Genomic DNA, 57,671 nt, shown 5'->3' on the forward strand with positions numbered 1-57,671 from the left:
GCATTCTTTTTAGTGGCTGGAGCGATATCTGATAAGATAGAAATGAATAATCTAAATAGTGATAGTTTACAAGGTGACAGAAAAGTATTAGAAATTTTAAAAGATTTTGGTGCTGAAGTTGAGTTTGGAGATACTATAACTGTGGCTAAAAGGGATATGAGAAATATAGATGTTGATTTAAGAGATGTGCCTGATTTACTTCCTATACTCTCTGTGTTGGCAGCTTCTGTGAATGACGGTGTATCTAAGTTTTATAATGGAGAGAGACTTAGATTTAAAGAGAGCGACAGGCTTAGTACAACTGCGGAGCTGATAACTAACTTGGGTGGAAGAGTTGAAGAAAAAGAAACGGAATTGTGGGTGTATGGCACAAATGGACTTAGGGGTGGAGTTGTAAATTCACACAATGACCACAGAATAGCAATGGCTAGTGCAATAGCATCTCTGATAAGCGAAGGAGATATATTTTTAAATGGTGCTGAGGCTGTGAACAAGTCATACCCAAAATTCTTTGAAGATTTTAAGAAGTTAGGAGGGAAATATGAGCTCTAGTTTTGGAAAAAATATCGTCGTTACAATATTTGGAGAGTCTCACGGCAATTCAATAGGAGTAGTTATAGACGGATTGCCTATAGGGGAAAAAATAGATTTAGAAAAATTAAATGAGTTTATGTCAAGACGTGCTCCTGGGAAAAATAAATATGGTACAAAGCGCAAAGAGAGAGATTTGCCTAAGTTTATAGCTGGAGTTCAAGATGGCAAGATAGTTGCAAATACAATTTGTGCAGTTATAGAAAATAGCGATCAACGTTCTTCGGACTATGAGCAGTTTAAGGACACACCAAGGCCATCACATGCAGACTATGTGGCATATATGAAGTACGGGAAAGACTTTGACATGAGAGGTTCCGGATCGTTCTCAGGCAGACTTACTGCACCGCTTTGCATAGCCGGTGGGATTGCTAAGCAGATTTTAGAAAAGAAGGGCATAGAGGTTCAATCTCACATAAATAGGGTTGGAGGGATAAGTGATATATCCCTAGACTATGCAAATCCTGATATGGAATCTCTTAAAGAATGTGTAAAAAAAGAAATACCTGTGGTATCAGAGAGTGCAGAAGAAGAAATCAAAAATCTTATAAATAGAATGAGAGATGAAGAAAATTCAGTTGGGGCAGAAATAGAGTGTTTTGCTACGGGACTGCCTGTTGGACTTGGAGAGCCTAACTACGACAGTTTTGATGCAGTGCTTGCAAAGCTTATATTTTCAATACCGGCAGTGAGAGGATTTTCTTTTGGATCGGGATTTGATGCTGTATCAATGACCGGTAAAGAACACAATGATGAATATGTTTTAGACGGCGGAGTTAAGACCAATACCAACAATGCAGGTGGTGTAGTCGGCGGTATAACCAATGGTATGCCAATAGTTTTTAGAACTGCAATTAAACCAACAGCATCAATAGGGCTTAGTCAACGTTCATTCTCTATTTCAGAGAGTGTTGAGAAAGATTTAGAGATAAAGGGGCGACACGATCCATGCATAGGCATTAGAATACTGCCTGTTATTGAGTCTATGTGCGCACTGGCAATCTTAGATTTTATGGAGTATTAAATGGGATACGGCTTACTTGGAGAAAAATTAGGGCATAGTTTTTCTAAAGACATACACAAGTTAATAGGCGGATATGAATATGAACTCTATGAGAAAAATATAGAAGAAATCCCAAGTTTTTTAGAGAGTGGAATAGATGGATTTAATGTGACTATTCCGTATAAGATAGAAATCATGAAATACTTGGACGAAGTTGGAGATAATGCCAAAAAAATCGGATGTGTAAACACAGTTGTAAATAGGAATGGAAAGTGGATAGGTGAAAACACAGATTATTTTGGGTTTGAGTACACTTTGGAAAGTCTCGGAGAAGATATTTCTTCTGCAATCATACTTGGAGATGGGGCAACTTCTAAGACAGTTGCAACTGTATTGAGTGACAAACAAATTAAATTTCATAAATTATCCAGAAAAACACATCCTTATTATTTGCAAATAGATGAGTTTTTAGATGTGGATTTGGTGGTGAATACAACTCCTGTTGGAATGTACCCGAACAATGGAGAGAGTTTAATTTCTCTAAAGAAGTTTAAAAACCTAAAAGCTGTTGTGGATGTAGTCTACAATCCCATAATTACACCGATTTTATTTGAAGCCAGAGAGCTAAATATTCCAAACTCAAATGGTCTATTGATGTTGGTGGCCCAGGCTGTAAAAGCCGCTGAGATATTTACTGGAATGAGTGAAGTCGAGAAGATTGATAGCATTAGAACTGAAATAATGAAGAACAGAAATTTAATTCTAATTGGAATGCCTGATTCTGGAAAGAGCAGTGTGGGGCCAAAGATAGCTGAAAGGCTAGGAAGAGAGTTTGTAGATTTAGATTCTGAAATTGAAGAATTTGCACAGAAGAGCATACCTGAGATTTTTAGCGAAGACGGGGAAGATGTCTTTAGAAGTATAGAGACCAAAATTTGTAAGAAGTTTGGGAAATTAAATGGACTTGTTATTTCAACCGGCGGAGGAGTTGTAACCAAGAGAGAAAATTACAGACCTCTTAAGCAAAATGGAAAGATATATCTTTTGAAAAGAGAACTAAAAGATTTAAATTTGTCCAATAGACCGCTATCTAAAGAATATGGCACAGCGGAAGAATTATGGAATAAAAGACGAGAACAATATTTAGAATTTGCAGACAAAATAGTGGTGAACACAGATATTGAAAAGTCTGTAGAAGAAATAGTAGGGGATTTTTATGGAAATATTGGTAATTAACGGCCCGAATATAAATATGCTGGGAATTAGAGAAAAAGAACTCTACGGAGCGCAAACTTATGAGAGTTTGTTGGGCTTGATACGTGAGTTTTGTGCAGAGAAAGATGTGAAAGTTTCTTTTTTTCAATCTAATCACGAAGGTGCAATAGTAGATGAAATTCAAAGTGCCTATGGAAAGTACCAAGGGATAGTAATTAATCCTGCCGCATACACTCACACATCAGTTGCAATTTTAGATGCGCTAAAGGCTGTAAACATTCCAACTGTTGAAGTACACATAACAGACACTTCTAAACGAGAAGACTTTAGAAAAGTATCATACGTCAGACTATTTGCCGAACACACAATTCAAGGGCATGGATTTGATGGATATTTAGAGGCGATAGATTACTTGATAGAAAACTATGGATAATAGATATAAGGAATGGGGAAGTACTGAATAAAGTACAAGTTATATTTTTAATTTTTTTAGCGGCGTTTATTTATATGTTGAATTGCAGGAGTTTAGGTTTAAAATAAAAATCAAATATAAAAGCAAAAAGGCCGGTTAAACCGACCTTTTTTAGTTAGAGTATAGTTAGGAAAATTTATCTTTCAGCCATTAAAATTTCGATTTCATCTTCGTTTATACCAACCATAGCTTCACCAAGATTTTTAGAAACTTCAGCGATAACAGCAGGGTTGTCGAAATTAGCAACAGCTTTAACGATAGCTTGTGCACGTTTTTCAGGATTTCCGCTCTTGAAGATTCCGCTTCCAACGAATACACCTTCAGCTCCAAGTTGTCTCATAAGAGCAGCATCTGCAGGAGTGGCAACTCCACCAGCAGAGAAATTCAATACTGGCAATTTTCTATTAGCATGAACATATTCAAGTAAGTCTACAGGCACTTGTAACAATTTAGCTCTGTGGAATAATTCGTCAGGACGAAGAGCGGCTACTTCAGCCATTTCTCTTTGGATAGTTCTCATGTGAGTTACAGCTTGAACTACGTCTCCAGTACCAGCTTCACCTTTTGTACGGATCATAGCAGCACCTTCTGAAATTCTTCTAAGAGCTTCGCCTAAGTTTCTGCAACCGCAAACGAAAGGTGTATTAAAAGCTCTTTTATTTATGTGGTGTTCATGATCTGCAGGAGAGAGAACTTCAGATTCGTCTATATAGTCAATTCCCAAAGATTCAAGAATTTGTGCCTCAACAAAATGTCCGATTCTTGCCTTAGCCATAACTGGAATTGAAACTGCGTTCATTATATCTAAAATAATTTGTGGGTCGCTCATACGGCTTACTCCACCGGCAGCTCTGATGTCAGCAGGAACTCTTTCAAGAGCCATTACTGCAACAGCTCCGGCTGCTTCAGCTATTTTTGCTTGTTCAGGATTAGTTACATCCATGATAACTCCGCCAGCTAATTGTTTATGTATGTCTTCTCTAGAATATTTAGTCATTTTATACCTCCGTGTTTATATAAATCAATTATAGTGGTAAAATGGAACCATAAAAAGGTTCAAAATAAATAAAATAAAAGGGTCCAGATATGATTACACTACACTTTGAAGATAAGACAAAACTTTACGAACAGATATACACTTACTTTAGTGAACAGATAAAGTTAGGCAATTTAAAATGGAAAGATAAACTACCGTCGAGAAGGTCTCTGTCGCAGCACTTAGGAGTTAGTTTAAATACGGTAAAAATGGCCTATGAACAACTCGCTGAGGAAGGATATATAGTTTCTGATGAGAGGAGAGGTTTTTTTGTAGACAAGTTACACACAGAGGGATTTAATATTTCGCATGAAAATATAGATTTTGAAAAGCCGAAGGTTAAAGAATACAAATACAATTTTTCTCATAACTCAATAGATATGAACAAGCTACCTGTGTCGGTGTTAAAAAGGTGTGCCAATGATGCAATGCAGGCACTGACTAACACTGAGAGGCAAAAGGGTGGATTGTGGTCTTTGAGAATTGAGATTGCTAAATATTTAAGAGAGCGAAGAGGGGTAATCACGTCTCCTGAAAATATAATTGTCACAGGAGGATATGGGGAGCACATATTTATACTTATGGCAATTATAGATAGTCCTGTTTTTGCAATGGAAGATCCGGGTTATAAAAAGACTTTAGACACGATAAATGAGATAACTGCAAAAGTATATAGAATTCCATTGGATAAATATGGTTTTTCAGTTGCAAATCTTGAAAATACAAATGCAAATATAGCTATTGTCACACCAAATCACCAATTTCCTACGGGCACTATTATGGTGCTTAGACGCCGTCAGAGGCTTTTAGAGTGGGCGGAAAAGGGAGAGAGGTATATAGTTGAGGATGATTATGACAGTGACTTTAAATACGTTGGAAGCCCTATACCGGCTTTGAAGAGTTTGGATAAGAATGACAAAGTGATTTTGTCAGGTTCGTTTTCAAAATCAGTTGGACAATTTTTAGGGGTGTCGTATCTTGTACTGCCGGACAAATTAAAAGAGAAATATAAAAAAACTTATATACCAACTTCAGGAGCATCTATTATTCAACAAAATATACTCGAAAGATTTATGTCGACAGGTGGATTTGAAAAGCATTTAAACAGAATGAATGCACACTATCGAAAGAAGAGAAGTGTTTTGATAAAGGCATTTAAAAAAGATGGATTAGAAATCTTGGGTGCGGATGCCGGGATGCATTTTATTTTGAGAGTTGATACAAAACTTTGGAATCTAAATAATTTAGCAGAGAGATTGGAAGAAAATTCGATAAGATTGAATACAGTTTCTGATTACAGTTTAAATGAATCGTATAAAAAAGATTTGATAATAGGATTTGGTGGAATTGAAGAGGGCGAATTAGAAAAAACAGCATATAAATTATTAGAAGTTCTTAAATATTAAATTTAAGGACTTTTTTATTTTGTAAATACACCACTTTGTTATGGAACATAAGTAAAGAAAACATTTAAAAAATGAGTTTAAAAATAAAATAAATAGGGAATAAAAAGTATTTAAAAAATCTTACATAAATATCAATGAAATTTTCTTTAAATTTACATAAAACAGATATACAAAAGGGTCCATTATTTGATATATTATATAGTAATGACAAAAATAATATTTTAATATTATTTGCATATTACGGAGGAAGAAAATTGAAAAAAGTAGTCGCATCTATGTTAGTGGCGATAACATTGTTGGGAACTATTCCGATAAAGAGCATGGCTAAAGAAGTTTCTTCACAAGCGGGAAGTTTGATAGAAGATAACACTGGAAGTTTAGTCAGTAACGAAGAAAATGTTGTAAAAGACAATAAGAAAGACAATGAAGTAGTTCTAAAATCAGCGGAAGAACCACATAGAGATAAAAAACAATCTGAGCCAAAACCAGAAACTAAAGAAGAAGTAAAAAATACTCCACCGGCAAGTCCTGAAGTGCCAAATGTTACACAAAGGATAGAAAATGCACCTAAAGGTGATGTACTTAGAGAAATAATCAGAAATTATAATCCTAAAATTATAATGAATGAACAATCTGGTATAGAAAATAATAAAGTAGTAAGCTTTGAAGAAAATTTAATTCAATCTAGCAAAAATTTTCAAGTGGAGACAATTCAAACTGCAAATGGTATTTTAACAACTAAATTAGAATATCAAATAGTTTTAGATGAAAATGGAAATCCAAGTCATATATTATGGATATATAAAACTAAATTGGATAGAGAAGACAAAAATAAGGTAAATCTAAAAGTAGATTATATAACTGTTAGTGATATGGGGTTAGGATATCCTCTAATAATTGAAGAAGAGACAAACCCTCATGTATTAGAAGATCAAAATTTAAACCCATACACAAACATAACTTATAGCGATATAAACAGCCAAATAGAAAAGCTAAGAGAAAACCAAAATGCAAAGATACAATCTACAACTCAAACAGTAGAGGGTGGAGAGTTGGTTTCTCAAACGATAATAAAAACACCTATAGTTAGAGCTCAAAAGGACTACACCTTAGTTATAAATACAGGACAAAATACAGGAAATATAATTAGTACTTATACTGTTGGAGTAAACGGTAGTCAACATAGTACAGGTGGACAATTACAAGGTATTTTGGAAGGCGATAAAATAATTTGGGAAAAGATTTATGCTAACACTACAAATACAGAACAGATAGTGCAGATAAATCTAACTCCAGATGAGGCGCAAAAGTTAACTAAAAAAATTACAGCCAATATCTATAGACCTACAGAAGAAGGATATATAGAAAAAGTTGAAGGATTGAGTAACTCAAAGGAAACTTTAAGCGAAAAAGAAAAAATAGATATTTTAGAAAAGCTGTCTGAAAATCAAATAAGTAGAGAGCTTAAAACTCAAATGACAACTTATGGTATATTTAAATTGGCAGTTGAACAATTAGAAAAACAAGCGGAAGCTTTAGAAGAACAACTGTATTCTACAGAAGACATTCCTCAAATATTACAAACTGAAAGTGTTGATGTAGTTGAGAACACAAATGTAGTTGAAAACGAAAGTTCAGCTGAAAATGCTGAAGAAACAAAGGAATCTCTTGAATTAGCTAAGTTAATACAAGATAGACTAAATTATTTAAATGAAATTAGATTGAAAATTCAAACTGATACTATAAAAACTGTTAAGCTTGAACCGGGTGAAATAATTGTGGCAGAAATTGAAACTCAAATAGTGGATTCTAAACCGGAATATAAAGTGCCTGGCGGAGTGGTGTTGGTTGAAGAACAATCAAAAGCACCAGAAAATAAATAAATTTATTATGTGAACCTCTTTACCAAAGATAAGGTAGAGAGGTTTTTTATATCTTGAATTGTCAAGTCAAGTGCAACTCCACTGAATGGTAAACCTCATAAGGCGTTTTCCAGTTTAAACATTTACGTGGTCGACGATTGATCTCTTCTATTTTCGCTTCAATGTAGCTATCCGATTGGTCAATATCTTTTGTTTTTGGAAAGTATTCTCTTAATAGACCATTTGTATTTTCATTGGTACCTCTTTGACATGGGTGGTGGGGCAACGGGAAATAGAATTCAACAAGAGAGAGTTGTTGTGAAACTTCAGGATGCTTTGAAAATTCTTTCCCTCTGTCAGGCGTGATGCTTTGAAGGGGCTTATTCTTCAATAGTTCAATCATGGCTTGCTTAACACATTGGGCAGTCTTCTTTGGTATTTTTCGACAAAGTAGGTAGCGACTCTTCCGATCAGTTAGTGTGAGTAGACATACCTTGCCAGTTTTACCTGCCACCGTATCCGCTTCCCAATCGCCTAAGCGCTGTCTTTTTTCTGTTGCATCCGGTCGTTCGGATATGGAATTGGTGATTGGGATTTTACCGCGTCTTTCTTCATAGGATTTGGTATGCCTTGTTTTACTGCGATGTCTTAATTTTCTAATACATCCTCTATTACTTCTCGAGAGATTCGGCTCGTCAAAAAGGCCAGAATAAATGGCTCGATAAATTATGGTGAAGCTTATGCTATAAACATTCTCTTCGTATTTTAAACGGGCCGCGATCTGTTCCAGAGACCACTGATACTCTAAGAATAACGACTTTACCTTTTGGAAAATGAGGTATCGTCTAACTTCTTTTGAGGACGACATGTTTTTCTTCTAGTGGTATAAAGCGCTTGTGCGTCACAAGGTAGATAACTTCCTTGTAAAGAGTTTCTCTTTAACTCACGGCAAATTGATGATTTGTTGCGTCCTAATTTAATGGCTATCTCAGATTGATTTAAGACAATATCCATATAACGCTTTAGCAACTCACACTATTTTAGTGTAAAATGAGAATAATGATTCATCGTTCCTCCTGGTTGATTGGTTTTCATCGACATAATTTTACCAGAAAACGGTGAATTATTTTTTGTTGTACTTAAATTGTAAATTCAAGATGAAGAAATAGATTTGAAATCTATTTAGAAAAAAATCAAAATAGAATTGACTTTTAGAAGGTTTAGATATACTATCTATTTAGAAATATTTCTAAATAGGTGATGTGAATGAATAAGAGGACGAGTTTAAAAGTTTTTGTTATGGGAATGCTATGTTTTTTTGTATCTCAAATGGTTATTAGAATACCACTTTTAAACTATTTGAATTCGAATTTTTTATATTCTATATTTTCAACTAAGCACCAAATTTTAATGGGAATATTTATTCCTTTGAGTGCAGGTGTTTTTGAAGAATGTGGAAGATACATATTCAAAGATAAATGTTTAAAGAGCAAGGGTGAGTTCTTTGAACCAATAGTTTTTGGGTTGGGTCATGGACTTATGGAAGTAGCAATGATATTAGTAAGCTCAGTAGGTGTTGGAAAAATATCTACGGTAGAATTAACTATTGGATTGTATGAGAGAGTATTAGCAGTGATTTTTCATATATGTATGAGTGTTCTAGTATGGAGAGGTTTTATTTTAGACAGAAAGATAAAACATTTATTGATAGCAATTTTTATACATTTTATTTTTGACTATTGGATTGTGTTAGTGAACCAATTTAAAATTAATATGTTTAATACGTATTTAATGTGGTCAGTTGTAGATTTGCTATTGATAGTTTATATCTTTAAAGTTAAAGAGAATTGGAGGAGCGAATGAAGAAGTTTTTAGTTTCAGTCATTATGTTAGTTGTTTTTATAACAGCTTGTGGAAGAACGAATAGTGTTGAAAATTCTGATAAATATATTACAACAGGTCAGGATATAATAAATAAACTTAATGAGAATGATTTTGAAGAAATAAGAAAAGTGAGTGTTGATGAATTTAAAGAAGGACTAAATGAAACTATATGTGATGCTGTAGTTAAAGACTTAGCATCCAAAGGAAAGTTTTTGTCTTTTGAAAAGAATCAAGTTTTTTCTCAAAAGGATAAGAAAACAAATAAAGAATATTTTGTATTAGTACAAGAAGCAAAATATGAAAATGGTAAATTGACATTTACACTTACATTTGATGAGAATGATAAATTAGGAGGACTATACTACAAATAAGAGGGAAAAATGAGCTTAGAAAAAACTTTTAAGGCGTTAGCTGATAAGAACAGAAGAGAAATTTTAAGTCTTTTAAAGAGGAAGAGTTTGACTGCTGGAGAAATTTCAGAAAATTTTGACATGACCAATGCAACTTTAAGTTACCATCTTCAAATTTTAAAAGATGCGGGGTTAATTTTTGATGAAAAGGACAAAAATTTTAGAGTATATTCTTTAAATGCATCAGTGTTTGAAGAAGTATTGGCATATTTTTTTGAGTTTAGGAGTGATGAGGATGAGAAATAAAAAAAATATTTTAGTCAGTTTTATATTGATGTTGGTACCATTAGCCATTGGAGCGTTTTTCTATAGCAAGATGCCGGAGCAATTGCCGACTCATTTTGGTCTAGATGGCAACCCGGATAAGTTTTCTTCTAAGGCTGTAGCACTTTTTCAGATGCCAATTATAATGGTGGGTGTGCAGTTGATTATGGTATTTATGCTAAACAAAGACCCTAGGAAAAAATATCAAAGTGAAAAATTATATATAATTTCACTTTTTATAATTCCAATTCTGACAATTATGATAAGTTCTCTGACAGTTGCTTATGGAATGGGTTCAAAAGTTGAAATCAATAGAATTATAATAGTGGCTATTTCATTGCTATTTGTAGTCATGGGGAACTTTTTACCTAAGTCAAAGAGAAATTACACAATGGGGATTAAAAACCCATGGACTTTGAGCAGTGATGTAATTTGGGAAAAGACACACAGGCTTGGAGGCTATACATTTGTGATTTCAGGGATAGTTGGAATCGTGTTTGGTTTAGTTTTAAAGAACTCAGCTTTTGCTATACTTATGTTGATTATGGCAGCGGGAATTATACCAACTGTCTACTCATACATCCTATATGAAAGAGAAAATAAACAATAAGTTTTTAAAGGCGAGTATACTTTTGTGTATTCGCCTAAATTATATAAAAAATAATTTGAATAAAAATAAAATTAATAAACTAAAATAAAAATTAGGATTTGGCTTAAGATTAGGAATTAAAAATAATTAATTATTGACACAGGGGACGTATTAATGTATATTTAGTCGAGAAAGAAGTTACTTTTAATTTAGTGCGGGACGCTAAAAAGGTAAACACATATCTTTTTGGCTTAGTGCGCTCCAAAAGAGGAGGAAATATGCTAAGACATTTAATACAACCGTTAGATTTTACAACTGAAGAGTTTGATGATTTATTTAGACTGGCAAATAAAATTATACAAAGTCCTGAAAATTATTTGGATGTTTGTAAAGGGAAATTATTGGCTAGTCTTTTTTTTGAGCCATCGACAAGAACAAGATTATCTTTTGAATCTGCAATGCTAAGACTTGGTGGACAAGTCGTTGGATTTTCAGACGCAAAAGTTTCTTCTACAGCTAAGGGAGAATCACTTCAAGATACTATCAGAACTGTAGAAAATTATGCAGACATTTGTGCTATGAGACATCCTAAAGAAGGGGCTGCTCTTTTAGCTTCAAAGGCAATGACAAGAATGCCAATAATAAATGCTGGAGATGGTGGTCATCAACATCCAACTCAAACTCTAACAGATTTATTGACAATAGATTTCTATAAAAAGAGATTTGATAATTTAACAATAGGACTTTGTGGAGATTTAAAATTTGGTAGAACAATTCACTCTTTAGTAAGAGCGATGAACAGATACGAAGGTGTGAAATTTGTATTTATATCTCCAGACGAGTTGAAAATGCCAAAGACTTTTAAAGACGAAATAGCTGAAGAAAACTACACTGAAACTGATGACCTTGCAGGAGCTATTAAAGATGGCCTTGATATCTTATATATGTCAAGGGTTCAAAGAGAAAGATTTGTATCTGAAGAAGAATATTTAAGATTAAAAGATTTCTTCATATTAGATAAAGAAAAAATGGATTTGGCAAAAGAAGATATGATAGTTCTTCACCCACTTCCAAGAGTAAATGAAATTTCAACTGAAATTGACGATGATCCAAGAGCTGTTTATTTTGAACAAGCTAGATTTGGTATGTATGTTAGAATGGCACTTATAATGTTCTTATTGGGATTGGAGGGTTAAGATGATAAACGTATCAAAGATTAAAAAAGGTATAGTGTTAGACCATATTGAAGCTGGAAAAGCTAAGATTATATACAATGCACTTAAGTTAGATCGAGTAAAGGACCCAGTAGTTGTAATGCAATCTATTCAATCAACAGGAATGGGTAAGAAGGATTTAATAAAAATCGAAACAGATTTTGAACTTGACTATACAGTGCTTGGTTTAATAGCACCACATATTACAGTTAACTTTGTTGAAGGTGGAGAGAGAGTTAAAAAAGTTAGACTTGAACTACCTAAGGAAGTTGAAGGAATAATGAAGTGTAAGAACCCAAGATGTATAAGCAACATTGAAAAAGTAAAAGATCATAAATTTACTTTGGCAAACGCTGAGACAGAAGAATACAAATGTGAATATTGTGATTCACTTACAAAATATAACGAGTAAAAATGGCAAAAGTAATATATAACAAACACATAGACTTAAATTATTACTTGATTAAGATTGACCAAGTGGACGAAGTAAAACCAGGACAATTTTATATGCTAAGAGCGTGGGATAAATATCCTACACTTTCAAGACCGATATCCATATATGATGTGGAAGAAGATGGAATAGTGTTCTTTTATGAAGTTAGGGGAGAAGGAACAAAGATAATCAGAGATTTAAAACCTGGTGATGAGATAAAGGCTGATGGTCCACATGGAAATAACTTTGAATACAAGGGGATAGATGAAATATCTTTAGTCGGAGGCTCTGTTGGAGCAGCACCTTTTTATTATCTTATAAAATGTTTGAAGAGAGAAAATTCTCAAATTAAAATCGACTTCTATATAGGTGAAAGAGAAACTCAAAATTTAGAAAAGGCATTTGAAGGATTGGATGTAAATTTCATCATAAAAAAAGGTGGATTGATAACAGAAGTTTTAGAGTTTGATAAAAAACTTATATACACTTGCGGACCAAGTGCAATGATGCAAGCTGTTGCAAGCCTTGGAGAGCAAAACGGATGTAAAGTGTATGTATCTTTAGAAAATCGTATGGGATGTGGAGTTGGAGCTTGTCTTTCATGTTCTTGCAAGACTAAGGGCGGAAACAAGAGAGCTTGTGTTGAAGGGCCTGTATTTGATGGGAGTGAACTGGTATGAGAACTAGCGTAGAAATTTTTGGCAAAACTTTAAAAAATCCGCTACTTCCAGCATCAGGAACTTACGGATACGGAGAGGCTTATAGCCAATACTATTCTCCAAGTGAATTGGGAGCTCTTATATCTAAGGGTATAACTTGGAATCCAAAGCCAGGTAATGAGGGCATAAGAATTTGGGAAACTCCAAGCGGAATTTTAAATTCAATTGGATTGGAAAATCCTGGAATACACGAATTTTTAAATGGCAGTTTACAAAAGATGCAAACACTAAATGAAAATGTAATTGTAAATCTTGGTGGGAATACAATTGAAGAGTATATAAATAGTGTGGAACTTTTAAATGACCATGACTTTTTTGCAATAGAATTGAATATATCTTGCCCAAATGTAAAAGAAGGTGGAATGGCATTTGGTATAGAGTCTGAAACTGCAGCAGAAGTTACAAAAATTGTAAAGGCACATACAAAACACAATTTGATTGTGAAATTGTCACCTAATGCAAGAAATATAGTGGAATGTGCAAAGGCGGTGGAAGAAGCCGGAGCTGACAGTGTATCTCTTATAAATACTGTGCTTGGAATGGCAATAGATCCATATCAAGAAAAAGCTGTGTTCAACAATACTTATGCAGGGCTTTCAGGGCCTGCTGTAAAACCTATAGCTCTTAGAATGGTTCATCAAGTTGCAAAAAATGTTAATATACCTGTAGTTGCAGCGGGTGGGATCTCAACTGGACTTGACGTTGCAGAGTTTATGATGGCTGGAGCTACTTTAGTTCAAATAGGAACTGCAAACTTTATGAATCCAAATGCAGTAGTTGATATTCTAAAAGATTTTGATGAATTCTTAAAAGAAAAAGATAAGACTGCTACAGAGATAATAGGAATTATATAAATAGAATTTAAAAATAGTTAGCCTAGTGATGTGTACCCATAAAACTGGACACAATATTTAATTAATTATTAGTGGATGCTAACCTATATTTTGTAGGTGGCATCCATTTTGTTTTTGATTGAATCCTTTCGTTGTTGTAATAGTAAATATATTCCTCTATTGCTTTTGAAAATTCTTCAAAAGAGCTATAACTCTTTTCATAACCATAATAAATTTCATTTTTTAATCTTCCAAAGAATGTCTCCATTATGGAGTTATCATAGCAATTACCTTTTCTTGACATTGATTGTCTTATGCCATGTTTTTTAAGCTCATTTACATAATATTCATGTTGGTATTGCCAACCTTGATCTGAATGTAGTATTAAGTTATCTAGTTTTGGAAATTTGTTAAATGCTTTTTTCAACATATTTGATATCTGATTTAAGTTAGGACTTAAGGATAGGTCGTAAGAGATTATCTCATTGGTATACATATCAAGTATTGGAGATATGTAGCATTTACCCCAAGAGAATTTAAATTCTGACACATCTGTGGTCCATTTTTGTAGAGGTTTATCTGCCTTGAAATATCTATTTATTATATTATTAGCTACTTTACCTACCTTCCCCTTATATGAGTGATATTTTTCCTTAGATCTTTTTCCAAATAGTTTTAGCTCATGCATTATTCTTTGAACTCTTTTATGATTTATGATATAACCTTGATTTATCAACTCCATATATACTCTTCTTACTCCATATCTTCCTTTGTGGAAGTTAAATATTTGAGTTATTTTATCTGCAATGTGACTATTCTTAATCTTTATCTTATCAACTTTATTTATTTCAAAATAGTATGTTGATCTTGGCATATCAATAGCTTTTAAAAGATATTTTAGTCTGTATCCTTCTTCTTTGAGTTCTTTGATAATCGCTGCTTTTTCGCCTTGAGTTGCGCAGCGTAACGTTCTTCTCTCAAGGCGATCTCTTTTTTTATTATTTCGTTTTCTGCTTTTATATATTCATTTTCTGCTCTAAGTTTTATTAGTTCTTCTCTTTCAGATTCATTAAGTTCTTTTGCTTTATAGATATTTTTATTTTTCATACTTGTATTTTTAGATTTACGACCTCTCTTTTTATTTACAAGACCATTATATCCATAATTTTTATACTTGTTAACCCATGAATAAAGCTGTCCATGATTAATTCCATATTCAACTGCTATAGATGTTATGGAATTTCCAGCTAACACTTTAGATACCATTTCTAATTTCTCATCAGGTGTCCAATTGATATTATTTCCATGTTTTAAAATTTCTGGTCCATGAAGTTCTTCTAACCTAACCCATATTCTAATTGAATCATGAAAGTTTTTTTCGTTGGTCCTTTCAGGTGTATCAGGCCATTTACCATCTCTATACAATTGCACGCTTTCTTTTTTTATTTCATAACTATATTTCATAAAAATACCCTCCTTACTGGTTTGTCCAGTAAAGAGGGTACATATCACTAGGTTAACTATTTTTAAATTGAAATTCATTGTCAAAATTCACTCATAAAGTATATTATTTTAAATTAAAGTGAGAAGAGATTAAATTTAATTAATATATTTTGGATGTAATATGAGAGGGATAGTAATATACTCATCAAAAACAGGAAATACTAAGAGAGCGGCTGAATATATATACGAAAGCTTGAAGGAAGTAGCAGAGATGGAATTGGCGAGCGTAGAAGAAAAGAAAAATCCTGAGGATTATGATTTCGCACTACTCGGAGGTTGGATAGACAAGGCATTGCCTGATGGGAAGATAAGAAAGGTAATAGAAAACACAAAGCAAGATAACATAGGAATCTTCACAATATTGGGAGCTATGCCAGATTCTGAACATGGCTTAAAAGTAAAAGAAAATTTGGAAGAGATGCTTTCTAATAGAAATTCTCTAGGTGAATTTAGACTTCCTGGGTTGGTAGACCCTGCTCTTATAGAGAAGATGAAGAGTTTTCCGGCTAAGATAATTCCAGCTAAGATAAGAGAGAAGATGATAGACTCTGGAATTAAATCAAGAATTGCAACTGAAGAAGAGCTTAAAGAGGTAGCAGAGTTTTTCAAAGAAAATATAAAAAATATGAGATAAGATATAGGTCTTTAATAGTGGTCAACATTATTAAATACCTTATTTATTTGAATATAAGTGCAATTTATAAACATTTAATTTATAAAAAATTTAGATTTATGTGTTATAATCTAACTGAGAAAGTATTTATTAAATATAAAATGGTATTCCTAAGATTTATCAAAATTTTACCCTAAGGCTTTAAAAAGTAGAGGGTGTGGGGTATAATATTGTACGGTAAAGTCGTTTGCAAAAAGATGAGGTGATGTGTTGAGTTTTTCATTTGATGTAAAAAATGAATTGGCAAGGATTAAACTCAACGATCTTGGAGATATTATTGCTGAACTATCAGCTTACATACCAATGTGTGGAGCCTTAAAACTCTCGGGTGAGGGTATACGAGTTAGGTTTAATACAGAAAATGCAGCGATAGGCAGAAGAATTTTTACATTCTTAAAAGATTTTTATTCCAAAGATGTAGAAGTTAAAATATCTCAATCAAAGCAATTGAAAAAAAATAACATATATACAATTGTGCTTCAAGACGAAAATGCGTGTAGACTTTTACTATATGACTCGGAGTTTGTGACTGGTGAAAACGTATTTGTACCAAATTATTCTCCGTATAGAGTGATTCGTGAAGATAGCGCGAAGAGAGCTTATATAAGAGCAGCTTTTTTAGGTGCGGGATCGATATCAAATCCAGAAAAATATTACCATTTAGAATTCGTTTCTAACAGTAATGAACATGCAGATTTTGTGAGTTATATTCTAAACGGCTATGGTTTAAATTCCAAAGTTATAGCGAGAAAAGAGTATTTTATAACCTACATAAAGGGAGCGGAGCAGATATCTGATTTGCTCAGCTTGATGGGAGCTCAAAGATCTATGTTGAGATTTGAGGATATAAGAGTTTACAAAGATCTAAACAACAATGTCAATCGTTTAGTAAACATGGAAAGTGCCAACCTAAACAAAATAGTGAGTAATTCTGTTAAGCAGGTTATTGATATAAATTTAATAGAAGAGAAGATAGGTCTTAATTCTCTGCCTAAATCGTTACAAGATGTTGCGAGACTTAGGTTAGAGGACGAGTCTCTAAGTTTGAAAGAAATTGGTATGATGCTAGACCCAAAGATAGGAAAGTCTGGAGTAAACCATAGATTCAACAAGATAAGAGAGATTGCAAATAAAATAAGAGGTGAATAGGATGGTTACAAAGAAAGTAACATTGAATAACGAAGATGGGTTACACGCACGTGCAGCAGCATTATTTGTAAGAACAGCAAATAGATATAAGTCTGAAATAACTCTAACTGCAAGAGGAGAGTCTGTAAATGCAAAAAGTATCATAGGAATTATGTCTTTGGGAGCATTCAGTGGAGAAGAAATCACAATTAGCTGTGATGGCGAGGATGAAACTAAGGCAGTTGACAATTTAGTAGACTTGGTAGAAAATAAATTTATAATGATTTGATTTGATAGAGTTTTAATAGTAATATTAAAACTCTTTTTTAGTATTTTATAGAAGAGGGATAGTTTGAACGATTTTGTACATCTTCATGTCCATAGTGAGTACTCACTTTTAGATGGATCTTCAAGAATAAAAGAGTTGCCAAAAAGAATAAAGGAAATGGGCATGAATGCCGTTGCGCTCACAGACCATGGAAATATGTATGGGGCCATTCAATTTTATAAGGCTTGTAAAGACGCAGATGTCAAACCAATTATGGGATGTGAAGCCTATGTTACAGAAGAGAGCTATTTAAAATTTGACAGGAGCAACAAGAGATACCATTTAATATTATTAGCCGAAAACAATGAGGGCTTTAATAATATTATGAAGATAGTTTCCGAAGGGTTTGTCCATGGATATTACTATAAGCCGAGGGTGGATCACGATATATTGAGAAAATATAGCAAAGGTATAATAGCTACTAGCGCCTGTCTGGGGGGAGAGGTTCAGAGAAAACTCCACGCGGGTGACTATGAGGGCGCAAGGGAATCAGCTTTAAATTATCAAGATATATTTGGTAAGGGTAATTTCTATTTAGAATTGCAAGACCATGGGATTTTGGCTCAAAAAAAAGTTAATCAACTTTTGAGAAAGCTTTCAGCTGAAACTGGAATAGAGCTTATTGCGTCTAATGATGCACACTATCTAAAACAAGAGGATGCCAGTGCACATGATGTACTGTTGTGTATTCAAACGGGAACAGTTGTAAATGCTGAAAAGAGAATGAAATTTGAAACGGAAGAATTTTATTTGAAGAGCTATGAAGAAATGGCTCAAATATTCCCAAATGATTTACAGGCTTTAGAAAATACTGTAAAGATAGCAGATAGATGTAATGTAGAAATAGAATTCCATCATCTACACTTACCTCATTTTGATGTTCCGGAAGGATATGACAATGTAAGTTATCTTAGAAAATTGGCTGAGGATGGTCTAAGAGAAAGATATAAAGAGATAACAGAAGATATCCAAAAGAGATTTGAGTATGAATTCAACACCATAATAACTATGGGATATACGGATTACTTCTTAATTGTATGGGATTTTATAAGGTATTCAAAAAGTGTGGATATACAAGTTGGCCCGGGAAGAGGATCTGCGGCTGGCTCAATAGTGTCCTATGCTCTGGGAATAATAGATATCGATCCTTTAAAATTTGATTTGCTATTTGAAAGATTTTTAAATCCAGAAAGAGTATCTATGCCCGATATAGATATAGATTTTTGTTACGAGAGAAGAGAAGAAGTAATAGAGTATGTAATCAGAAAATATGGGGCGGAAAATGTAGCTCAAATTGTAACGTTCGGTACCCTTGGAGCGAGGGGAGCTCTTAGAGACGTTGGAAGAGCTTTGGACATAAGCTATGGAAGAGTTGACTATATAGCAAAACAAGTTCCGGACGAGTTGAATATGACTATAGAAAAGGCTCTTAATATGAGTCCAACTCTAAAAAAGGAATATGAGACTTCAGACGAGACACGAAATTTAATAGACACCGCTTTAAAACTCGAAGGATTGCCAAGGCACACTTCCACTCACGCAGCTGGAGTTGTAATTTCAAAAGATGAGGTTACAAACTATGTTCCGCTCACAAGGAATGGAGATATAATTGCAACTCAATTTAACATGATAGAGTTGGAAGAACTTGGTCTTTTAAAGATGGACTTTTTAGGGCTTAGAACTCTTACTGTTATAAGAGATGCACTAAAATTAATAGAACAGAATTATGGGATAAAGATTGACTTTTCATTTGTGGAATTAAATGACCCTAAGATATTGGAGATGTTTGCTAGAGCGGAAACTCTTGGAGTATTCCAATTTGAATCTCAAGGGATGAGAAACTTTTTAAGAGAGTTAAAGCCGGATGCATTTGAAGATTTGGTTGCGGCGAATGCCCTATTTAGACCGGGGCCTATGAGTCAAATTCCAAAGTTTATAGAGTCAAAGCACAATGCTGAGTTGATTTCATACCCACATCCGTTGGTGGAAGATATACTTTCTACAACTTATGGTTGTATAGTCTATCAAGAACAGGTTATGCAGATAGTTCAAAAAGTTGCAGGCTATTCTCTTGGTCGGGCAGATTTGTTAAGACGTGCAATGAGTAAGAAGAAAATGTCTGTAATGGAAGAGGAAAGACAAAACTTTATCTATGGAAAAGAAGAAAATGGAGAAATTGTAATACTTGGGGCCATTAGAAATGGAGTAGATGAAAAAACGGCAAATCAAATATACGATTTGATGATAGATTTTGCAAACTACGCATTTAATAAATCTCACTCTGTTGCATATTCTGTTGTGGCATATAGAACAGCATTTCTAAAGTATTACTATCCGGTTGAGTTTATGGCAGCTCAGATAACCTCGTTTATGGGTAGGATGTCTCAAGTATCTCTATATGTTGAAGAGTGTAAGAGACTTGGGATAGAAATATTGCCTCCGAATATAAACAGGAGTTTTAAAAAGTTTACAGTTGAAGACGGCAAGATTAGATTTGGACTTAAAGCTGTTAAGAATATGGGCGAAAACTTTATCGATGCAGCGATTAAGGCCAGAGAGAAAGATGGAGAATTTACAAGCTTAAATGATTTTGTAAAGAGAGTTGCTGAAATAAATCCAAGTGCAGTGAATAAAAGAGCTCTTGAATATCTAATCAAGTGTGGAGGTCTGGATTGCTTAAATGGAAACAGAGCACAGTATTTAGCGGTATATGAAAAGACAGTTGATAATGTGCTTGGAACTTTAAGAAACAATATAAGCGGTCAATTTTCTATATTTGAAGAACAACAGATGGACGAGGAACTGCCGAGATTAAAAGATTTTACTAAGAAGGTCAAACTTGAATTAGAGAAAGAAATCCTGGGCATATATATATCAGGGCATCCATTAGATGATTATGTCGAGCTTATAAAGAGAATGAGTTCTACAAATTCTATTCAACTCATGGAAGAATATGCTGCAAATCCAAATTTAAATCTTAGAAATTTAAGAGTGGCGGGTATTATAAAGAGTAAGAGAACTCTTATAACGCGAAACAAAAAAATGATGGCATTTGCAACTCTCGAAGATGTTTTAGGACAGTTGGACTTGGTTATTTTTCCAAATGTATATGAAAAATACATGGAGATAATAGAAGAAGAAAATGTAGTGCTAGTGGAAGGGCATGTTCAAGCGTCTGAAGTTGAAGAACCAAAAATATTAGTGGATTCAATAAGTTTGTTGAAGGACTACGAAGACGAGTTAAAAAGTGTCAAAAAGCTTTATTTGAGTTTGAAGAGTAAAGATGTAAATCTTTTGAATGCAGTCAAACGAGAGCTTATCAAATATTCGGGTGATGTGCCTGTAATATTTTACATTGAAGATGAAAAAGAAGCTTATGCGACGGAAAAGAAGTATTGGATAGATGAGAGCAAGGCTGAAAATTTAAAAATAGACTTACTTTCTTATATTGGTGATGAAAAGAAATTTATATTGAGGTAATTATGGGGAAAATAGCTATACTTACAAGCGGTGGAGATGCTCCTGGTATGAATGCAGTTATAAGAGCTGTTGTCAGAAGTGCAATTTACAAGGGAATTGAAGTCTACGGAGTGAAAAACGGATATGAAGGTTTGATAGATGGCAACTTAGTTGAGATGAACGAGTCATCTGTTGCAGACATAATCCAAAGAGGTGGAACTGTTCTGGGGACTTCTAGGTCAGAGAGATTTATGACTGAAGAAGGACAGTTAAAAGCTATAAATATACTTGAAATATTCGGTATAGATAAATTGATTGTGGCTGGTGGAGACGGAAGTATGCAAGGAGCATTGGCCCTTTCTAAGAGGGGGATTGACGTAATGGGAATTCCTCTTACAATAGATAATGATATGGCATATACAGACTATACCATAGGATTTTTCACAGCTATAACTACAGTAATGGATGCAATATCACATATCAGAGATACTACTGAATCTCATGGCAGAGCTAATGTGGTTGAAGTCATGGGAAGAAATTGTGGAGATATTGCACTATATGCGGGAATAGCTTCAGGAGCGGAAAGTATATTAGTACCTGAAAGAGAATTTGACATCGACGATATTGCTAAAAAGGCATTAGTGGGTAAAAATAGAGGAAAAAGACACCATATTATAATTGCAGCTGAAGGTGCTGGAAACAGCTTTGAAATAGCAAAGAAGTTTGAAGCGTTAACTGGGATAGATACCAAGGTAACTATTTTAGGTTATATCCAAAGAGGTGGAAGCCCAAATGTATCTGATAGAATAATGGGTTCTGCAATGGGAAGCAAAGCGGTTGAATTCATTTGTGAAAATAAAGGAAGTTATGCAATAGGTATTAAAGATGGTAATGTAAAAGTATTTGAATTAGAAGAGGCTTTAAAAGCTAAAAAGGAATTTAAAGATGATTTGAAACACATACTTGAAATCACATCTATTTGAGGAGATTTTATGAAAAAGACTAAGATAGTAGCTACAATAGGACCGGCAACGGAATCAAAAGAAATTTTAAGACAACTTTTTACAGAAGGGGTGGACGTTTGTAGATTAAACTTCTCCCACGGAAGTCACGAAGAACACCAAGTCAAAATAGATAGAATAAAAGAAGTAAGGGAAGAAATGGGACTTCCTATCGCAATTATGTTGGACACAAAAGGACCGGAGATAAGACTTGGATTGTTTAAAGATTCTATGGAAGTTCGTTTGGAAAGTGGAGATAACTACACACTTACAAGCAGAGAGGTTGAAGGTGACGAAAATATAGCCTCTATATCTTATGCAGATCTACCTAAGGACATAAGTGTCGGAGCTAGAATTTTAATAGACGATGGGTTAGTAGGACTTAGAGTGTTATCAAAGACAGACACTGAAATCTATACTGAAGTTGAAAATGGGGGAGTTATATCTCAAAGAAAGGGTGTAAATGCTCCGGGAGTAGATTTAAAATTACCCCTATTAAATGATAAAGACAAAGCCGATATTATCTTCGGGGTTAAAAATGACATAGATTTTATAGCAGCCTCTTTCGTAAGAAGCAAAGAAGACGTGTTAGAGATTAGAAAAGTGCTTGAAGATGCTGGTAACTACGATATAAAAATCATTTCTAAGATAGAATCTGTCCAAGGATTAGCTAACTTAGATGAAATACTTGCAGTTTCTGATGGAATAATGGTTGCAAGAGGAGACTTGGGAGTAGAAATTCCAACAGAAAGAGTCCCTTTAGCGCAAAAAGAAATGATTAAGAAATGTAATATAGCTGGGAAATCAGTAATTACAGCAACTCAAATGTTGGACTCTATGATGAGAAACCCAAGACCAACAAGAGCAGAGGCAAATGACGTTGCAAATGCAGTATTGGATGGAACAAGTGCTGTTATGTTATCTGGAGAAACAGCTAGTGGGAAATATCCATTAAATGCAGTAAAGGTAATGAGAGAAATTGTAGAAGTTACAGAGGGTTCAATAAACTATCAAGAGCTTCTAGAAAAACAAATTTCAGAAATTTCAACTTCTGTAACTAACGCAATAGGTAAAAGTACATGTACAATAGCTCAAGACTTGAATGCTAAGGCGATTATAACAGCTACAACATCAGGCTCCACAACAAGAGCAATATCAAAATTCAGACCTAAGTCAACTATAATAGCAGCTACAACATCTGAAAGAGTAAGAAGACAACTCGCACTTACATGGGGTGCGGTTTCAATATTAGTTCCAGCTCTTAATACAACAGATGAAGTTTTCAAAAATTCTATAGATAGAGTAATAGAAGAACAACTTGTAGAAGAAGGAGATGTAGTAGTTATTACAGCGGGAGTACCGGTTGGACTTTCAGGCTCAACAAACTTGATAAAAGTTCAGACAATTGCCAAAGTCCTATGCCAAGGAACAGGAATTGGAAAAGAGATGGTCACAGGCAGAGCTGTAGTTGTAAACTCATTAACTGATTTAATCAATGACTTTAAAGAGGGAAATATATTGGTTGTTGCTAACACAGACAAAGATATAATATCCTATGTAGAACGTTCTGGTGGTATTATAGCTGAAGCTGCGGGATATACATCTCACGCTGCAATCACAGCTATAAGCATTGGAATTCCAACAATCTTCGGAGCTGATGGAGCACTTGTGAAGATAGCGACAGGAGATATAGTTACAATAGATCCTTCAGAGGGAACAGTTCGTAAGGGAATATACTAATTCTTAACAATTGAAATAAAATTGACTCTTAAATGTAACTGTATTAGAGTTGATATACTATTCATTTAAGATAAAATATAATCTAAGGAGATGATTAAATGAAAAAGAAACTTTATTCATTAATGCTTGTACTTACATTTTTAGTTACACTATCAGTGAAAGTCGAAGCTAGAACAGAGTATGCAACATTACCAAGATTTGACGTTACATTAAACGGTCAAAGAGTAGATAATACTTATGCAGAATATCCACTTTTAGTTTATAAAGATATCACATATTTTCCAATGACTTATCACACATCAAGATTTTTAGGTGTTGAAACAAATTGGAGTGAAGCTACAGGACTAAAAATAAACAAGACAGGAATTGCCGGAAAATTTGAATTCTACAAAACAAATTTAAAGAACAGCGACAAATATCAAGTGTCAGTTCCTGAATTTGCAATCACAGTAAACGGCAGATATGTAGACAATATGTCAGAACAATATCCACTTTTGACTTTTAGAGACATCACATATTTCCCAATGACTTGGAGATTTGGAGTAGATGAATTTGGATGGGACTATGAATTTACACACCAAAGAGGATTAGTTATAAACTCTAAAAAAGCTGAAACTGTAAAACCGGAAGTAAAAGTTAAGAAGTTTGAAGATTATTCTAAAACAGAATTCTACAATGGAAACTACTATGTAGTTAAAACAGACGGAACATCTTACAGACTATTCAAAGACAGTTTAGTAGGAAGTAAATCAGAACAAGTTTCAGATATGGAAATTAAATCATTTATCCGTGAAGGAAACAAATTGTTATTCTCTTCTGGAGATAGCTACTATAGCTATGATTTAGAAAAAGGAAGAATCAACAGAGAATCTACTGTAACTAACAGAAATATATCAGCAGCAACTGCTATTAGAATTGGAAATGAAACTTTCTATGTAGATAGCAAAGATGCTACAGTTGTAAATGAAAAAGGCGAAAAAATCAATAATGGAGCAGCTTATATGAGCTCAAAAAAAGTTGGAGATTACACAATAATTCAATTTGCAACAAAGGCAAATTCTGATAGAAACCAAATCTATGATAGATTTGGAAGACTTGTATACAATACAGACAGAGAAATTTCAGATGCAAAGATGGAAGGATATCAACTTACTTTTACAACAAAAAATGCAAATGGATTAGATAGTCAAAGAGTTTCAGTAAGATAAAAGGCTCTATGTCAAATATTGGGGAGACTCGTTAACTCGAGTCTCTTTCTTTATGTAAAAATGGGCACATAGACGCTAATAAAGATATCAAAACTAAAATAGCAAAAAACAACTAAAAATAAGCATAGCAAATAAAACCCCTAGGGGTTTTGCAAATTTTCCCGTTTTCCTAATCTCTACTTACATGAAAACATAATTCTTTTTCTAAACAAGTCAAAATTTCTAATACCAAAACAATTTCTTTTTAATGTTTTTATCTTTGTATGAGTTCCTTCAAGAGGTCCATTTGACCAAGAGTAATCAAATGAATTACATATTTCTTCAAACCAGTTATTAAAAGAAGTGATACAAGATTTAAATTCTTTTAATTTTGATTCATCTGCTCTTTTTATCCATTCTCTTAAAGCTTTTTTAGCTCTAGTTTTGTTTGGCTGACTAAGTACATACTGGTACCCACAGGGCACACAGTAGAACAATTCTTTTAACTTGTATGCTTCTTTTAATTCCTTGTTAAGTTCAATCATAAGTGATACTTCATTAGCTTGTTCTGAAGTTAGCTTAGAGGCAGGTTTTGTAATTAAACTCTTACTTCTTTTAAAATATTTCCTAAGCTTTGATGATACATCCTTTTGTATTCTCTTTCTAACATTTTCTAATGCCCAGGATACTTGTCTTATGAAGTGGTACCTATCTATGATATGTATTGCGTTTTTAAAGAATGATTTCTTAACTGATTTAAATGTTTTAGACATATCACTTACAAAAAATTTTACTTCGTTTCTTTCTTTGTTTGGTATCTTTTCAAAGTACCCATACAATGTATTCTTATCTCTTGATGGTAAGATATCTATGATAGAGTGTTTAGATCCATCAAGAAGAGAAGTCTGATACCTGTTATTTCCACTATCACCTTTAAATTCGTCTATACATAATACTTCTGATAGCCTATCTCTAGAAGCACTTAAACAATTTAAAATTCTTAATACTGTGTTTGAAGAAACATTATACCTATTAGCAATAGAAGATATAGAATACACCTCATCAAACTCAGAAACAATAGCAAAAACAAGTCTATTGGTCATAGTATGACCTTTGGCAATAAAATCAAGATTCCTCTCAAAACGAGAACCACAAGACTTACAATCATATCTAGTTTTCTTTAAGAAAATCAAAGATTTCTTACCTCGGATGTGAGTATCCCTAATCTTTTGAATTCTATGATCATGAACCCAAATCTTTTTAGAACCACAATGAGGACAAATAGACATCTTAGAAACAGAAGCGTGAACATTAACAAAATTATTACTCTCATCAACTCTATCAAAAACTACATCTTTAAAACCAAACAAATTCATGATATTATTATTTTGCACTTATATGCACCTCCAAGCTTTGTTTTTGGTTACTTAAAGTTTAGGACTAAAAGCGTATAAGTGCAATTTTTTTGCATAAAAATATCTGTTAGAGATTTACTCCCCAACAGATATTATAGAGCCTAATTATATCACATACCAAAAAGTATGAGCTCTAATCATAAATTACAGTATCTTCAGCTACCATCATTAAGGATTGCTTTGAAGAGGAATCAACATAGTTCAAAACCTTAGGTGTATCTGCGGTAAATGAACCACCAACACCAAAGAACTTCTCAAAGAATGATTTCAGCTTATCAATGACACCCTGCTTCTTAGTAGTTCTGTCGCCACCACCGAAACGAGATATAGGAGGCATAAGCCTATCTATATCCGTACCTGTTGTTTTGATCTCACCATCACAAAAGGCATTCTCAATGAACTTCCTTGTTTCAGCCTCTTTAAGTTTTTCTTCCTTAATAATTTGAACAAGTTCCTCTTCTCGCTTTTCAGCCACATAATTGTGCCATTCAGTCATAACATCTTAAGCATCATTGATACCAGAAATAAAGGTTTCAATAAGTGCTTTCTTGCTACGAAGTTACGGACTGGCATCAATAGCCCTTTTGATTGTGATAAGTACTTCTTTATCTTCAAAGTGGCTGCCATGATAAATAATAATATTTCCGAAGAGAAAATATATATTGGAAGGACTGCCCTTCGAATAATCCTATTCAATTTAATTTCCAATGCAGTTAAATATTTCGAAGAATATGGTAGTATAAATATAGGAACAGAAAAATGGTATATATACATCGAAAACACTTATGAAAATAAAAGTAGTATAGATTATAGATAAAATCTTTGACGTAAACTTTGAGCTTAACAAGAAGAATAGCAATGGACTGGGGCTCTATATAGTTAGTAGTCTTCTTAAAAACTACAAGATTAAGTGTAGAATAGCCCAAGGCGATTCAAGTTTTAAATTTGAAATAGAGTTAAATAGATAAGGAGAAAAAATGTTTATATTAGAATTATATCAAGATAGAATGAGCACAGAGCTAGGACTATTTGACACCATAGAAGAAGGAAGAAAATTTGTATCTCAACTTAAAGGATACAAATTTGAAGAGATAGACGGATTTGAATACGAAACTATAAAGCTAGATTCAATCTCAGACTACATGGAACTAGAAATAAATGGCAACATCGTACCACTAACTAAGTTTATGTTTACAGAAGATGGCGATGTAGAAGTATATTGGAAAGAAATTCCAAACCTATCTAAAAAAGGAAAAGGAATCGTAGAGGGTGCAACTAGAGTGGATGCCTACACAGTAGCGAATTCAGATTTAAGAGAATATATCGAAGCGAGAGAAAATAATTATTTAGAAGTAAAGAAAAATCTAGAAAAGAAAGGCTACCAAGTAGAAAGAGCCTACTTCGGATCAGAAGACGGAGAAGCAATCCTATTTAGAAAAAAAGATTCAGAAGATTGGCACTTATTAACCCATATAGATCCAGAATTCACAGAAGAATTTAATTTAGATGAATGTTTAGAAATGGTAGAAGAAGATAATTAAATTGAAAGCTAAAAGCCACCACTCGGTGGTTTTTTATTTCTAAATTATTTATCAATAACATATTTCGCATTAGTAAAAATAGAAAAAAATTTGAAATATATATTGTATAAGAGAGAGTTTTAAAATAGAATGCATATAAAAAACTTAATATTTTTTGCCAACTATAAATTTAAGAAATCACATAAAATTAAAAAAGAATTTAAAAATTAAAGAGCAAAATTTAAGGTAGATAAATAAAATTAGAAAAAAGATTGGGGATAGTAAAAAATGAGAGAAACATTAAAAAGAATGATAGGTATTTTCTTGGCGTTTATGATTTTAGTGGACGTATTCATGCCCTTGGCAGCCTATGCAAACAACATAAACATACAAGGACCAAGTGCAAATTTTAAAAATTCACAAGAAATACAAAATAAAAACTATCCTGAAATCACAGGTGTAAAAAAGGAAGAAGAATCAAGTGGTCGGACTCACGATAAAGACCTTTTAATAAAAGACCAAAATATTTCGGACTATACATCTTGGCGATTGAAAAGCCCGAGAAAAATCAGATTTAAAGAAGGAGAAAAATTAAATCTGGGCGGACTTTGGATAGAAGCCACAGATTCAAGAGGAAAAGTCAAAAATCTAAACTATGACCGAATTCTAGCAGATGAAAATATAAGTGTAAGAGACAATATAATGTCCAAGGACTCTTTGAAAAAGGGGATTTCCAGTTTGACAATATCTACTCCAGGTCTTGCTGACATAGTCATAGAAATAGAAGTGGGAGATTTAGAAAACTTCGCTTTAAAAGAAAGTGAAAACAAAAAACCAAATTCTATCAAAGAAAAAAACAAATCAATTATAGAAGAAAATAATGAAACAGAAGAAAATCTCCAAAAAGACATAAATAACGAAAAGAAAATAGAAGATAGCAAGGAAGAAAATAAAGAAGGAATCCTAGATAAAATAAAAGAAACTCTAGGCATCACAGGTCTCGAAAAGGCTGATAAGGAATTAAAAAAGGCCCTGGCAGATGAAAAAATGGAATAAAAGAAATACAAGCCCTTCTTGACACATTTGAAGAAAAATATGAACTTTCAAGAGAAGACCAAGAAAAGCTAATGGCAGGCAACGATGCAGCCATAAAAAGACTAGTAGAAAAAGATAGAAACGAAAAATTCAGACCTAATCTTTTTGTTGATGCTAATGGTCTCAATCTAGAAGGTAAAAAATTTCATATCATCACTCGTTTTGACACATCAAATGCTGGTGGACCTATCCAGCCTCATCAGTATTTCGACATTCACTTGGACGACAAGTTGACTATAAACAATCCAGCCGAATTAAAACCACTTATCTACCAAGGAAGGGTAATAGCAACCCCAGAGTACATTAAAAAAGAAAACAAGATAAGATACAAAATCCAAGAAAAGATACAGGAAAATATCCAATTACCCCTTGATATTCCGGTAGATTACAATCAAGCTAATATAAATCTAGACCCAGATGGAACATTCACCATTACGAACAAGGTGTCGGGACTTGGAGTAGAAGCACCGAAAGACCTCGTGCCACAAAAAATTGACAAGATTTGAAATAAATGCAACAAGTTATAATGCTAATCCTACTACAGCTACAGATAATGTTGGAGATGCTAATCCTGAAGAAATTATAAATAAGAAGGTTACCATTCCACAAACTGGTGGTATAGGTACTATAATCTTTACTGTTGTTGGTATAGCTCTTATGGCTGGTGCTGTAATGGCTATGAGAAAGAGAAACTCTGAAGAAATTTAATTAAGAAAGAGGGTAAGCCGTGCTAAAATTAAATAATAAAATATTTAAGCTGCTACTTATCTATGTAATTTTTAGCATGGTTATTATCTCGAGTGCTGTTTATGCTAAGACCTTGAGGATTGATCTTAGAGGAATGGGTCGAAGTTTGGATGACGTGGCAGGTAGGGAGCTTATTATTTGGAAGGTTGATGAGAGGATTTTGTCTTCGGATCAGAGGCAGGCCCTAGTTGAGAGTTTAAATGATAGACCGGATGACAGTTTGACTTATGATAAGATGAAACTCAAATCTAATAGTGAGGGCTTTCTGGATTATGATTTTGACAAGGGAACCTATTACGCCAGGGTGCTTTCCTCTAATAGCAAGATAGATATTTATCCTTTCTCTTTTGTGGCAAAAGCAGATGATGAGCAGATTATATATCCCAAGGGGCACCATGAAACTCCACCAGGAGAGGTGAAACTCTTTAAGATTTCTTCGGATGAGAAACCCTTGCAAGGAGCAGTATTTAGACTTTATAGGATTGTGAATGGCAAAGAGGTCCTTGAGAAGAGAGATGGTTTGTCAGAGTTTGTGACTGATGCTGATGGTGAGATAAGAATAGATAATCTTCTCATGGGTGAGTATATTTTCGAGGAGATTGAGGCTCCCAAAGGATATAGAATCAAGGAAAAGAAAACTTTTTTTCAGATTAATCAGTCATCTACCACCAATGTTCGCATTGTAAATTACAAGGAGAACGAAGGGGGAAAGGTCTTTAGAAAAGTTTCTTCTAAGACTAAGCTGCCTATCGAGGGTGTGAAGTTTGTAATTACAAATAGATCATCCGGATACGATAAGAGGATTAAGAAGGATGGCAAGGATTTGGTGTTGACTTCTGATAAGGATGGTTATTTTAAGGTGGACAATCTGCCTTTTGGAACCTATTATCTATTTGAGATTAAGCCGGCGGCAGGATATTATCCTTTATCGTCTGAAAAGTCTTTTCAGATTGATGAGTTTTCTCTTGATAAGGTCTTATTTATAGAAAACGAGCACATAGAAATAAAAAAGCATAAAATTAAGAAAAGGATACCTAAGACTGGGGACATCAGTTTGATTTTGATGTCTGCTTTGGGCCTTATATGTTCTATAATGGGTGCAGTTTTGATTAAGGAAAATAAATAGCACAGGATTTTAATCAAGTGAGATTTTGAAAAACCTCCTATTTTACTTTTGTAATCTTAGGAGGTTTTCTTTTGCGGATTTTTCTTTGCTTGTTTTAGATTCTTTATATTTGGTAAAATGTCTTTGTTTGGACATAGTTTGTTTGTGTTTTTAGGAGGAGTATGGTTAAGAAAAAGAATAAAAAAGACTGGCCTTTTAAAATAATTTTTATATTGGGATTTTTAATCCTCATGTATCCGACTGTCTCCAGGCTCTATTATAGGGTGGAGTCCTCGCAACAAGTTTCTACTTTTGATGAGGAAAAATATAAGCTCAGCGATGATGAAGTAAAAAAGAGGATAGATTTGGCTCAGGCTTTTAATGATTCTCTTATTAATAATGTCTCTGAGGATCCTTATGCTAAAGAAAGGCACAACAAAGGCAGGGCTGAGTATGCGAGGATGCTTGAGATTCATGAGCAAATAGGACATATTCAGATTCCGTCTATTGATGTCGACATTCCTATAAGGGCAGGTACTTCAGAGTCTGTTTTACAGACCTCGGCGGGACACTTGGAGGGGACGAGTTTACCCATTGGTGGAAATTCGACCCATACTGTAATAACTGCTCATTCCGGTTTGCCGACTGCGAAACTTTTTTCTGATCTGAAAAATGTTAAGCTTGGCGAGAGATTTTATATTCACAACTTAAAGGAGACTATTGCTTATGAAGTAGATCAAATTTTGGTGGTTGATCCGAGCAATTTTTCTAATCTTTTGATTGTGCCTGGACATGATTATGCGACTCTTTTGACCTGTACTCCTATTATGGTAAATTCTCACAGACTTTTGGTAAGAGGTCATAGGGTTGATTATGATAAGGCGATTGATGACGCCTTTATTTTGAGTAATGAAGACCACTTTAAGTATAAGTATTTATTTATGGGTGATATGGTATTTATTATTTTAATGCTACTTTTTATTTACAATTACAGAAGAAAGACTAAAAAATATAGATTTATCTTGAAGGAGTATGAGGATAAGAGGGGTGGCAGATATGACTAATACAAGGAGAAAGAGGAGGGCTTGGCCTTTTGTTATTCTATTTGTTATAGGATTTGTCATCATGATGTATCCCATTGTATCTCAATACTATTACAGGATTGAAGCCAATAATCAAATAATGGATTTTACTCAAAATGCCAAAAATTTGAATGAGAATGAAATTTTAAGAAGAGTTGAGCTGGCTGATGCCTACAATTCGACACTAGATCCTTCTAAGCTAGCTGATCCATATACTGAAAAAGAGAAGGAAGGTATTGCTGAATATGCTCGTATGCTGGAGGTAAAGGAGAAAATTGGATTTGTGGAGATTCCAAAAATCGACACAAATTTGCCCATCTATGCGGGAACTAGTTCTGAAATTTTAAATAAGGGTGTGGGTCATTTGGAAGGCACAAGTCTGCCCATAGGAGGACTCAATACACACGCGGTTCTAACTGCCCATAGGGGACTTCCCTCTGCGCAACTATTTAGAGATTTGGACAAGCTAAAAAATGGTGATATCTTTTATATCCACAACATTCAGACGGTGCTAGCTTATGAAGTGGATCAGATAATGATTGTTGAGCCGTCAAATTTTGACCCTGTGCTTGTGAAGAAGGGACAGGATTATGCGACTCTTTTGACTTGTACGCCTTATATGATAAATTCTCATAGGCTTTTAGTAAGGGGTCATAGGGTTCCTTATGTGCCCCCTGTGAAGGAAGAATCTCATGCCCTTATTTCTCTTGGACTTGAATACAAGGATGCTTTGGCATTTACACTTCCTTTGTCGGTAATTTTATTTATACTTATGCTCTATTCTAGATTTGATTATAGAAAAGTCTACAAAAAGTATAAGCGTGAGCTGAGAGATTGGGCTGATAAGGAGAGGAAAAATGAGTAGAAGAAGCAAGGTTATTCTCGGATATTTGCTTATTGTTTTGGGTATTTGCATTCCGCTTTTTGGGTTTTTAAAGCTTTCAAAAAATATTGTTTTTACCAAGGGTAAGTTTGATAGCTTTATGAATAGCAATCTGGTTTATGATAGGAGTATGGAGAAAAAGGTGGACGAATATAGCGACTCTTTGACAAAAGATGTTGTAATAGTAGACCCATTTGCCAATGATAACTATGCTTCCGACTATTCTTTCATGAAAAATAAGGACGACATCTTTGCCTATTTGAGCATACCCAAGATAGATTTGATGGAGCCAATATATTTGGATGCTTCTAAAAAACACCTTGCCATGGGTGTGGCTCATATTGAAGGGACTGATTTGCCGAGTGACAAGATTGGTAGACGGTCTATCATAGCTGGACACAGGGGCTACTATGAGGCTATCATGTTTTGGAATTTAGGTAAATTATCTGAGGGAGACCTCATTTATATAAGTTGGCCCAATAAGACTCTCGAATACAAGGTGATAGGAAGTGAAATCATTGAACCTTAGGAGTGGGAAAAGTTAGATCCGGTCGAGGGCAAAAATATTTTGACGCTCTTGACTTGCGATCCCTTGACTCCACCGAGGAAAAATAGACTTCTTGTGAATTGTGATTTACAAAAAAAAGAGGATGAGATTTCAAAAGATAAAATTAAAAAGGTTGTAGATGTGGCAGAGGGTGTAAAAACGACAAACTATATTATACTTGGAATTACAATTCTGCTTATGTTAACTTTATTTCTTTTTATTTTTAAGCTGATTAAGTTTTTGAAAGATTAAGGGCGGTTGTATGACCGCTCTTTTTTCTTGTGATAATTTATCATAACAAGTGCAACATAAATAAACTCATAGCTAATCAGCTGTGTTAATATGTAAGTGACCAAACAAAACATATTAAAAGGAGTGATTAACTATGAGCTATAACCATCTTACCATAGAAGAAAGATCTTGTATTTACCAATTTTTAAATTTAGGAATGAGTATAAGGAAAATTGCACAAGCACTTAAAAGGTCACCTAGTACAATATCTAGAGAAATTAAAAGAAATTCATCTAAGATAAAAGTTAGTAGGGGAAGTTACACTAAGTACTTTCCGATAAAGGCAAATGATAAATATATTGATAGAAGAAAAGACTGCCATAGAAAAAGTAAATTTTCTAAAGATGTTATTGATTATTTAACTGTAAAGATTAACGAACATTGGTCCCCTGAACAAATATCAAATAGAAACACAAATGAGATTCATGAATTACCATCTACATCAACGATATATAGAATGATACACGCCAAAAAGCTGCCAAAAACTAGTATGAAAAATTTGAGAAGAAAAGCTAAATTTAAAAGGCCAGCAGAAAAAAGAGGAAAATTCAATGATAAAGGTAGAACAATTAAGAAAAGACCTAAAGAGATATACAGAAGGCAAGAATTAGGCCACTGGGAAGCAGATACAGTGGAATCAGGCAGATTAGATCATAAAAGGAAAAGTAGATGTTGTTTCGTAACTTTAGCAGAAAGAAAATCTAGATATTATATAGCAATCCTAGTTGAAAATAGAAAGTCGGAAAGCGTAACACCAGCAATAATAAATGCATTAAAAGATTATCCAAAAGAATTAGTAAAAACAATAACCTTTGATAGAGGTAAAGAATTTTCAGAATTTGAGAAAATAGAAAAAGAATTAGGATGCAAAACTTATTTTTGTGATCCCTATTGTGCATGGCAAAAAGGTACAAATGAAAATAGTAACGGACTTTTGAGGGAGTTTTATCCTAAGGGTATGGATTTATCAGAAGTGAATATTGATGAATTAAATTATAACTTAAGTTTAATGAATAATAGACCTAGAAAATGTATAAAATATAAAACACCTAAAGAAGAACTTTTTGGTCTCTTACCATAGGTGTTGCATTTGATTTGACAATTCGTCTTGTCAATAAAATGGTTGACATAGAACCAATTTTTTAAGGAATTAAATCCCTAGTTTACAGCCCCTAAAAGGGGATTTTTTATTACATAGAAAGTAGCTTATATTTTACTAAGGAGCTATTAAACGATATAATATGATAAAGAGGTGTTATATGAAAAAGATTTTAATTTTATTTTGTTTTATCTTGATGTTAAGTACGCCGGTATTTGCCAAAGATATATCAGCTGTTTTAGAACAGCCGGCAGTGGCAAAAGTAGTAGTGGGAGATGACTTAAATTATAAATTAAATATCGATATCCCAAAGGATGGCGTGACCTATAAGTCATTTGCAGTGACTTTATTGATGGATGAAAAGCTTAAAGTTACAGCAACAGCTTTAGAAGGTGTTGCTAAAAACGATAAAATTGTATTAAAGAGCACTGAAGTTCAAGGCAAACAAAATATAGTTTCTCTCTCAGTGAACGATATTAATGCTCTTGGGGGCGTAAGTAATTTTTCAGTATCAATAGCAACTAAAGTTAGAACTGGAGCTAAAGAAGGAGACTTCAACAACTCTGTAGTAGTGAGCTCAGTAAAAGATGACGGAAAAGAAAGTTCAAACCAAAAGGATTTAACTTCTAGCACTGTTGTCACAAATGCAAAGACACAGCTAAAGATTAATGAATTAAAGAATCAAGACGAAATACTAACAGGAAAGACAAATCCTAAGGCGAAAGTCAGTGTTTTTGATGGAAATATGGAAATCAGCAATGCAGTAGCTGATGATAAAGGTGAATTTGAAATAAAAATTGCAAAACAAGAGCTTGGCAAGAAATTAAAAGTTATTTCTGTTTATGAATTCAATGGAAAATTGACTACAGATTCTGAAACTATAGTTGTAACAGACTCTGAAGGTAAAAAGACAACAGTGGTCATAGATACAAAAGTATTAGAAGACTATGTTGAAATGGCAAACAAGATAGAGAAAAGCAGAGCTTCAGACGTTGATAAAGCGAGATTAGAAGCTGCAGTAGCAAATGCAAAATATGTCTTAGTTATGTCAGATAGAAAAAATGTAGATGTTGAAGATGCTCTTATCAAACTAAAAAATGCCGTAAAATATATGAGAGTCCCATATATGAATGGATATTGGGATAAGACTTTTAAACCTAAAAAAGAGATGACTAGAGCGGAAGTAGCCCAAGTATTGGCAAGAGTATATTTAAAGAAAGATCCAACGGGAAACTATGCAAGTTTTAGTGATGTAAAACAAAGTGTATGGTATGCAGATGCAATAGGATTTATGGAAGAAAAGGGATTTATGAAGGGCTACTATGATGGGACATTCAAACCTGAAAATTCAATTACAAGAGCGGAATTCGCTGCGGTAATTGCTAAGTTCAATCCGGGATTTACTGAAGAGAGATTTTCTTATACAGATGTGAAGAATGACAACTGGGCAAAAGATGCGATAGACTATGTAAGCTCTAAAGGGTATATGACTGGAAGAAGTTCAACTGTATTTGCTGCCAACTATCCAATCACAAGAGCAGAATGCGCCAAAGTATTGAATAAGATTTTAAATAGAAATGCCGACAAAGAATTTATGGATAAGTATTCAAAAAATCCATTTAAAGATTTTGACAAAAACGACTGGGCATACTATGAAATTTTGGAAATTACAGGATATTAATAAAATCTTAATTATAATTTAACATTAGCAATTAAATGTTTTGTGTATAATTATAATTATGAAAAATGAGAAAAATTTGGAAGAAGATAAATCTAAGAAAAATTGTAAAGTGAATTTGAATTTAGAAAAGAATACAAAGTTAGATACTGTGTTCCACGTCATAACAGCTATAACTATGTTAGCTATGCTGCTTATGTTTTACAAAGGCTACAAACTTGGGATATTTACATCACAAGAGAAGTTAGATAGTTTTATTGTAAGCCTTGGCTTTTGGGGGCCTCTATCTTTTGTAATAATTCAAATTGTCCAAGTTGTAATTCCTGTAATTCCGGGAGGTGTGACTTCGATAGCTGGAGTTTTTATATTCGGGCCGGTAAAAGGAACACTTTATAATTATGTTGGAATAGTTACTGGAAGTTATATAAACTATTTTCTGGCAAGGAAATATGGAGTTGCATTTGTAGAGAAATTGATAGGAAAGAAAAAATTACAGAGATATACTAAGTGGTTGCACAAGGGGAATAAATTTGACAGATTTTTCTCTATTGCAATGGCAGTGCCAATATCCCCTGACGATATATTGTGCCTATTTGCAGGATTGGTAAATATGAAACTTTCAAAGTTTACATTTGCAATTTTATTTTTAAAGCCATGGTCGCTGATTGCATATACTTTCGGTGGAGATTTTCTAATTAAGAAAATGTTGTTGAATTGGTAGGAGAGTTTAGGCTCTCCTATTTTTTATGGATTTTATATAAAATTAAAATAGTTTAAATTATTGGGTTAAAAAACTTTGCATAGGGTATAAAGTTTACAGAATGAATTATAAGAAAATTTGAGGAGGAAATATATAATGAGATTAACAGAAACAGTAAAAGCCGGAGATTGGAAAAACGAAAAACACGTACCTGTACTTCACGTTGAAAGCACAGGAGAAGAATTAAAAATCCACGCAATTGTAGGGGAAGAAATTGAACATCCAAACACTTTAGAACACCACATTGGATGGATTAAAGTATTCTTCCAACCAGAAGGAGTGGCAGCTCCAATAGAAGTTGGTTCTTATGATTTCTCTGCGCATGGAGAAGCAGAACTTCTTTCTAAACCAGAAATCCACGCTGTTGTTAAAACAGATAAAAAGGGAACTGTATATGCACTAAGCTATTGCAATATCCACGGTCTTTGGGAAAGCACTGAAGAAGTTAAATAAGTTATTTAACTATAGAGGCGAGAGTATCTCGCCTTTGAGTATCTCGCCTTTTTTTACGTTCAAAATTTGATATTAGTAAATAAATTTAATTTTATATATAGAAGAAGTGTGATAGAATTTCAATAAAAGATAGTAAAGTGGTAATTAGACAAATTTAAGCGCCTGAGTAAAATGCAAAAATATTTTGACTGATACTCTTTAAAAATTCAAATTATAAATTAGGAGTTACTATGGATGTAAAAATGGAAAATGTACATATCGCAGCGGAAAAATTAAGAGGTGTTGCAAGAAAAACTGCTCTTATAGAATCAAGTCATTTTAAGGGAGTTTATTTAAAGACTGAGAATTTACAAGTTACAGGTTCGTTTAAACTTAGAGGAGCATATTACAAGATATCTACATTAAGTGAGGAGGAAAAGAAAAAAGGTGTTGTGGCTTGCTCTGCGGGCAATCATGCTCAAGGTGTGGCATTAGCTTGCAATAGATTGGGGATTCAAGCGACTATATTCATGCCTGAAACTGCTCCAATTTCAAAGGTTGAGGCTACCAAGTCCTATGGAGCTGACGTTAGATTGGTCGGAAATGTCTATGATGATGCGTATGCAGCTGCAATAGAGTTTAATGAATCAGAAGGCAAAACTTTTATACATCCATTCAATGATGAAATCTTAATTGCCGGTCAAGGAACTGTGGCGCTTGAAATATTTGAAGAGATAGAGGATATAGATGCGATTGTAGTTCCAATAGGTGGCGGAGGCTTGATTTCGGGGATAGCTTTTGTTGCAAAGAGTTTAAATCCAAATTGCAAAATATATGGTGTTGAGGCTGAATCTGCAAATGCAATGAAATTGTCTAAAGAGAATCATAAGTTGATGTGTGTTGAATCTGTATGCACTTTCGCTGATGGGATAGCTGTTAAAAAACCGGGAGACATAACTTTTAAATTGGTGGAAGAGTATGTAGATGAAATCATAACTGTTTCTGAAGATGAAATAGCTGCAGGAGTTTTGGAACTTATGGAAAAGCAAAAATTGGTTTGTGAGGGTTCTGGAGCGATAGGCTATGCGGCGATAATGCACAATAAAATTCCTTATGAGAATAAAAAAGTGGCTGTAGTTTTATCCGGAGGAAATATTGATGTAAATATTTTATCTAAGGTTGTGAATAGAGGGCTACTTATGGGCGGTAGAAATGCCAAGTTTAAGTTGGTGTTGACGGACAAGCCTGGAAATCTTGCAAAGGTTGTAAATATAATAGGCAAGTTGGGAGCCAATATCATAGCTATTGAGCACAATGAGGGCGAAGAAAACATGGAGATAAATTGCAAGATAGTAAAATTTGTAATAGAGACTCGAAGTGCTGAACATATCAAAGAGATAAAGGACAGGATAAAGCAAGAGGGAATAAAAATAATAAGTATGTAAATAAAGAGAACTGACTTGAAATAGTCAGTTCATTTTTTTGTCTGCAATAAAATTTTTGATTGCTTCTAATATATTTTCATCATTGGATAGATGTAAATCGGTTGGGTAATAGTTAATTGCATAATTGCTGTCGTAGTAGTTTAGAATTAAGTCTTTAATTACAAAGTCTAAGTCATTTTCTAAAACGTGGTTTCTATACAGTTCTATTCTGTTTTGTGAGATGTACTTGCTTAAATTATCAAGTGCAGAATTTATTTCGGCTTCTGTTCCGTTTACATAGTCTCTTTTAATACGTTCCACTCTGTTTTCGATTGAGTCTTCAATTACTAAATTGATTGATGATGACATTTTTTCACACAAAAACTTTGGCAATAATATATTTCCTATTCGACTGCTTTCGCCTTCTAAGAATACTAACTCATCGCTATTTAAAAGAGAGTTGAATAAGAGGGACTCAAATTGCTTTTGGGATGGCTGATGGTCCAAACCAAGTGAACCGAAAGAACTGCCTCGGTGGTTTGCAAGGCCTTCTAAATCTAAAATAGATATGCCATTTTCTTGTAAAGTGTGGAGTATTTCTGTCTTTCCAACGCCTGTTTTGCCGTGTAGGACTATAAAAGTTTTGGAAGCAATTAAATCTTCTAAATTATCTCTAATGTATTTGCGATATGATTTATATCCGCCGACTAATTTTTCTACTGAGATGCCAAGGCCTTTTAAAAAATTAAAAAACACTGTGCTTCTATATCCACCTCGTGCACAGTATAAGACTACATGGTCATATTCTCTTACGTAGTTTAAGATTTTATCGAAGAAGTCAGGCAGTTTTGAAGCTGCGTAATGAACAGATAATGATTTGGCTTTATCGATTTGCCCGTTGTCAAAAAGCGTTCCTACAATTTTTCTTTCTTCGTTATCAAGTATTGGGAAGTTGATTGCAGAGGGAATTTTAAAATCTTCAAATTCTCCTTCACTTCTCATGTCTATAAGCTTAAATGTTTCGTTTCTTCTCTTGTATTCAAATAAATCCTCTGGATTAATTTCAAATTTCATTTTATCACCATAAGTTATTATAAGCTTTTTTAAAGAGTATGGCTAATAATGTAATAAATTCTTAAGATTTTATTGTATATTAATTTACTTTTAGATACGCTTGTATTGATATAATATAGAATATATAAAGCTAATAATATAATTAATAGAATTTTAAATAGGTTAGCAATTAGGAGGCACGTAGTGAAGATAAAAGATTTTATATTAGGACACAAAAAAATAGTTATACCAGCCGGAGTAATATTGGCTCTATTGATAGGAGGAACAATATTTGGAAAAGGTGGTAAGAGTAAGTATGTTGTATTGCCAAAATCTGAAACCACTCAGATAAAGAAAAAAGATTTTTCAAATATGATAACAGAGAGTGGAAAGGTGAAGAGTGAGGATTCAGTTGATATATTCGCTGAAAAGAGTTTGCCTGTTAAGAATATTGATGTGAAAGTTGGAGATGAAGTTGTGGCTGGACAAGTTATAGCGAAACTTGATGATTCTTCAATTAGACAACAGATTAAGACTAAGGAAGCTATGATAGCTTCTACGAATAGATCCACAGGGGCTCAAGTAAAGGGCGCAAAAGATAAGCTAAATGAGGCTGTAAAGGGCAAGAGTGACGGCACAAATGCACAAGTTGTGAGCGCTAATGCAAATGTACTACAAACTTATGACCAGTGGCAACTTGCTGAAAAGACTTACGATGATTATTTGAGAAGTTTGAATATGGGATACAATGAAGCGATTGTAGCAAAAGTGGGAAATGATACAACACAACAAAACAATCTACAATCTCAAAATCTTACTTATGACCAAGCAAGACAAAAATTAGCCGAAGCTTCTTCAAATTTTGAAAATGCTAGAAGAAATTACAGTGACATCAGTTCACAAGCGGACAGACTTAGAATGGAAGATGAGTCAATAACTAGAGAGATAAATAATTTGACGCTTGACATAGAGTCCGAAGTAGCTGCACTGCAAGGAAGTGGAAATGGCAATAAAGATACAAAACCAACATCTGAAGAACTTGCTAAACTCAGTGAAAAACAAGATGAAATTAGAAGTAAAAAAGAAAAGCTAAACGAATTAAATATTCGTGCTCAAAGAGTAAAAACTCAAATAGCAGAAGTTGAGGGCGAGAAAGCTAAGTTTAAAACACAAATGGATACTAATGAAGATACAAGACTTGCATTAGAAAAAGATTTAGCTCAACAAGAACAAAATCTTGCAAACTTACACAACACTTTGCAAACTCAAGCAAAACAAGATCAACTTTCAAAACGTTCAAGAGAAGATGTACTAAATACTTATAGAAAAAATGCAGTTGATGCAAAGAATATATATGAAAGTGCAAAGAAGAATTTGACAGTTGCGCTTGCAGCTCAAGAGGCAGAGATAAGAGCGTTACAATCAGGACTTGACCAAGCAAAGGCGAGCGGAGATAACTCCGTGAACTCAGTGGACTTGAAAAATTTATATGAAGAGCTTGAAAAGACAGTAGTAAAAGCTCCTATTTCAGGAACTATAACTAAGATGGATATGGTTAAAGGCCAAGTGCCAACAGCGGCTCTTGCGCAAGTGCAAACAGTTAAGAGAACTATAGTTGAAGCACAAGTTAAAGAATATGACTATCCAAAAGTTAGAGTTGGTATGGAAGTTGAGATAACATCAGATGCACTTGGAAGAAAGCAAGTCTTCAAAGGCAAGATTGAGTCCATAGACCCAACTCCAAAATCAGCAGAAGCTACAGCTCAAGGTCAATCTCAAGAAGTGGCATACAAGACAAAGATATCTATAGAAGATACAGAAAACAAATTACAACCTGGAATGAGCGTAAGAATAAAGTATGTATTAGAATCTAAAAAAGATGTTATAGTTGTGCCGACAAGTGCAATATATAAAAAGAATGATAAGAGTTTTATATTGATAGTACCGGATAAAGAAATTGCTCAAATTAAAGAAATAGAAGTTATGCCAGTTACAGGAAATGATGTAGAGACAGTCATAACCTCAAAAGATTTGAAAGGTAAGTTGAGAGTTATAAACTCAGCAGATAAGTATCAATCAGGTACAGAGGTTCAAATTACCGAAGAAATGGAAGTAAAAAAATGAAAGAATTGATATTAATGGAGAATATAGTAAAGAGATACTATATAGGAAAGCCTAATGAGTTAGAAATTCTCCATGGAATTGATTTGAAAATATATGAAGGCGAATTTGTTTCAATAGTGGGGGCTTCAGGTTCTGGGAAGAGTACGCTTATGAATATAATCGGTCTGTTGGATAGACAGACCGAGGGTAATTATTATTTGGATGGATTGAATGTAAGTGAAGCTAAGGATTCAGAATTATCAGGAATAAGAAATCAAAAGATAGGTTTTGTATTTCAAAACTTCAACCTTATACCAAGATTGTCTGCAAGGAAGAATGTAGAACTTCCAATGATGTATTCCAAAAATAAAAAAGATATGAGTAATAGAGCTATGGAACTTTTGGACTTGGTGGAGATGTCAGAAAGGGCACATCACAATCCAAATGAATTATCAGGGGGACAAAAGCAAAGGGTGGCAATAGCAAGAGCGATGGCAAACAGCCCGAGTATACTCTTAGCTGATGAGCCTACCGGAGCCTTAGATACAAAGACTGGTAGAAGTGTAATGGATTTGTTTCACAGGCTAAACAAAGAACAAGGGATGACTATAGTTTTAATAACCCACAATCCTGAGTTAGCAGAAGAAACCGGGAGAGTACTAACCATGTCAGATGGAAGGATAATAGAATAATGAATATACTTGAGAATATAAAGATGGCATTGGAGGGACTAAAACTCAATAAGATGAGGTCGTTTTTGACGATGCTGGGAATAATAATAGGTATAGCTTCTGTTATTGCCATTCTAACAATAGGCCAAGCGATGTCAAAGTCAGTAGCAGATGGATTTGATAAGTTGAATAAAAATATGTTTCAAGTAAAGCTTAAACCTAGAGAAGGGTATAATTGGTATGATATACAAGAAAGAGATTATTTCAAACCTGAGGATACTGAACTTATTAAACAACGTTTTGGGAATTTTATAAAGTTTATTGTCATACAAGGAAATGGTAAAAGTGCAAAAATAAAAACTGAACAAGGAAAAAATTTAAAAGTAAATATTAATTCTAGTACAGAAGGGGCAAAGGAAATTCAGAAGTTAAAGATGTTAACTGGAGAATTTTATAATGAAGAAGATGTACAGGCATATAGAGATGTGTGTATAATAAGTGATAAAGTAGCACAGGGATTATTTGGAGGATATTCTGAGGCTTTAGGAAAAGAAGTAGAGGTTGATACCGGAAGTGGGATATATGTGTACAGATGTAAAGGGGTGTATAAAAATGAAGTTGTAAATTTTGGTGCTTTTGGAGGTCAAAATGAAGATAGTACAGTTTTATATATTCCATATACTGTGGGAGTTAGAGATTTTGAAAATAATGACCAGACATTTATGAGTTTTACTGTAATAACTAATCGAGCAGAAGATATAGATTCTGTGTCTAAAGAAATAGAGAAATATTTTAATGAAAATAAATTTTTAGAAAATGAAGCAGTACAGGCTGAAGCTAAATCTATAGACTCTGAACTTCAACAGATAACATCGATTATGTCAAATGTAAAACTGGCAATAGGAGGCATAGCTGCTATTTCACTATTGGTAGGTGGAATAGGAGTAATGAATATACTTCTTGTTTCAGTAACAGAAAGAACTAGAGAAATAGGAGTTAGAAAAGCTCTGGGTGCTACTTCAAAAGATATTAGAGGGCAGTTTATTACAGAAAGTATTATAATATGTATAATAGGTGGTATAATAGGTGTTTTACTTGGTGGTTTATTGGGGTATTTTGCCTCATCACTCATGAAACTTCCTACGCTACCAAATATTTTCTCTATAGCAATTGCAGTTGGATTCTCTATGAGTATAGGAATTTTCTTTGGCTACTATCCAGCGAATAAAGCTGCAAAATTAAATCCTATAGATGCTTTGAGGTATGAATGATGAATATAAATATAATAGTAACAGCAAATTTTGGGCTTGAATCAGTAGTTAAACATGAGTTATATGATTTGGGTTATGACAATTTAGTTGTTCAAGATGGACGGATAAAATTTAATGGCGACTTGAGAGATGTCACCATTTTGAATTTAAGATTAAGATGTGCAGAGAGAGTGTTAATAGAAGTGGCCTCTTTTGAAGCATATAGCTTTGAAGAATTATTTAATAGTGTAAATGCAATAGACTGGGCAAGGTGGATTTCTAAAGAAGGTAATTTCATAATAAATGCTAAGAGTTATAAGTCTAAGTTATTTTCTCTTTCAGACATTCAAAGAATTTCTGAAAAAGCTATAATAAAGAGCCTGCAGAGAACTTATGCAATAAACAGATTTGAAAAAACAGCAGAGAGATATTCTATAGAAGTTGCAATTAGAAATGATATAGTATCTGTCACAATAGACACTTCCGGAGAAGGACTTCACAAAAGAGGATATAGAGAGGCTTCATACAAAGCGCCTATCACAGAAACTTTAGCTGCAGCTATGGTTAAGTTATCCTATTGGAATCCGGATAGATTATTAGTAGATCCATTTTGTGGTTCGGGAACTATTTTGATAGAAGCGGCTATGATAGCTAAGCAAATAGCTCCTGGGCTTATGAGAAAATTTGATTTTGAAAAATTTATATTTATGGATGAAAATCTTCTAAAAGAAGAAAAGGCTAGATGCTATTCCGAAATAGATTATGATAAGAAGTTGGAAATAATTGGTTCTGATATTTCAAGGAAAGCTATAGAGATAGCTAAGATGAATGCAGAAATTTTAGGACTTGAAGAAGATATTAGATTTTTTGTAAAAGATGTCAGAGAGTTGGACTTGCCAGACAACTACGGTGTAATAATTACAAATCCACCTTACGGTATAAGAATAGGAGAAGTTGAAGAAGTTAAAGAGCTTGAACAAGCACTTAGAGAACTTTATAAATCGCTACCTACTTATTCTATGTATGTTATATCAGCTGATGAAAATATTGAAAAGAACTTGGGCAAGAGTGACAAAAATAGAAAGTTATACAATGGAGGGTTGCGCTCATACCTATTCCAATACTTTGGGCCTAAGCCGTTATAACGTATTTGTAAAGCAATATTAATATGGTATAATGAACAGCAAGGAGAGGTTCGCTATGAGTGAAGATTTAGATAAAGTTTTACAAAATACAGAATTAAACTATCAAATATTAGATGGAATAGTGGACTTGGTGCGAGTTTTAGACCATAGGAATGAAGTGGTTTATGTAAATCAAGCTATGAAAGATACCTTAGGGTATGATACTGAAAATTTGATTTGTAATATTTCTGACAACATCTTAAAATCAAAAATTACGAAGAGAACGCTTGAAACAGGAGAAGTAATTCAAAGAGAAGAGACAATTCAAGATAAGTTGTACTCTGTAAAATGTTCGCCGATAAAAAAAGATGGCAAAATTACCGGAGCTGTAGAAGTGTTTAGGAACATTTCTCAAGAGAGAAAGTTGATTTCTGCAATCGTAGAGAAAAATAAATCTATGACTGTTGAGATGAATCATGCGAGAAAGATTCAGACTGCATTATTACCAGAAAAAGGATTTTTTGGGGTTTTAAAAATAGATTATCTATATAGACCTTCAAATTTACTTAGCGGAGATATGTTTGACATATTTGAAATAGACGATGACCACTTGGGAATCTATATTGCAGATACAGTGGGACATGGATTCGCAGCTTCTATGGTTACTATGTTCATTAGAATTACAATGCGTACAATATCTTATGGCAAGAAGTTAAGACCATCATTGCTTTTACAAGAGCTTTGGAAGAGATTTAAGAATTTAGGGCTCGACTTTGAAATATATTTCACTTGTTTCTATGGAGTATTTAACAAAAAGACAGGGCAGTTTACTTATTCAAATGCTGGACATTTCCCTTGTCCTATAATCATACATGAAGATACAATACAGGAGATGGAAGTAGAAGGCTATCCTATATCTAGATTTTTTGATAAGGTTGAGTACAAGGAATATAGCATAAAATTAAATACATCAGACAAAGTCATAATGATGAGTGATGGAGTTAGTGAAGTCATGAATTATGAAAATGAACCTTATGGGATAGATAGAGTAAAAGAGATAATGTTGGAGAATGAAAGTGATGAGCTTTTAAAACTAAAACAATCTATCTATAGTTATATGTGGGGAGAACAAAAGGATGATATAACTGCTCTTTTGATAAAGGTTTGGTAATGATAAATTTTATAGGAAAGACTAAGTTTAAGGAACTCGATAAAGTTGAAAAACTGGTTAAACAAAAACAAGAAGAGTATTCAGACTACTTAGGTTGGACAGATGAGTTTAATTCTACAGTTGAAATAGAAAAAATTTATGAATATGCTAAAGAAATTAGAGCAAAGTATAATTTAGTAATAGTCTGTGGTGCCGGTGGGTCATATACCGGTGCTAGAGCTATTATTGAGAGTGCTCAAGGAGAGCTTAGAGATTTAACAGGTAGTCCTAAGATTTTATTTTTAGGAAATAACCTATCTTCAAGGTATTTTAAGTCATCTTTAGAGCTTATACAAAATTATAATGCCTGTATGATTGTAATATCTAAGTCGGGAGAGACTATTGAAACCAATATAGCTTACCAACTTGTGAAAAATAGTTTTGAGAAAAAATATACTGACGTATCTGAAAGAGTGTATGTAATCACAAATGATAAATCAGGATACTTACTCAATACAGCGAAGAGGGAAGGCTATAGAAGGCTTGTTGTACCTGAAAATGTCGGAGGAAGATATTCGCTACATACAGCAGTGGGGTTGTTGCCTATGGCAGCGGTCGGAATAGACATAGATGAATTTCTTAGAGGGATAAGAGATTACAAACGAAAATTAGTCACATTTGATAATCCTTCTGTTCAATATGCTCTTTCGAGAAAAGAGCTATATGACAATGGAAAGAATAAAGAGTTTTTAGTTTCATACGATCCGAGCTTGAAGTTCCTACAGGAATGGTATGTGCAGTTGTTTGGTGAGAGTGAAGGGAAAAGTGATGATGTGATCTTTCCTACATATTTGACAAACACAACAGACCTCCACTCAATTGGACAGTATATTCAAGAGGGACCGGGAGATTTATTTGAAACAGTAATATTCGTAAATGAAAACAAAACGGATTTGGAAATAGATCTGGAAGAGTTTAGCAAAGAATATGAGGGTTTGAATAAATACAGTTTAAACAAAATCAACAATGTGGTTATGGAAGCCACTAAAGTTGCACATTCAAAAAATAATATAGACACTCTTATGATTGAGATAACCAAGATAGATGAGTATAGCTTGGGTCAATTGGTTTACTTTTTCATGTACGCATGCTTTGTATCTTCTATCTTATTCGGAGTAAATCCATTTAATCAACCGGGTGTTGAGCAGTATAAACAAATATATAAAAAATTATTGAGATAACCTATTCAAATAGAATGGGTTATTTTTTTGTACGAAATTATAAAAATTTTTAATATAAGCAGTTATGGTCAAATGAATTTTTCAAAAGGGACAATTAAATTAAATTGGAGTGGAATAAAGAAAAAATAAAATGTATACTGATAGCAAATGATATATGTTATCAATTTATTGAGGGTGAATTTATGAAACAGATGAAAAAAATTCTGATGGATAAAATGAATTTGGATTATATAGGAGAGCACAATGGGCTTTTGAAGTTTAGGTATAAAAAGACAAAAGATAGCTTTAATTATGTGGCGAAGTTGTTCGATGGAATATATTTGGTTTTGACTGACTATAGAGATACATACACTTATGAAGTTTCTGAAGGATTTAATACTAAATCAATGAATTTGTCCTACTGTTTGGAGGGGCAGATGAAGTGGCAACTCCCTACCACTAATGAGGTATCTTTTCTAACCAAGCACTCATTCACTGTGGACTGTATAGCCAAGCACTGTGCAGAGGCTAAATTTCCGGAAGGACATCTAAAAAATTTAGAGTATTTTATTTCAATTGAAGAGATAAGCGAAGAGACAGAAAAAATTTTTGAAAGCTTCGGAGTTTCGATAATGGGAATATATGAGAAATTTGGTTCGGAGAAGGTAGCTGTGATTAAAAAAGATTTAGGAATCGAAAAGATTTTTAAAAGTTTTACGGGAGAAGAGTTTTTTAATGTGAATAGACACAGAATGGCTCTTTTGGAAACACTTTTTTATTTAAAAGACATTCAACTCTCTGAAGAAAATGAATTCGTCTATCTGCCAAAGAAACATATAGAAAAAGTACAGCAGGTTCAAAGATTGATAACTGATGATTTTAGAAAAAAATACACTGTTGATGAGCTGGCGAGCATGGTGAACATTTCAAAGACTTATCTGAACAGAGCTTTCAAGGAAGTTTATGGGGATAGCATCCACGCGTATTTAATAGACAAACGCATGGAATATGCAAAAAAGCAGATGAGAGAAAGCAAATTTAGCATAACAGAGATTGCGGAGAGTGTTGGGTATGCAAATGCGAGCAAGTTTGCAGATGTATTTAGAAAATACGAGGGTATTAGCCCAAGAGTATATAGAGGGGGTTTGAAATATGATTTATAAAAAGTTAAAGGAGTATGTGCCTGAAAAGATTAGTTTGGCATATATCGGAATTATGTTGACCATAATATCTTCGGCATGCATGGTGGCGTCGTATTGGTATTTATACAGATTGCTGAATATGATTTTGGTTGAGAAGAGTGTGACAGATGCAGTACAAACTGCGGGATACATATTAGGGTTTTTGATAGCAAATGCAATTATTTATTTTATGAGTGTTTGGTGCACACACTTGGTGGCATTTAGATTGGAGACAAATTTAAAAAAGAGGGGAATAGACAATCTTATGGGAGCTTCATTTTCATTTTATGACAAGAATGAATCCGGAAGAATTCGTAAGATAATAGATGATAATACAGCTTTAACTCATACGAGTGTGGCGCACTTGATTCCGGACTTGGCAACTGCTGTATTCACTCCATTGTTTTCTCTAATTCTGACTTTTGTTGTAGATTATAGACTTGGAATTTTATTTATTATAACTGTAATCATTGGTGGAATTATCGGAAAGGGAATGATGGGTGAGACTGAGTTCATGGGCAAGTATATGCTTGCGCAAGAGAGAATGACTTCGGGTGCTGTTGAATATGTCAGAGGTATGAGTGTTTTAAAGATATTTAAAGCAAATGTCAGGTCATTAAAAGAGTTTTACAACTCCATTTTAGACTATTCAGAAATGGCCCTTTCATACAGCATGAGTTGTAGAGTGCCTTATGTAGTGTTCCAAATGTTTTTTAATTCCATCTTTTTAATTTTGATACCTGCGTCAATATATTTCATATCAAGAGGAGAAAATATATATGAGATAGTAGCTAAGATTATTTTCTATGTGTCTATGTGTGGAGTAATTTTCAATGCTTTTATGAAAATAATGTATGTGGCAATGTATCAATACCAAGCGACATCAGCGATTAAAAAGATTGAAGATCTATTTACAGATATGAAACAAAATAGTTTATCTCATGGTGGGATTAAAGATATTGAGAATTGTGATATAACTTTTGAGAATGTCAGCTTTGGATATGAAGAAAATATGATTTTAAATAATCTTTCATTTGATTTAAAACAAGGCAAGACCTATGCGTTGGTTGGAGCTTCTGGAAGTGGTAAGTCCACAATAGTTAAGTTAATTTCAGGATTTTATCCTGTAAATAGCGGCAAGGTTTTGATAGGTGGACATTCTATAGATGAGTACACTGAAGAGACCATAGTAAAGAACATAGCGAATGTGTTCCAAGATTCAAAACTTTTTAAGATGTCTATATTTGACAATGTAAAGGTTGGGAATAAAGATGCAACTCGTGAAGAGGTTATGGAAGCTTTACACTTGGCACAATGTGATGAGATATTAGACAAGTTTAAAGAGAGAGAGAATGTAGTTATCGGGACAAAGGGAGTTTATCTATCCGGTGGGGAAACTCAACGTATAGCTATAGCAAGAGCAATTTTAAAAGACGCCAAGATTATCATCTTGGATGAGGCGAGTGCGGCGGCTGATCCGGAAAATGAATATGAATTACAAAAAGCCTTTGCCAATTTAATGAAAGGCAAGACGGTAATTATGATAGCGCACAGATTGAGTTCTATAAGAAATGTGGACGAAATTTTGGTTGTGCAAGATGGAAAGATAATTGAACGAGGTAATGATGCTGAATTGATGGCTAAAGATTCAGTATATAGAAGTTATCAGGAAAAATTTAGACAAGCTAATGATTGGAAGGTGAGAAAATGAACTGGTTAAAAAATAAATTTGCTCTAACTGAAAAGGGCGCAAGAGGGGTTGTAAAAGCTATAAGGGCGTCTGTGCTGGTGAATTTTTCACTTATGTCTGCCATGGTGGCGATATTGTTTTTTGTAGATAATTTGTTAAAGGGAAACTCTGTAGAAAATAAAACTTACTACATAATTATTTTTGCGATTGTGGTAGTGATGTATATTGTGCTGAATTTAGAATATAAGAGGACTTTTAACACCACATACGCTGAGGCAAAGGATTTGAGAATAGCAATAGCAGATCAACTCAAGAAGATGCCGATATCATATTTCTCAAAGCATGATATATCAGATGTGGCTCAAACTATAATGCAAGACGTGCTCGATTTGGAACATAGTGTGTCACATGCAATTCCAAGAGCGGTAGCAACAGCTATATTTTTAACTATTGTAGCGATTATGATGATGGTTTCAAATTGGAAATTAGGTCTTGCGGCAATGATTCCTATGTTGATTGGAGTATTGATGTTAGCTATGTCTAAAAATAGCCAAAAGATTTGGTCTGAAAAATTCTTTTGGAAACTTAGAAAAAATGCAGAGATATTTCAAGAGAATATAGAGATGCAACAAGAGATAAAAAGCTATGGCATGTATGATGAAAAGAAAGAGGAAGTCTATGCTGCATTAAATGACAGCGAGGATATGCATATAAAGGCAGAAATAAGACAGGCTTTGCCGGTGTTGAGCTCTTTTTCAGTTATTAAATTTGCGATAGGCGCTGTTGTGTTGGTGGGCTCTATGATGCTTGCCAAAAATGAAGTTGAGCTAATCTATGTAATAGGATTTTTAATTGGTTCTGTTAAGTTGATAGATGGTGTTGGGGCCATGGATGAAAACTTAGCTGAGTTATTCTATATAGATGCAAGGACTAAACGTATAAATGATTTAAAGAATACCAAAATACAAGCTGGAAAAGATGTTGAGTTGGAAAAATTTGACATAGAATTTAAGGATATATCTTTTGGTTACAATTCTGATGTGAAAGTCTTAGACGGAGTTTCATTTGTAGCTAAGCAAGGAGAGGTTACAGCCATAGTTGGCCCTTCGGGATGTGGTAAGACTACTATACTACGTCTTATATCCAGACTTTTTGACTATGACTCAGGGAACATAGAGATTGATGGATACGACATTAAAAAAATTTCAACCGATTCCCTATTTGAAAATGTGTCAATGGTGTTCCAAGATGTAACTCTTTTTAATGCATCTATTATGGAAAATATAAGAATAGGTAGACAGGATGCAACTGACGAAGAGATAGTGGCAGCGGCAAAGGCTGCAAACTGTGACGAATTTATAAGAAAGTTGCCTAACGGGTATCAAACGTTAATTGGTGAAAATGGAAGCAAGCTATCCGGTGGAGAAAGACAGAGACTATCCATAGCCAGAGCATTTTTAAAAGATGCCCCAATACTACTGTTAGATGAAATCAGTGCATCTTTAGATGTAGATAATGAGATGAAGATACAAGAGAGTTTAAATAAACTTATAGTTGGAAAAACTGTAGTCATTATTTCACACAGACTAAAGTCAGTAGAAATGGTGGATAAAATTATAGTTATGGATAAGGGAAAGATTAGTGCTCAGGGAACTCATGCAGAGTTGTTAGAAAAATCCAAACTGTACAACAGACTTATAGAAAAATCTAACTTAACAGAAAAATTCACTTACTGAGGAGGAAATTATGGAGAAAAAAGGATTGGAAGTTAAAGACTTAATAAATGCAGGATTATTTTCAATTTTACTTACGGCACTTTACTGGTGCGGAGGGATGATAGGGTTTATTCCCGTCTTGATGCCAATAGTGCCATTCGTTGGAGCGCTTGTGTCTGCGCCGGTATTTATGCTCTATTCAACCAAGATTAAAAAATTCGGAATGGTTTTAATACTTGGAATAGTGGTGGGGCTTGTATTTATGATTAGCGGTCACGGCCCTTATGTATTGCCGGGGACAGTGGTTACAGCTTTGGTTTCTGAGTACATTATTAAATCAGGAAATTACAAGAGCATTAAGAAGGCAAGACTTGCATACACAGTTTTTGCTGTATTTGCAGGATTTAATTTAATACCACTATTTTTTGCAAGAGAGGCGTATATTAAGCAAATTATAGAAATGGGATATCCTCAAGAGTTTGTGAACAAGATGTTATCTGTAATGCCAACTTGGTCATTCCTACCTATAGTATTAATGGGTTGCCTTGGTGGCTACATAGGAGCGACATTTGGCATAAAGATGCTAAACAAACACTTTAAGAGAGCGAATATGATCTGATGTTTGATTTTAGAACTAAACTAATTATGGCTGTAACTTTGTCTACAGTATGTATTTCGGGAAATTTAGAGTATAGAGCTCCACTGTTAGTATACTTCTTGGTAGCACTGCCATTTGTATTGCTGCTCGAAAAAAAGAAATACGAAATGTGTATAAAGGGGTTACTTGCCATAGCTATATCTATTTTTTTGACAAAGAACTTTGAAGAGGGAATGGGAATTTTATCTCTAATTGCACTAATATTTGGGAGTATAATCAGGAGGATGTTGCCGGGGATAATGATGGGATACTATGCAATATCTACCACAAATATGTCGGACTTGGTGGCGGCTTTAAAGGCTTGGCACTTGCCGGATGAACTCATAATACCCATAGCAGTTATGTTTAGATTTTTCTATTCACTCCAAATAGATTTACAGTTTATAAATGATGGAATGAAGATGTACGGGCTCACTATATCTAATTTTTTCAAAGACCCAATTAGGTATTTTGAATTTAAAGTGGTGCCACTGTTTATGGTTGCTTCAAAAACTGCAGACGATGTCTCTATATCTGCGATGAGCAGAGGACTTGTAGTTGGGAAAGAAAGGAGCTCCATATCTAATACAAAACTTAAAATCATAGATTACTTGGTGATTTTAGGGTGTGTTGTAGTGTTTGTAATATTTGTTATAGGTAAATATGCTTGAATTTAAAAATGTGACTTTAAAATATACGGAAGATACAGTTCTGAATGGGATTTCAATGCAGTTTGAAAAAGGGACAATAAATGTAATAACCGGTAACTCGGGTTCAGGTAAGAGCTCTATTATGAAACTTATAAATGGAGTTATACCTCACTTTACAAAGGCTGATTTTAGTGGAGAGATACTTCTCAACCAGAAAAACATCTACGAATTAGACATAGCAAAGCGGAGCGAGAGTATATCGACAGTGTTTCAAAATCCTAAAAGCCAATTTTTTTCAATAGATAGCTTTGATGAAATAGCCTTTGCATTAGAAAACAGAGACATTCCAAGGGATGAGATAATAGAGACGATAGAAGAGTATGCAACTCTTTTAAATACAAAACATCTGCTTGGCAAAAATATTTTTAAATTGTCCGGCGGTCAAAGGCAACTTGTAGCCATAACGGGAGTGGCCGTTATGGATGGAGAAGTTTATATTTTTGACGAACCATCTTCGTCTTTGGATGGAAGCTCAATAGATGAGTTTAAAAATGTGATAGAAAAGCTACGAGACATGGGCAAGATAATTATAATAGCTGAGCACAGACTATATTTTTTAAAAGAACTCATGGACAAACTCTACATCTTAGACAAGGGGAGAGTTATAGGCTTAAAGAAAGACGATATAAGAGAAGAAATTTCGAAGTATGAACTTAGAACTCTTGAAAAGATAGTTAAAGAGGATTTGAAATGCGACTGGCACAAAAAGAATGTCTATGAAAAGTGTGCTCCACGTGGAGCATTGGAGATGATAGACTATAAGTTTGGCTATGGAAGAGGTAAAGTTTTGTTCGACATGGATTTGTCGATTGATAGAGGGATAAATTTCATAGTCGGAGAGAATGGAATAGGAAAGACAACTTTTATAAGGAGTTTGTGTGGCCTTAATAAAAAATTTAAGGGCAAGACATTTTATAATGGAGAGAGAATAAAAAGACCACAGGATTATATTTCACTGGTCATGCAAGATGTGAACTATCAAATTTTTACAGAAAGTGTTTGGGAAGAACTCTCTTTGGCGACTGAAGATGATTTGAGCAAGGAGAGAGTGTTAAGAGATCTAAATTTGTTTGAAAAGAAAGACTCTCACCCACAGAGTTTATCCGGCGGAGAAAAACAGAGATTATTAATTGCAAATGCTATTTTATCCGACAAACCAATAGTGGTTTTAGACGAGCCAACGAGCGGGCTGTGCAATAAGACTATGCAAGCTGTTGTAAATCTTTTGGAGATGCTAAAAGAACGAGATAAAATTGTTATAGTAGTTACACATGACTATGAGTTCATTAAAAATTCAAACGGTAAAGTTATAGAATTTGTGCACTAAATAAAAAAGAGCTATGCCTTGTTGCGTAGCTCTTTTTTTATAAATAGGGAAATAGGAAAAATAATGAGGAAATATTGTATGGTTTTATTAAAATGGTATCATTAATATAATGATACTAGGAGGGATTTATGACACAAAAACAATTATCTAAATATCAAGTTGCGGGAGGAATATTTTTATCAATTGTATGCTTAGTTATAGCGCAATTAGCAGCAATTGGAGTGGGAAGGATAATAGTGAAGATAGGTATTCCAAATGCAGTAGCAAATATTTTCACAGGAGTAATATCTATTGCTTTAATATTGATAAATTTGAAGATATTAATTGAAAAAGTACTTAAATCAAATTTGAATGAATATAGAATATATCCAACTAATATGAAATTAAAGTATGTAGGTATAGGATTTCTTATGGTTATTTTAGTAACAATATTATTAATCATTACAGGTGCAGAATTTAAAATAGGAAATGCGACAAATAAACTTGAGATAATAACGGGTTCGGTATTCTTTTTCGGAATTGCAACAGGAATAGCTGAAGAAAGTATTTTTAGAGGAGTAATACTTGGAGTTTTAGAGAAGAAACTAAATAGAAAATGGGCTATTTTAATACCGTCAGTTGTATTTGGAGGATTACATATAATTGGAAGACAATTGGATATTATAAGTATAATTCAATTAATGATAGCAGGAACTTTTGTGGGTATATTATTTTCACTAATAACTATTGAAAGCAATAGTATTTGGAATAGTGCCATTGTACATAGTATATGGAATATAGTATTTATTGGTAATATAATAAATATAGGTATATCAGAAAATTCAGATTCCATTTATAATATAGTTTTATTATCAAAAAAACTATTGATCACTGGTGGGGATTTTGGAGTAGAAGCTTCTCTACCAGCAATTGCTATATATATAATATTTTCTTTAATAGTATATAAATGGTTGAAAGATAAGGATATATACAATATGTAGACAAAAAAGGGGCGATTTACTCGCCCTAAAATTTTAGAATGTGTTGTAGTGAATTTTTTCGTCAACTTCAAAATCTTTTCTTTTTCTAACTCTTTCGTTTCCATATCCTACTGGAATCATGCAAACAGCTTTTAAGTTTTTAGGGAAGTTTAGGAAGCTTTTTAAGTAAGCTTGTATTTCTTCACCATTAGATGCTTCGCCTTCTTTTAGGTTGACCCAGCAAGTGTCCAAACCTTCTTCTTTTGCAAGAAGTTGGAAATAAGCCGCAGAAATTGCACTCTCTTCAACCCAAGTTGTAGTAGTTTCAGTATCTGCAAGGATTACTATAGCCATTGGGACATCAGCTATGTACTTTGTTGAGAAAGAGCCAACGCCTGAAAGTTTTTCTAAAACTTCTTTATCATCCACCACTAAAAATTCAACAGGTCTGGCACTCTTGTAAGAAGGTCCCATAAGTGAAAATTTTAATAACTCTTTAACTAATTCCTTATCAACAGCATCTTCTTTATATTGTCTAATACTTCTTCTTTCTTTAATTAAATCTTTTAACATATTTCACCTCGTATTTTAAATAATCAACTTTGCAACTTATACCAAAATAAACAGTTTCATAAACCCTTAATTACATGATAAATAAAAAAATTAGAAAATACAAATTTAAAATCAAAATGTATAAAAGAAGTCCAAAAATAGCTTAAATAGCAATTGTGTTAGAGAAAATTTTAAACAACAAATGAAAACGTCTTTTCATAAGTTGCAAGATGAAACAGGTTTAAGAATTTCAGCAAAAAAATTTAAAAAAAAATTATGAAAAGGCTTGCAAAATATTTAAAGAGATGTTATTATCATATTGTAAATATCCTACGGAAGGATATTTCAATCATCTTTTTTCTTCCCAGCTATACATAAAAGGACATCCAGAAGGATGTCTTTTTGACTGTATGGAAAAAAATAAAAAAATAGTAAACTTAGTTAAAATTAAGAGGGCGCCTATGAGCGCCCTTAATTGTATTAAAAATATTAAAATTGTCCTCTTACAGAAACTTCGCCGGAAGATAAGGTCATTATATTTCCGTCGTCGGTTTCCACGATTAAATTACCTTTTTCATTTATATCCTTTGCAATGGCTTCGTATTTAACTCCATTTAATTCAAAATTCACATATCTACCAAGCAGAAGAGAATGGGATTTGTATTCTTCCAATATTTCTTCATCGCTTCTACAGTATAGAGATTTATAAAATTCATTTATAACCTCTGCAACAAGTTGAGATCTAAGTAGGTCTTCGGCAAGTAAAGAGCCGGCTATAGGGCTTAATTCGCCAGTGAATTCAGTAGTGAAATTTATACCTATGCCTGTGACTATGGAGCGTACTTTTTTGGATTCAAAGTCTATGTCAGCCTCTGTAAGTATGCCACATATTTTTCTGTGGTTTAAGAAAATGTCATTAACCCACTTTATTTCAGGTTTTTTATCTGTAGTTTTTTCAATTGCCTTAACTATAGATACGGCAGCTTTTATAGTAACTAAATCAAATGAATTGTATGAAAAATTATCTTTCGGAAAGAATATTATTGAGAAGTACACGCCGGTGCCTTTTGGAGAGGTGAAACTCTTGCCACGGCGTCCACGTCCAGCGGTTTGTTCATCTGAAACGAGGATTGTAAAATTTGAAAGCTCTTCGGAGTTGAGAAGGCGTTTAGCCTCTGTGTTGGTGGAGTCTATGGTATTATACACTCTTACATCACTTTCTTTTATCTCTTTGTCTAAGTAGTTGATAATGGCCCACTTGTCCAATTTATCTGATAAGTCGTCTAATTTATAACCTCTGT

At 33.7% G+C, this 57,671-nt stretch carries 56 protein-coding genes and 1 pseudogene (2 of these 57 cut by a window edge); 48 read left to right on the forward strand and 9 right to left on the reverse strand.

Going from position 1 to position 57,671, the window contains the following annotated elements; translation table 11 throughout:
- The 4 genes in view from aroA to aroQ are tightly spaced (each overlapping or abutting the next) and all read left to right on the forward strand, a layout consistent with a single transcriptional unit that may run on beyond the window.
- Nucleotides 1-552, forward strand: the 3' portion of a protein-coding gene (aroA, locus tag B8869_RS10220; RefSeq protein WP_084231517.1) for a 3-phosphoshikimate 1-carboxyvinyltransferase. 687 nt of this gene lie to the left of the window's left edge; the window shows 552 of its 1,239 coding nt (coding positions 688-1,239); its start codon lies beyond the left edge, outside the window; its stop codon occupies nucleotides 550-552.
- Nucleotides 542-1,615: a chorismate synthase gene (aroC, locus tag B8869_RS10225; RefSeq protein ID WP_084231518.1), complete on the forward strand. Its 1,074-nt coding sequence runs from the start codon at nucleotides 542-544 to the stop codon at nucleotides 1,613-1,615. The genes aroA and aroC overlap by 11 nt, the downstream gene beginning before the upstream one ends.
- The gene (locus B8869_RS10230; protein ID WP_084231519.1) at nucleotides 1,616-2,830 is read left to right on the forward strand and encodes a shikimate kinase; all 1,215 of its coding nucleotides are present in this window, start codon (nucleotides 1,616-1,618) and stop codon (nucleotides 2,828-2,830) included.
- On the forward strand, nucleotides 2,811-3,242 hold the full coding sequence (gene aroQ, locus B8869_RS10235) for a type II 3-dehydroquinate dehydratase (protein WP_084231520.1): 432 nt from the start codon (nucleotides 2,811-2,813) through the stop codon (nucleotides 3,240-3,242). Before B8869_RS10230 ends, aroQ begins: the two co-directional genes overlap by 20 nt.
- Nucleotides 3,243-3,417: 175 nt before the next feature.
- On the opposite strand, the gene pdxS is transcribed toward aroQ, so the two are convergent.
- Nucleotides 3,418-4,278 carry a pyridoxal 5'-phosphate synthase lyase subunit PdxS gene (pdxS, locus tag B8869_RS10240; protein ID WP_084231521.1) on the reverse strand — a complete coding sequence of 287 codons (861 nt, stop codon included), beginning with the start codon at nucleotides 4,276-4,278 and terminating at the stop codon, nucleotides 3,418-3,420.
- Between the two features lie 89 nt (nucleotides 4,279-4,367).
- On the opposite strand from pdxS, the gene pdxR reads away from it, so the two are divergent.
- Nucleotides 4,368-5,723, forward strand: coding sequence for a MocR-like pyridoxine biosynthesis transcription factor PdxR (gene pdxR / locus B8869_RS10245; RefSeq protein WP_084231522.1), 1,356 nt, complete (start codon nucleotides 4,368-4,370; stop codon nucleotides 5,721-5,723).
- A 254-nt stretch (nucleotides 5,724-5,977) separates the two neighbouring features.
- A complete protein-coding gene (locus tag B8869_RS10250) occupies nucleotides 5,978-7,606 on the forward strand; it encodes a hypothetical protein (protein WP_144017994.1) in 1,629 nt (542 codons plus the stop codon).
- A 61-nt stretch (nucleotides 7,607-7,667) separates the two neighbouring features.
- On the opposite strand, the pseudogene B8869_RS10255 reads toward B8869_RS10250, so the two are convergent.
- Nucleotides 7,668-8,599 (reverse strand): annotated as a pseudogene (locus B8869_RS10255) (IS30 family transposase).
- 252 nt (nucleotides 8,600-8,851) lie between these two features.
- Between B8869_RS10255 and B8869_RS10260 the strand changes: the two are divergent.
- From B8869_RS10260 to B8869_RS10295, 8 genes are all read left to right on the forward strand, one after another.
- Nucleotides 8,852-9,448: a YhfC family glutamic-type intramembrane protease gene (locus B8869_RS10260; protein ID WP_084231524.1), complete on the forward strand. Its 597-nt coding sequence runs from the start codon at nucleotides 8,852-8,854 to the stop codon at nucleotides 9,446-9,448.
- Nucleotides 9,445-9,840, forward strand: coding sequence for a DUF3887 domain-containing protein (locus B8869_RS10265; RefSeq protein WP_084231525.1), 396 nt, complete (start codon nucleotides 9,445-9,447; stop codon nucleotides 9,838-9,840). Before B8869_RS10260 ends, B8869_RS10265 begins: the two co-directional genes overlap by 4 nt.
- A 9-nt stretch (nucleotides 9,841-9,849) precedes the next feature.
- Entirely contained in the window at nucleotides 9,850-10,125 is a 276-nt protein-coding gene (locus tag B8869_RS10270; protein WP_084231526.1) for an autorepressor SdpR family transcription factor, read from the forward strand.
- Entirely contained in the window at nucleotides 10,115-10,753 is a 639-nt protein-coding gene (locus B8869_RS10275) for an SdpI family protein (RefSeq protein ID WP_159445263.1), read from the forward strand. Before B8869_RS10270 ends, B8869_RS10275 begins: the two co-directional genes overlap by 11 nt.
- Before the next feature lie 257 nt (nucleotides 10,754-11,010).
- Complete coding sequence (gene pyrB / locus B8869_RS10280) at nucleotides 11,011-11,928, forward strand: aspartate carbamoyltransferase (protein WP_084231528.1); 918 nt, start codon at nucleotides 11,011-11,013, stop codon at nucleotides 11,926-11,928.
- A gap of 1 nt (nucleotide 11,929) precedes the next feature.
- Nucleotides 11,930-12,358 (forward strand): aspartate carbamoyltransferase regulatory subunit, encoded by a 429-nt coding sequence (locus B8869_RS10285; RefSeq protein WP_084231529.1) that lies wholly within the window; start codon nucleotides 11,930-11,932, stop codon nucleotides 12,356-12,358.
- Between the two features lie 2 nt (nucleotides 12,359-12,360).
- A complete protein-coding gene (locus B8869_RS10290) occupies nucleotides 12,361-13,059 on the forward strand; it encodes a dihydroorotate dehydrogenase electron transfer subunit (protein WP_084231530.1) in 699 nt (232 codons plus the stop codon).
- Nucleotides 13,056-13,952, forward strand: coding sequence for a dihydroorotate dehydrogenase (locus tag B8869_RS10295; RefSeq protein WP_084231531.1), 897 nt, complete (start codon nucleotides 13,056-13,058; stop codon nucleotides 13,950-13,952). Before B8869_RS10290 ends, B8869_RS10295 begins: the two co-directional genes overlap by 4 nt.
- Before the next feature lie 61 nt (nucleotides 13,953-14,013).
- On the opposite strand, the gene B8869_RS10300 is transcribed toward B8869_RS10295, so the two are convergent.
- Nucleotides 14,014-14,865 carry an IS3 family transposase gene (locus tag B8869_RS10300; RefSeq protein ID WP_159445251.1) on the reverse strand — a complete coding sequence of 284 codons (852 nt, stop codon included), beginning with the start codon at nucleotides 14,863-14,865 and terminating at the stop codon, nucleotides 14,014-14,016.
- Complete coding sequence (locus B8869_RS10305; RefSeq protein WP_084231532.1) at nucleotides 14,829-15,395, reverse strand: helix-turn-helix domain-containing protein; 567 nt, start codon at nucleotides 15,393-15,395, stop codon at nucleotides 14,829-14,831. Before B8869_RS10305 ends, B8869_RS10300 begins: the two co-directional genes overlap by 37 nt.
- Before the next feature lie 160 nt (nucleotides 15,396-15,555).
- On the opposite strand from B8869_RS10305, the gene B8869_RS10310 reads away from it, so the two are divergent.
- The 7 genes from B8869_RS10310 to B8869_RS10340 all read left to right on the forward strand — a co-directional run bounded on the left by B8869_RS10310 (nucleotide 15,556) and on the right by B8869_RS10340 (nucleotide 24,971).
- Entirely contained in the window at nucleotides 15,556-16,068 is a 513-nt protein-coding gene (locus B8869_RS10310; protein ID WP_084231533.1) for a flavodoxin family protein, read from the forward strand.
- A gap of 246 nt (nucleotides 16,069-16,314) precedes the next feature.
- Complete coding sequence (whiA, locus tag B8869_RS10315; protein WP_234989842.1) at nucleotides 16,315-17,256, forward strand: DNA-binding protein WhiA; 942 nt, start codon at nucleotides 16,315-16,317, stop codon at nucleotides 17,254-17,256.
- A 1-nt stretch (nucleotide 17,257) separates the two neighbouring features.
- Entirely contained in the window at nucleotides 17,258-17,524 is a 267-nt protein-coding gene (locus tag B8869_RS10320; protein ID WP_084231535.1) for an HPr family phosphocarrier protein, read from the forward strand.
- A gap of 63 nt (nucleotides 17,525-17,587) precedes the next feature.
- Nucleotides 17,588-21,043, forward strand: a complete 3,456-nt coding sequence (locus tag B8869_RS10325) for a DNA polymerase III subunit alpha (protein WP_084231536.1) — start codon at nucleotides 17,588-17,590, stop codon at nucleotides 21,041-21,043.
- Between the two features lie 2 nt (nucleotides 21,044-21,045).
- Nucleotides 21,046-22,005 carry a 6-phosphofructokinase gene (gene pfkA / locus B8869_RS10330; protein ID WP_084231537.1) on the forward strand — a complete coding sequence of 320 codons (960 nt, stop codon included), beginning with the start codon at nucleotides 21,046-21,048 and terminating at the stop codon, nucleotides 22,003-22,005.
- A 9-nt stretch (nucleotides 22,006-22,014) separates the two neighbouring features.
- Nucleotides 22,015-23,763 carry a pyruvate kinase gene (gene pyk / locus B8869_RS10335; RefSeq protein ID WP_084231538.1) on the forward strand — a complete coding sequence of 583 codons (1,749 nt, stop codon included), beginning with the start codon at nucleotides 22,015-22,017 and terminating at the stop codon, nucleotides 23,761-23,763.
- 98 nt (nucleotides 23,764-23,861) lie between these two features.
- Nucleotides 23,862-24,971, forward strand: a complete 1,110-nt coding sequence (locus B8869_RS10340) for a hypothetical protein (protein WP_084231539.1) — start codon at nucleotides 23,862-23,864, stop codon at nucleotides 24,969-24,971.
- Between the two features lie 176 nt (nucleotides 24,972-25,147).
- On the opposite strand, the gene B8869_RS10345 is transcribed toward B8869_RS10340, so the two are convergent.
- Both B8869_RS10345 and B8869_RS10350 read right to left on the reverse strand, forming a co-directional pair.
- A complete protein-coding gene (locus B8869_RS10345; protein ID WP_234989843.1) occupies nucleotides 25,148-26,344 on the reverse strand; it encodes an ISL3 family transposase in 1,197 nt (398 codons plus the stop codon).
- Nucleotides 26,345-26,498: 154 nt separating this feature from the next.
- Nucleotides 26,499-26,861 carry a type I restriction endonuclease subunit R, EcoR124 family gene (locus tag B8869_RS10350; protein ID WP_200806006.1) on the reverse strand — a complete coding sequence of 121 codons (363 nt, stop codon included), beginning with the start codon at nucleotides 26,859-26,861 and terminating at the stop codon, nucleotides 26,499-26,501.
- 129 nt (nucleotides 26,862-26,990) lie between these two features.
- On the opposite strand from B8869_RS10350, the gene B8869_RS11815 reads away from it, so the two are divergent.
- The 14 genes from B8869_RS11815 to ilvA all read left to right on the forward strand — a co-directional run bounded on the left by B8869_RS11815 (nucleotide 26,991) and on the right by ilvA (nucleotide 39,049).
- On the forward strand, nucleotides 26,991-27,182 hold the full coding sequence (locus B8869_RS11815; RefSeq protein WP_234989844.1) for an ATP-binding protein: 192 nt from the start codon (nucleotides 26,991-26,993) through the stop codon (nucleotides 27,180-27,182).
- Nucleotides 27,183-27,342: 160 nt separating this feature from the next.
- Nucleotides 27,343-27,906, forward strand: coding sequence for a hypothetical protein (locus B8869_RS10360; protein WP_084231541.1), 564 nt, complete (start codon nucleotides 27,343-27,345; stop codon nucleotides 27,904-27,906).
- Between the two features lie 267 nt (nucleotides 27,907-28,173).
- Complete coding sequence (locus tag B8869_RS10365; RefSeq protein ID WP_084231542.1) at nucleotides 28,174-28,941, forward strand: hypothetical protein; 768 nt, start codon at nucleotides 28,174-28,176, stop codon at nucleotides 28,939-28,941.
- 71 nt (nucleotides 28,942-29,012) lie between these two features.
- Nucleotides 29,013-29,486: an Ig-like domain-containing protein gene (locus tag B8869_RS10370; RefSeq protein ID WP_084231543.1), complete on the forward strand. Its 474-nt coding sequence runs from the start codon at nucleotides 29,013-29,015 to the stop codon at nucleotides 29,484-29,486.
- The gene (locus B8869_RS10375) at nucleotides 29,473-29,688 is read left to right on the forward strand and encodes an LPXTG cell wall anchor domain-containing protein (protein ID WP_084231544.1); all 216 of its coding nucleotides are present in this window, start codon (nucleotides 29,473-29,475) and stop codon (nucleotides 29,686-29,688) included. The genes B8869_RS10370 and B8869_RS10375 overlap by 14 nt, the downstream gene beginning before the upstream one ends.
- A 19-nt stretch (nucleotides 29,689-29,707) precedes the next feature.
- Nucleotides 29,708-30,853 (forward strand): MSCRAMM family protein, encoded by a 1,146-nt coding sequence (locus B8869_RS10380; RefSeq protein ID WP_084231545.1) that lies wholly within the window; start codon nucleotides 29,708-29,710, stop codon nucleotides 30,851-30,853.
- Nucleotides 30,854-31,014: 161 nt separating this feature from the next.
- On the forward strand, nucleotides 31,015-31,896 hold the full coding sequence (locus B8869_RS10385) for a class C sortase (RefSeq protein WP_084231546.1): 882 nt from the start codon (nucleotides 31,015-31,017) through the stop codon (nucleotides 31,894-31,896).
- The gene (locus tag B8869_RS10390) at nucleotides 31,889-32,779 is read left to right on the forward strand and encodes a class C sortase (protein ID WP_144017995.1); all 891 of its coding nucleotides are present in this window, start codon (nucleotides 31,889-31,891) and stop codon (nucleotides 32,777-32,779) included. Before B8869_RS10385 ends, B8869_RS10390 begins: the two co-directional genes overlap by 8 nt.
- The gene (locus B8869_RS10395; RefSeq protein ID WP_200806008.1) at nucleotides 32,772-33,326 is read left to right on the forward strand and encodes a class C sortase; all 555 of its coding nucleotides are present in this window, start codon (nucleotides 32,772-32,774) and stop codon (nucleotides 33,324-33,326) included. Before B8869_RS10390 ends, B8869_RS10395 begins: the two co-directional genes overlap by 8 nt.
- Before the next feature lie 403 nt (nucleotides 33,327-33,729).
- Entirely contained in the window at nucleotides 33,730-34,716 is a 987-nt protein-coding gene (locus B8869_RS10400; protein ID WP_084229742.1) for an IS30 family transposase, read from the forward strand.
- A gap of 178 nt (nucleotides 34,717-34,894) precedes the next feature.
- Nucleotides 34,895-36,415, forward strand: a complete 1,521-nt coding sequence (locus B8869_RS10405) for an S-layer homology domain-containing protein (protein WP_159445264.1) — start codon at nucleotides 34,895-34,897, stop codon at nucleotides 36,413-36,415.
- A gap of 76 nt (nucleotides 36,416-36,491) precedes the next feature.
- Nucleotides 36,492-37,133, forward strand: coding sequence for a TVP38/TMEM64 family protein (locus B8869_RS10410; protein WP_234989845.1), 642 nt, complete (start codon nucleotides 36,492-36,494; stop codon nucleotides 37,131-37,133).
- 135 nt (nucleotides 37,134-37,268) lie between these two features.
- The gene (locus B8869_RS10415; protein ID WP_084231550.1) at nucleotides 37,269-37,625 is read left to right on the forward strand and encodes a desulfoferrodoxin family protein; all 357 of its coding nucleotides are present in this window, start codon (nucleotides 37,269-37,271) and stop codon (nucleotides 37,623-37,625) included.
- Between the two features lie 230 nt (nucleotides 37,626-37,855).
- Entirely contained in the window at nucleotides 37,856-39,049 is a 1,194-nt protein-coding gene (gene ilvA, locus B8869_RS10420; RefSeq protein WP_084231551.1) for a threonine ammonia-lyase, read from the forward strand.
- Between the two features lie 24 nt (nucleotides 39,050-39,073).
- On the opposite strand, the gene mnmH is transcribed toward ilvA, so the two are convergent.
- On the reverse strand, nucleotides 39,074-40,102 hold the full coding sequence (gene mnmH / locus B8869_RS10425) for a tRNA 2-selenouridine(34) synthase MnmH (protein ID WP_084231552.1): 1,029 nt from the start codon (nucleotides 40,100-40,102) through the stop codon (nucleotides 39,074-39,076).
- Between the two features lie 183 nt (nucleotides 40,103-40,285).
- Here mnmH and B8869_RS10430 point away from each other — a divergent pair, with 183 nt between their 5' ends.
- The 13 genes from B8869_RS10430 (at nucleotide 40,286) to B8869_RS10490 (ending at nucleotide 55,839) form a co-directional block, all read left to right on the forward strand.
- A complete protein-coding gene (locus tag B8869_RS10430) occupies nucleotides 40,286-42,205 on the forward strand; it encodes an HlyD family efflux transporter periplasmic adaptor subunit (RefSeq protein ID WP_084231553.1) in 1,920 nt (639 codons plus the stop codon).
- Entirely contained in the window at nucleotides 42,202-42,876 is a 675-nt protein-coding gene (locus B8869_RS10435) for an ABC transporter ATP-binding protein (RefSeq protein WP_084231554.1), read from the forward strand. The genes B8869_RS10430 and B8869_RS10435 overlap by 4 nt, the downstream gene beginning before the upstream one ends.
- A complete protein-coding gene (locus B8869_RS10440) occupies nucleotides 42,876-44,126 on the forward strand; it encodes an ABC transporter permease (RefSeq protein ID WP_084231555.1) in 1,251 nt (416 codons plus the stop codon). Before B8869_RS10435 ends, B8869_RS10440 begins: the two co-directional genes overlap by 1 nt.
- Complete coding sequence (locus tag B8869_RS10445) at nucleotides 44,123-45,250, forward strand: THUMP domain-containing class I SAM-dependent RNA methyltransferase (RefSeq protein WP_084231556.1); 1,128 nt, start codon at nucleotides 44,123-44,125, stop codon at nucleotides 45,248-45,250. The genes B8869_RS10440 and B8869_RS10445 overlap by 4 nt, the downstream gene beginning before the upstream one ends.
- Nucleotides 45,251-45,305: 55 nt before the next feature.
- Nucleotides 45,306-46,400, forward strand: coding sequence for a PP2C family protein-serine/threonine phosphatase (locus B8869_RS10450; RefSeq protein ID WP_084231557.1), 1,095 nt, complete (start codon nucleotides 45,306-45,308; stop codon nucleotides 46,398-46,400).
- Nucleotides 46,400-47,620, forward strand: a complete 1,221-nt coding sequence (locus B8869_RS10455) for a glucose-6-phosphate isomerase (RefSeq protein ID WP_084231558.1) — start codon at nucleotides 46,400-46,402, stop codon at nucleotides 47,618-47,620. Before B8869_RS10450 ends, B8869_RS10455 begins: the two co-directional genes overlap by 1 nt.
- 182 nt (nucleotides 47,621-47,802) lie before the next feature.
- Complete coding sequence (locus B8869_RS10460; RefSeq protein ID WP_084231559.1) at nucleotides 47,803-48,762, forward strand: helix-turn-helix domain-containing protein; 960 nt, start codon at nucleotides 47,803-47,805, stop codon at nucleotides 48,760-48,762.
- A complete protein-coding gene (locus B8869_RS10465; RefSeq protein ID WP_084231560.1) occupies nucleotides 48,752-50,491 on the forward strand; it encodes an ABC transporter ATP-binding protein in 1,740 nt (579 codons plus the stop codon). Before B8869_RS10460 ends, B8869_RS10465 begins: the two co-directional genes overlap by 11 nt.
- Entirely contained in the window at nucleotides 50,488-52,206 is a 1,719-nt protein-coding gene (locus B8869_RS10470; RefSeq protein ID WP_084231561.1) for an ABC transporter ATP-binding protein, read from the forward strand. The genes B8869_RS10465 and B8869_RS10470 overlap by 4 nt, the downstream gene beginning before the upstream one ends.
- Nucleotides 52,207-52,216: 10 nt before the next feature.
- Nucleotides 52,217-52,804: an MptD family putative ECF transporter S component gene (locus B8869_RS10475; protein ID WP_084231562.1), complete on the forward strand. Its 588-nt coding sequence runs from the start codon at nucleotides 52,217-52,219 to the stop codon at nucleotides 52,802-52,804.
- Nucleotides 52,804-53,493 (forward strand): energy-coupling factor transporter transmembrane component T, encoded by a 690-nt coding sequence (locus B8869_RS10480; protein ID WP_084231563.1) that lies wholly within the window; start codon nucleotides 52,804-52,806, stop codon nucleotides 53,491-53,493. Before B8869_RS10475 ends, B8869_RS10480 begins: the two co-directional genes overlap by 1 nt.
- A complete protein-coding gene (locus B8869_RS10485; RefSeq protein ID WP_084231564.1) occupies nucleotides 53,486-54,859 on the forward strand; it encodes an ABC transporter ATP-binding protein in 1,374 nt (457 codons plus the stop codon). The genes B8869_RS10480 and B8869_RS10485 overlap by 8 nt, the downstream gene beginning before the upstream one ends.
- Before the next feature lie 128 nt (nucleotides 54,860-54,987).
- The gene (locus B8869_RS10490) at nucleotides 54,988-55,839 is read left to right on the forward strand and encodes a CPBP family intramembrane glutamic endopeptidase (RefSeq protein WP_084231565.1); all 852 of its coding nucleotides are present in this window, start codon (nucleotides 54,988-54,990) and stop codon (nucleotides 55,837-55,839) included.
- A 33-nt stretch (nucleotides 55,840-55,872) separates the two neighbouring features.
- Here the strand turns inward: B8869_RS10490 and B8869_RS10495 are convergent, their stop codons facing one another.
- Together B8869_RS10495 and B8869_RS10500 are read right to left on the reverse strand one after the other, a co-directional pair.
- Nucleotides 55,873-56,391, reverse strand: a complete 519-nt coding sequence (locus tag B8869_RS10495; RefSeq protein WP_084231566.1) for a nitroreductase family protein — start codon at nucleotides 56,389-56,391, stop codon at nucleotides 55,873-55,875.
- 468 nt (nucleotides 56,392-56,859) lie between these two features.
- Nucleotides 56,860-57,671, reverse strand: partial view of a biotin--[acetyl-CoA-carboxylase] ligase gene (locus B8869_RS10500; protein ID WP_084231567.1) — the 3' portion only. 160 nt of this gene lie beyond the right edge of the window; the window shows 812 of its 972 coding nt (coding positions 161-972); its start codon lies off the right edge, out of view — the gene reads right to left on this strand; it ends in the stop codon at nucleotides 56,860-56,862.

Origin of the sequence: Peptoniphilus asaccharolyticus DSM 20463, assembly GCF_900176115.1 — a bacterium.
Taxonomy (GTDB): domain Bacteria; phylum Bacillota; class Clostridia; order Tissierellales; family Peptoniphilaceae; genus Peptoniphilus; species Peptoniphilus asaccharolyticus.

Excerpts from the sequence above, each read along its gene's own strand:
- B8869_RS10470 (WP_084231561.1), top strand. The coding sequence starts at position 50,488 with ATGAACTGGTTAAAAAATAAATTTGCTCTAACTGAAAAGGGCGCAAGA.
- B8869_RS10405 (WP_159445264.1), top strand. The coding sequence starts at position 34,895 with ATGAAAAAGATTTTAATTTTATTTTGTTTTATCTTGATGTTAAGTACG.
- B8869_RS10285 (WP_084231529.1), top strand. The coding sequence starts at position 11,930 with ATGATAAACGTATCAAAGATTAAAAAAGGTATAGTGTTAGACCATATT.
- B8869_RS10270 (WP_084231526.1), top strand. The coding sequence starts at position 9,850 with ATGAGCTTAGAAAAAACTTTTAAGGCGTTAGCTGATAAGAACAGAAGA.
- B8869_RS10360 (WP_084231541.1), top strand. The coding sequence starts at position 27,343 with ATGTTTATATTAGAATTATATCAAGATAGAATGAGCACAGAGCTAGGA.
- B8869_RS10485 (WP_084231564.1), top strand. The coding sequence starts at position 53,486 with ATGCTTGAATTTAAAAATGTGACTTTAAAATATACGGAAGATACAGTT.
- B8869_RS10455 (WP_084231558.1), top strand. The coding sequence starts at position 46,400 with ATGATAAATTTTATAGGAAAGACTAAGTTTAAGGAACTCGATAAAGTT.
- ilvA (WP_084231551.1), top strand. The coding sequence starts at position 37,856 with ATGGATGTAAAAATGGAAAATGTACATATCGCAGCGGAAAAATTAAGA.
- B8869_RS10340 (WP_084231539.1), top strand. The coding sequence starts at position 23,862 with ATGAAAAAGAAACTTTATTCATTAATGCTTGTACTTACATTTTTAGTT.
- B8869_RS10495 (WP_084231566.1), bottom strand. The coding sequence starts at position 56,391 with ATGTTAAAAGATTTAATTAAAGAAAGAAGAAGTATTAGACAATATAAA.
- B8869_RS10460 (WP_084231559.1), top strand. The coding sequence starts at position 47,803 with ATGAAACAGATGAAAAAAATTCTGATGGATAAAATGAATTTGGATTAT.
- B8869_RS10310 (WP_084231533.1), top strand. The coding sequence starts at position 15,556 with ATGAGAGGGATAGTAATATACTCATCAAAAACAGGAAATACTAAGAGA.
- mnmH (WP_084231552.1), bottom strand. The coding sequence starts at position 40,102 with ATGAAATTTGAAATTAATCCAGAGGATTTATTTGAATACAAGAGAAGA.
- B8869_RS10445 (WP_084231556.1), top strand. The coding sequence starts at position 44,123 with ATGATGAATATAAATATAATAGTAACAGCAAATTTTGGGCTTGAATCA.
- aroQ (WP_084231520.1), top strand. The coding sequence starts at position 2,811 with ATGGAAATATTGGTAATTAACGGCCCGAATATAAATATGCTGGGAATT.
- B8869_RS10290 (WP_084231530.1), top strand. The coding sequence starts at position 12,361 with ATGGCAAAAGTAATATATAACAAACACATAGACTTAAATTATTACTTG.
- pdxR (WP_084231522.1), top strand. The coding sequence starts at position 4,368 with ATGATTACACTACACTTTGAAGATAAGACAAAACTTTACGAACAGATA.
- B8869_RS10400 (WP_084229742.1), top strand. The coding sequence starts at position 33,730 with ATGAGCTATAACCATCTTACCATAGAAGAAAGATCTTGTATTTACCAA.
- B8869_RS10320 (WP_084231535.1), top strand. The coding sequence starts at position 17,258 with ATGGTTACAAAGAAAGTAACATTGAATAACGAAGATGGGTTACACGCA.
- B8869_RS10265 (WP_084231525.1), top strand. The coding sequence starts at position 9,445 with ATGAAGAAGTTTTTAGTTTCAGTCATTATGTTAGTTGTTTTTATAACA.
- B8869_RS10395 (WP_200806008.1), top strand. The coding sequence starts at position 32,772 with ATGAGTAGAAGAAGCAAGGTTATTCTCGGATATTTGCTTATTGTTTTG.
- pyk (WP_084231538.1), top strand. The coding sequence starts at position 22,015 with ATGAAAAAGACTAAGATAGTAGCTACAATAGGACCGGCAACGGAATCA.
- B8869_RS10475 (WP_084231562.1), top strand. The coding sequence starts at position 52,217 with ATGGAGAAAAAAGGATTGGAAGTTAAAGACTTAATAAATGCAGGATTA.
- B8869_RS10230 (WP_084231519.1), top strand. The coding sequence starts at position 1,616 with ATGGGATACGGCTTACTTGGAGAAAAATTAGGGCATAGTTTTTCTAAA.
- B8869_RS10260 (WP_084231524.1), top strand. The coding sequence starts at position 8,852 with ATGAATAAGAGGACGAGTTTAAAAGTTTTTGTTATGGGAATGCTATGT.
- B8869_RS10465 (WP_084231560.1), top strand. The coding sequence starts at position 48,752 with ATGATTTATAAAAAGTTAAAGGAGTATGTGCCTGAAAAGATTAGTTTG.
- B8869_RS10435 (WP_084231554.1), top strand. The coding sequence starts at position 42,202 with ATGAAAGAATTGATATTAATGGAGAATATAGTAAAGAGATACTATATA.
- B8869_RS10415 (WP_084231550.1), top strand. The coding sequence starts at position 37,269 with ATGAGATTAACAGAAACAGTAAAAGCCGGAGATTGGAAAAACGAAAAA.
- pyrB (WP_084231528.1), top strand. The coding sequence starts at position 11,011 with ATGCTAAGACATTTAATACAACCGTTAGATTTTACAACTGAAGAGTTT.
- aroC (WP_084231518.1), top strand. The coding sequence starts at position 542 with ATGAGCTCTAGTTTTGGAAAAAATATCGTCGTTACAATATTTGGAGAG.
- pdxS (WP_084231521.1), bottom strand. The coding sequence starts at position 4,278 with ATGACTAAATATTCTAGAGAAGACATACATAAACAATTAGCTGGCGGA.
- B8869_RS10365 (WP_084231542.1), top strand. The coding sequence starts at position 28,174 with ATGAGAGAAACATTAAAAAGAATGATAGGTATTTTCTTGGCGTTTATG.
- B8869_RS10275 (WP_159445263.1), top strand. The coding sequence starts at position 10,115 with ATGAGAAATAAAAAAAATATTTTAGTCAGTTTTATATTGATGTTGGTA.
- B8869_RS10370 (WP_084231543.1), top strand. The coding sequence starts at position 29,013 with ATGGCAGGCAACGATGCAGCCATAAAAAGACTAGTAGAAAAAGATAGA.
- B8869_RS10480 (WP_084231563.1), top strand. The coding sequence starts at position 52,804 with ATGTTTGATTTTAGAACTAAACTAATTATGGCTGTAACTTTGTCTACA.
- B8869_RS10295 (WP_084231531.1), top strand. The coding sequence starts at position 13,056 with ATGAGAACTAGCGTAGAAATTTTTGGCAAAACTTTAAAAAATCCGCTA.
- B8869_RS11815 (WP_234989844.1), top strand. The coding sequence starts at position 26,991 with ATGATAAATAATAATATTTCCGAAGAGAAAATATATATTGGAAGGACT.
- B8869_RS10490 (WP_084231565.1), top strand. The coding sequence starts at position 54,988 with ATGACACAAAAACAATTATCTAAATATCAAGTTGCGGGAGGAATATTT.
- B8869_RS10450 (WP_084231557.1), top strand. The coding sequence starts at position 45,306 with ATGAGTGAAGATTTAGATAAAGTTTTACAAAATACAGAATTAAACTAT.
- B8869_RS10305 (WP_084231532.1), bottom strand. The coding sequence starts at position 15,395 with ATGAAATATAGTTATGAAATAAAAAAAGAAAGCGTGCAATTGTATAGA.
- B8869_RS10440 (WP_084231555.1), top strand. The coding sequence starts at position 42,876 with ATGAATATACTTGAGAATATAAAGATGGCATTGGAGGGACTAAAACTC.
- pfkA (WP_084231537.1), top strand. The coding sequence starts at position 21,046 with ATGGGGAAAATAGCTATACTTACAAGCGGTGGAGATGCTCCTGGTATG.
- B8869_RS10390 (WP_144017995.1), top strand. The coding sequence starts at position 31,889 with ATGACTAATACAAGGAGAAAGAGGAGGGCTTGGCCTTTTGTTATTCTA.
- B8869_RS10385 (WP_084231546.1), top strand. The coding sequence starts at position 31,015 with ATGGTTAAGAAAAAGAATAAAAAAGACTGGCCTTTTAAAATAATTTTT.
- B8869_RS10350 (WP_200806006.1), bottom strand. The coding sequence starts at position 26,861 with ATGACTGAATGGCACAATTATGTGGCTGAAAAGCGAGAAGAGGAACTT.